Annotated in this window: 43 protein-coding genes (1 of these 43 only partly in view); 17 read left to right on the top strand and 26 right to left on the bottom strand. The window is 71.3% G+C overall.

The window, feature by feature from the left end:
- From AB0C15_RS22060 to AB0C15_RS22035, 6 genes are all read right to left on the bottom strand, one after another.
- A partial coding sequence (locus AB0C15_RS22060) for a non-reducing end alpha-L-arabinofuranosidase family hydrolase (protein ID WP_357354726.1) occupies positions 1–596 on the bottom strand: 596 nt, incomplete at its 3' end.
- A gap of 187 nt (positions 597–783) precedes the next feature.
- Entirely contained in the window at positions 784–1,869 is a 1,086-nt protein-coding gene (locus AB0C15_RS22055; RefSeq protein WP_357354724.1) for a hypothetical protein, read from the bottom strand.
- Positions 1,870–1,927: 58 nt separating this feature from the next.
- Entirely contained in the window at positions 1,928–2,371 is a 444-nt protein-coding gene (locus AB0C15_RS22050; RefSeq protein ID WP_357354722.1) for an OsmC family protein, read from the bottom strand.
- Positions 2,372–2,396: 25 nt separating this feature from the next.
- Positions 2,397–4,136, bottom strand: coding sequence for a multicopper oxidase family protein (locus AB0C15_RS22045; RefSeq protein WP_357354720.1), 1,740 nt, complete (start codon positions 4,134–4,136; stop codon positions 2,397–2,399).
- Positions 4,133–4,585 (bottom strand): DUF6220 domain-containing protein, encoded by a 453-nt coding sequence (locus tag AB0C15_RS22040; protein ID WP_357354718.1) that lies wholly within the window; start codon positions 4,583–4,585, stop codon positions 4,133–4,135. The genes AB0C15_RS22045 and AB0C15_RS22040 overlap by 4 nt, the downstream gene beginning before the upstream one ends.
- Positions 4,586–4,595: 10 nt before the next feature.
- Entirely contained in the window at positions 4,596–5,585 is a 990-nt protein-coding gene (locus AB0C15_RS22035; RefSeq protein WP_357354716.1) for a carboxymuconolactone decarboxylase family protein, read from the bottom strand.
- 144 nt (positions 5,586–5,729) lie between these two features.
- Here AB0C15_RS22035 and AB0C15_RS22030 point away from each other — a divergent pair, with 144 nt between their 5' ends.
- From AB0C15_RS22030 to AB0C15_RS22020, 3 genes are all read left to right on the top strand, one after another.
- A complete protein-coding gene (locus AB0C15_RS22030; protein ID WP_357354715.1) occupies positions 5,730–6,860 on the top strand; it encodes a sensor histidine kinase in 1,131 nt (376 codons plus the stop codon).
- A 25-nt stretch (positions 6,861–6,885) separates the two neighbouring features.
- On the top strand, positions 6,886–7,548 hold the full coding sequence (locus AB0C15_RS22025; protein WP_357354714.1) for a response regulator transcription factor: 663 nt from the start codon (positions 6,886–6,888) through the stop codon (positions 7,546–7,548).
- A gap of 83 nt (positions 7,549–7,631) precedes the next feature.
- Positions 7,632–8,369, top strand: a complete 738-nt coding sequence (locus AB0C15_RS22020; protein WP_357354713.1) for a hypothetical protein — start codon at positions 7,632–7,634, stop codon at positions 8,367–8,369.
- 252 nt (positions 8,370–8,621) lie between these two features.
- Here AB0C15_RS22020 and AB0C15_RS22015 read toward each other — a convergent pair whose 3' ends face one another.
- Positions 8,622–8,756, bottom strand: coding sequence for a hypothetical protein (locus AB0C15_RS22015; protein ID WP_357354712.1), 135 nt, complete (start codon positions 8,754–8,756; stop codon positions 8,622–8,624).
- A 113-nt stretch (positions 8,757–8,869) separates the two neighbouring features.
- Between AB0C15_RS22015 and AB0C15_RS22010 the strand changes: the two genes are divergently transcribed.
- Both AB0C15_RS22010 and AB0C15_RS22005 read left to right on the top strand, forming a co-directional pair.
- Positions 8,870–9,061 (top strand): hypothetical protein, encoded by a 192-nt coding sequence (locus AB0C15_RS22010; RefSeq protein ID WP_357354711.1) that lies wholly within the window; start codon positions 8,870–8,872, stop codon positions 9,059–9,061.
- Between the two features lie 191 nt (positions 9,062–9,252).
- Positions 9,253–10,809: an FGGY family carbohydrate kinase gene (locus tag AB0C15_RS22005; RefSeq protein WP_357354709.1), complete on the top strand. Its 1,557-nt coding sequence runs from the start codon at positions 9,253–9,255 to the stop codon at positions 10,807–10,809.
- Here AB0C15_RS22005 and AB0C15_RS22000 read toward each other — a convergent pair.
- The 4 genes from AB0C15_RS22000 to AB0C15_RS21985 are packed head-to-tail and all read right to left on the bottom strand — an operon-like array spanning position 10,787 to position 14,779.
- On the bottom strand, positions 10,787–11,677 hold the full coding sequence (locus AB0C15_RS22000; protein WP_357354707.1) for an ABC transporter permease: 891 nt from the start codon (positions 11,675–11,677) through the stop codon (positions 10,787–10,789). The genes AB0C15_RS22005 and AB0C15_RS22000 overlap by 23 nt on opposite strands.
- Entirely contained in the window at positions 11,677–12,570 is an 894-nt protein-coding gene (locus AB0C15_RS21995; RefSeq protein WP_357354705.1) for an ABC transporter permease, read from the bottom strand. The genes AB0C15_RS22000 and AB0C15_RS21995 overlap by 1 nt, the downstream gene beginning before the upstream one ends.
- Positions 12,567–13,679 (bottom strand): ABC transporter ATP-binding protein, encoded by a 1,113-nt coding sequence (locus AB0C15_RS21990; RefSeq protein WP_357354703.1) that lies wholly within the window; start codon positions 13,677–13,679, stop codon positions 12,567–12,569. Before AB0C15_RS21990 ends, AB0C15_RS21995 begins: the two co-directional genes overlap by 4 nt.
- Positions 13,676–14,779, bottom strand: coding sequence for an extracellular solute-binding protein (locus tag AB0C15_RS21985; protein WP_357354701.1), 1,104 nt, complete (start codon positions 14,777–14,779; stop codon positions 13,676–13,678). The genes AB0C15_RS21990 and AB0C15_RS21985 overlap by 4 nt, the downstream gene beginning before the upstream one ends.
- 302 nt (positions 14,780–15,081) lie before the next feature.
- Here AB0C15_RS21985 and AB0C15_RS21980 point away from each other — a divergent pair, with 302 nt between their 5' ends.
- Both AB0C15_RS21980 and AB0C15_RS21975 read left to right on the top strand, forming a co-directional pair.
- Positions 15,082–16,164 (top strand): LacI family DNA-binding transcriptional regulator, encoded by a 1,083-nt coding sequence (locus tag AB0C15_RS21980; protein ID WP_357354699.1) that lies wholly within the window; start codon positions 15,082–15,084, stop codon positions 16,162–16,164.
- Positions 16,165–16,310: 146 nt separating this feature from the next.
- Positions 16,311–19,775: an alpha-glucuronidase family glycosyl hydrolase gene (locus AB0C15_RS21975; protein ID WP_357354697.1), complete on the top strand. Its 3,465-nt coding sequence runs from the start codon at positions 16,311–16,313 to the stop codon at positions 19,773–19,775.
- A gap of 148 nt (positions 19,776–19,923) precedes the next feature.
- On the opposite strand, the gene AB0C15_RS21970 is transcribed toward AB0C15_RS21975, so the two are convergent.
- The 4 genes from AB0C15_RS21970 to AB0C15_RS21955 form a co-directional block, all read right to left on the bottom strand.
- Entirely contained in the window at positions 19,924–22,926 is a 3,003-nt protein-coding gene (locus AB0C15_RS21970; RefSeq protein ID WP_357354695.1) for a glycoside hydrolase family 95 protein, read from the bottom strand.
- 467 nt (positions 22,927–23,393) lie between these two features.
- Complete coding sequence (locus tag AB0C15_RS21965; RefSeq protein WP_357354693.1) at positions 23,394–23,897, bottom strand: hypothetical protein; 504 nt, start codon at positions 23,895–23,897, stop codon at positions 23,394–23,396.
- 6 nt (positions 23,898–23,903) lie between these two features.
- Entirely contained in the window at positions 23,904–24,497 is a 594-nt protein-coding gene (locus AB0C15_RS21960) for a hypothetical protein (RefSeq protein ID WP_357354691.1), read from the bottom strand.
- A gap of 63 nt (positions 24,498–24,560) precedes the next feature.
- Positions 24,561–25,019: a matrixin family metalloprotease gene (locus AB0C15_RS21955; RefSeq protein WP_357354689.1), complete on the bottom strand. Its 459-nt coding sequence runs from the start codon at positions 25,017–25,019 to the stop codon at positions 24,561–24,563.
- A 309-nt stretch (positions 25,020–25,328) separates the two neighbouring features.
- On the opposite strand from AB0C15_RS21955, the gene AB0C15_RS21950 reads away from it, so the two are divergent.
- Both AB0C15_RS21950 and AB0C15_RS21945 read left to right on the top strand, forming a co-directional pair.
- Complete coding sequence (locus AB0C15_RS21950) at positions 25,329–26,351, top strand: hypothetical protein (RefSeq protein WP_357354687.1); 1,023 nt, start codon at positions 25,329–25,331, stop codon at positions 26,349–26,351.
- 9 nt (positions 26,352–26,360) lie between these two features.
- Positions 26,361–27,236: an alpha/beta hydrolase gene (locus AB0C15_RS21945; protein WP_357354685.1), complete on the top strand. Its 876-nt coding sequence runs from the start codon at positions 26,361–26,363 to the stop codon at positions 27,234–27,236.
- A gap of 7 nt (positions 27,237–27,243) precedes the next feature.
- Here the strand turns inward: AB0C15_RS21945 and AB0C15_RS21940 are convergent, their stop codons facing one another.
- Positions 27,244–27,474, bottom strand: a complete 231-nt coding sequence (locus AB0C15_RS21940) for a hypothetical protein (RefSeq protein ID WP_357354683.1) — start codon at positions 27,472–27,474, stop codon at positions 27,244–27,246.
- A gap of 127 nt (positions 27,475–27,601) precedes the next feature.
- On the opposite strand from AB0C15_RS21940, the gene AB0C15_RS21935 reads away from it, so the two are divergent.
- The gene (locus tag AB0C15_RS21935) at positions 27,602–27,997 is read left to right on the top strand and encodes a hypothetical protein (protein WP_357354681.1); all 396 of its coding nucleotides are present in this window, start codon (positions 27,602–27,604) and stop codon (positions 27,995–27,997) included.
- 11 nt (positions 27,998–28,008) lie between these two features.
- On the opposite strand, the gene AB0C15_RS21930 is transcribed toward AB0C15_RS21935, so the two are convergent.
- The 4 genes from AB0C15_RS21930 to AB0C15_RS21915 all read right to left on the bottom strand — a co-directional run bounded on the left by AB0C15_RS21930 (position 28,009) and on the right by AB0C15_RS21915 (position 33,607).
- The gene (locus AB0C15_RS21930; protein ID WP_357354734.1) at positions 28,009–28,392 is read right to left on the bottom strand and encodes a hypothetical protein; all 384 of its coding nucleotides are present in this window, start codon (positions 28,390–28,392) and stop codon (positions 28,009–28,011) included.
- A 127-nt stretch (positions 28,393–28,519) separates the two neighbouring features.
- Positions 28,520–31,063, bottom strand: coding sequence for a DUF6493 family protein (locus AB0C15_RS21925; RefSeq protein ID WP_357354680.1), 2,544 nt, complete (start codon positions 31,061–31,063; stop codon positions 28,520–28,522).
- Positions 31,063–32,388, bottom strand: a complete 1,326-nt coding sequence (locus AB0C15_RS21920; protein ID WP_357354678.1) for an SWIM zinc finger family protein — start codon at positions 32,386–32,388, stop codon at positions 31,063–31,065. The genes AB0C15_RS21925 and AB0C15_RS21920 overlap by 1 nt, the downstream gene beginning before the upstream one ends.
- Before the next feature lie 40 nt (positions 32,389–32,428).
- Positions 32,429–33,607: an aminotransferase class I/II-fold pyridoxal phosphate-dependent enzyme gene (locus AB0C15_RS21915; RefSeq protein WP_357354676.1), complete on the bottom strand. Its 1,179-nt coding sequence runs from the start codon at positions 33,605–33,607 to the stop codon at positions 32,429–32,431.
- A gap of 272 nt (positions 33,608–33,879) precedes the next feature.
- On the opposite strand from AB0C15_RS21915, the gene AB0C15_RS21910 reads away from it, so the two are divergent.
- Positions 33,880–34,926: an SMP-30/gluconolactonase/LRE family protein gene (locus AB0C15_RS21910; RefSeq protein WP_357354675.1), complete on the top strand. Its 1,047-nt coding sequence runs from the start codon at positions 33,880–33,882 to the stop codon at positions 34,924–34,926.
- A 51-nt stretch (positions 34,927–34,977) separates the two neighbouring features.
- On the opposite strand, the gene AB0C15_RS21905 is transcribed toward AB0C15_RS21910, so the two are convergent.
- Both AB0C15_RS21905 and AB0C15_RS21900 read right to left on the bottom strand, forming a co-directional pair.
- Entirely contained in the window at positions 34,978–35,604 is a 627-nt protein-coding gene (locus AB0C15_RS21905) for a hypothetical protein (protein WP_357354673.1), read from the bottom strand.
- A complete protein-coding gene (locus AB0C15_RS21900) occupies positions 35,601–35,762 on the bottom strand; it encodes a hypothetical protein (protein WP_357354672.1) in 162 nt (53 codons plus the stop codon). The genes AB0C15_RS21905 and AB0C15_RS21900 overlap by 4 nt, the downstream gene beginning before the upstream one ends.
- Positions 35,763–35,835: 73 nt before the next feature.
- On the opposite strand from AB0C15_RS21900, the gene AB0C15_RS21895 reads away from it, so the two are divergent.
- From AB0C15_RS21895 to AB0C15_RS21870, 6 genes are all read left to right on the top strand, one after another.
- Positions 35,836–39,930, top strand: a complete 4,095-nt coding sequence (locus tag AB0C15_RS21895) for a tetratricopeptide repeat protein (protein WP_357354670.1) — start codon at positions 35,836–35,838, stop codon at positions 39,928–39,930.
- Entirely contained in the window at positions 39,930–40,670 is a 741-nt protein-coding gene (locus AB0C15_RS21890; protein WP_357354668.1) for a haloacid dehalogenase-like hydrolase, read from the top strand. Before AB0C15_RS21895 ends, AB0C15_RS21890 begins: the two co-directional genes overlap by 1 nt.
- Before the next feature lie 381 nt (positions 40,671–41,051).
- A complete protein-coding gene (locus AB0C15_RS21885; RefSeq protein WP_357354666.1) occupies positions 41,052–41,570 on the top strand; it encodes a hypothetical protein in 519 nt (172 codons plus the stop codon).
- A 3-nt stretch (positions 41,571–41,573) separates the two neighbouring features.
- Positions 41,574–42,146: a hypothetical protein gene (locus AB0C15_RS21880; RefSeq protein ID WP_357354664.1), complete on the top strand. Its 573-nt coding sequence runs from the start codon at positions 41,574–41,576 to the stop codon at positions 42,144–42,146.
- A 7-nt stretch (positions 42,147–42,153) separates the two neighbouring features.
- Positions 42,154–43,392, top strand: coding sequence for an MAB_1171c family putative transporter (locus AB0C15_RS21875; protein WP_357354662.1), 1,239 nt, complete (start codon positions 42,154–42,156; stop codon positions 43,390–43,392).
- A complete protein-coding gene (locus AB0C15_RS21870; protein ID WP_357354660.1) occupies positions 43,389–44,237 on the top strand; it encodes an oxygenase MpaB family protein in 849 nt (282 codons plus the stop codon). The genes AB0C15_RS21875 and AB0C15_RS21870 overlap by 4 nt, the downstream gene beginning before the upstream one ends.
- A gap of 92 nt (positions 44,238–44,329) precedes the next feature.
- Here the strand turns inward: AB0C15_RS21870 and AB0C15_RS21865 are convergent, their stop codons facing one another.
- The 4 genes in view from AB0C15_RS21865 to AB0C15_RS21850 are tightly spaced (at most 38 nt apart) and all read right to left on the bottom strand, a layout consistent with a single transcriptional unit that may run on beyond the window.
- Positions 44,330–46,654: a glycoside hydrolase family 3 N-terminal domain-containing protein gene (locus AB0C15_RS21865; RefSeq protein ID WP_357354658.1), complete on the bottom strand. Its 2,325-nt coding sequence runs from the start codon at positions 46,652–46,654 to the stop codon at positions 44,330–44,332.
- 38 nt (positions 46,655–46,692) lie between these two features.
- Positions 46,693–47,553 carry a carbohydrate ABC transporter permease gene (locus AB0C15_RS21860; protein ID WP_357354656.1) on the bottom strand — a complete coding sequence of 287 codons (861 nt, stop codon included), beginning with the start codon at positions 47,551–47,553 and terminating at the stop codon, positions 46,693–46,695.
- A gap of 2 nt (positions 47,554–47,555) precedes the next feature.
- Positions 47,556–48,554: a sugar ABC transporter permease gene (locus AB0C15_RS21855; protein ID WP_357354654.1), complete on the bottom strand. Its 999-nt coding sequence runs from the start codon at positions 48,552–48,554 to the stop codon at positions 47,556–47,558.
- Positions 48,551–48,661, bottom strand: partial view of an extracellular solute-binding protein gene (locus AB0C15_RS21850; RefSeq protein WP_357354652.1) — the end only. It continues 1,197 nt past the right edge of the window; 111 of the gene's 1,308 nt are visible here — the last part of the coding sequence; the start codon falls outside the window, past its right edge; its stop codon occupies positions 48,551–48,553. Before AB0C15_RS21850 ends, AB0C15_RS21855 begins: the two co-directional genes overlap by 4 nt.

Here is a 48,661-nt window from a genome sequence, read left to right as displayed (position 1 = left end):
TACGGGGCGACGGTGAAGTCCTTCAGCGACACCCAACCCGACCTCGGCTGCGCCAGCGCACCCGTCGACGACCACCGGTACGACGACGGCAGGTCGCACGTCTGCGTCGGCGGTGGGGTCGTGGGTGGCGGGTCGGTCGGTGGGTCGGTCGGCGGGTCGGTCGGCGGCGGGGTCGTCGTGCCGCCGGTGCACGTGACACCGTTCAGGGCGAAGCTCGTCGGTGCCGGGTTGCTGCCCGTCCAGGACCCGTTGAACCCGAACGACGCCGTGCCGTTGGTCGGGATCGAGCCGTTGTACGCCACGTTCCGCGCCGTCACCGCGGACCCGCTCTGGGTCAGCGACGTGTTCCATGCCTGCGTCACCGTCTGCCCGGCGCCGTACGACCAGGTCAACGTCCAGCTGCTCAGCGGATCGCCCAGGTTCGTGATCGCCACGGTGGCGCCGAAGCCGCCCTGCCACTGCGACGGCACGGTGTAGCTCACCGAACAGCCCTCGGCAGCGGCGCCGGCCGGCAGCGCCGCGACAACTGTCGACGAGACCAGTAGACCGACGCCGGCCGCAACCAGACCGACACTCCTGGCTCTGGATCTGCCCATGTAGCACCCTCCTCGCGGGACGGCGGCCCAGACATTGGTGGTGGTCGCTGCTCGGTGACTGATTGTGAGCGTTAACAGGCCGCGCCAGACATGTTACGGGAGCGCTCCCATACCATCAACACACATCAATTTTATGTTTGCCATTTCGACTTTCCACCCGGTGCGTCCGGCCCGGGAACGACACTCCTCAGGCGATCGTCAGGGTGACGGCACCGAACTGGTCGCCCCGCTGCACGTAGTGCGGCAGGTAGAGCTTCCAGGTCACCGTCAGCTCGCGCCCGGCACGCATGGACGCCGGCACCTCGGCAACCATCTCGAACACCGCGTTGCCGCCGGCGGGGATCCGCGTGAGCGGGCGACAGTTCAACCGGTACAGCTGGGCCGAGTTCACCGCGTCGTTGGTGGCGTCGCCGAGCGAGAACAGCTCCACCAGGTAAGCCGGGCAGGGGTCCAGCGCGAGGGCGACGTCGGTCGGGTTGCCGAGCGTCACCCGGTAGGTGAGCCGCGAACCGGCGGCGGCTGTTGTCGGCCCCCGGACGGCGACGGTGAGCTGGTCGAGCGGCGAGGACGCGGGCCTCGACAGCACCGCTGGCTCGGTGAACCCACTGGCGGAGAGCGTCCCCCGCGCCCGGGGGTTCACCCCCTCCCCCTGCGGGCAGGTCGGACGCTCGTCGGCGGTGACCGGCGCGCGCAGCGTGCCGCCGCCGTGCGGCAACTCGATCGCGAGCGCCAACGGCCCCACCGTCGGCGCACAGAACGGCCCGGACCAGTCCAGGCGCAGGCTGGCCTTGCCACCGGCCGGCACGGCGACCACCCGGCTGCGACCCGCCGCGTCGATGTCGTGGGTGTAGAGCATCGGGATCTCGCGGCCACCGACGAGCATGCGCGTGGGCACCTCACCCTGCAGGGTGCACTCCACCCTCGACACGTTCCGTACGTCGACCGCTCCGATGAGCTTGCCGAGGGCGGCGTCCGCACCGCGCGGCTCCTCGCCGCCGTTGCCCGGCCGCGTCCAGCGGGTGAGCCGGCCGGAGAGCTGCTCCGCCCGGCACGGCTCACTACCGGTGGACGGTTTCCTCGGTGCGACGGGCGGGCCGTTGAATTCCTCATCCGTGATCTTCAGGTCGGACCACGGGACGCTGCCGTCGGCGAGCAGTTCGGCGGGCGCCGGCCCCGCGACCGTCGGGGCCGGGCGACCGGGCTGGGTGTTCGGCTCGGCGCACGCCACCGCCACGGCGAGAACGGTCAGCAGTGGCACCAGTAGTCGACGCATGCCGTCATCCTCACCCGAACGCACCGCACCGCACCTGAGTAGCAGTGCTCAGCGACGATCAGTCCTCGCTGGTCCCGGCCGCCTCGACGATCGCGACCGGAGTGCCGAGTTCGACGGTACGGGAGACGGTGCACAACCGGTCGTGCGACTGCCGCAGCGACCGGGGAAGCGCCGCCCGGGCCTGGTCGCCGTCCGCGCCGTCGGGGAACGTCACGGTGAACTCGACCCGCAGATTCCGCATCCGGTTCCCGCCGGCCTCGTCCCGGATCTTGTCACCGGTGACGGCGACGGTGAACCCGGTCGGCTCGGCACGTCGGCTGGTGATGTGGTCCACGTCCACCGCGGTACAGCCGCCGATGGCGGCCAGCAGCAACTCCACCGGCGTGAAGCTGCCGTCCTCGCCCGTGCCCAACGACACCGAGCCGCCGCGGACATTGCGTACGACGTAGTTGCCCAGGCTGCTGCGCTCGATCTCCACCGAGCGGAAGGTGTCCTCAGTCATGACAGAAAACTACCGGCACCGGCGATCACGAGTACATCAGATGCAGTGTCATCCCGGCGTCGGCGTGCGCCAGGTTGTGGCAGTGGTTGGCCCACATTCCCGGGTTGTCGGCGCGGAAGGCCACCTGCCACACCTCACCCGGACGGACGTCGAACGAGTCCAGCCACAGCGGGCCGCCCGCCGCCGGCTTCCCGTCGCGGGCCAGCACCAGGACATGGTGGCCGTGCAGGTGCCACGGGTGCACGATCTGCGACCGGTTGACGATCGTGAACAGCACCACGTCGCCCCGGCGTACGACCTGCGGCGGGATGTCCGGGTCGGCCGCTCCGTTGACGGTGTGGGCGTACCTCGGCAGCAGTGAGCGCAGGTCGAGGCCGCGATCGAGGACGAGGGTGAACGATTTGTCGAACCCGGACCACGGCGCCGGCGCGGACGCCCCGTAGCCGAGCGGGTCGAGCACCGGCCAGTCGCCGGTCGCCGTCGACACGGCACCTGTCGAGTAGGTCACCCGACCGTCGACGAACAGCGCCACCGCGTTCGCCGGCGCGTCGAAGACGAGGTCGTAACGGCCCCCGGCCGGGATCAGCACGGCGGTGTCCACGAGCGGGGTCGGCCCGCGCAGGTCGACGCCGTCGATCGCGGCCACGTGGAACGCGGTCCCGGCCAGGGCGTACCGGTGCGTCGTGCTGTCGGTGTTGATCAGCCGCAGCCGCACCGGTACTCCGGGCTCGACCCGCTCCAGTTTCGGCGTGGGCAGCGGACGGCCCGCCAGGGTGTGCACCGGCACGGTGACGTCGAGGCCGGTCACCGGCCCCGGTCGCACCACGAGCACTCCGTAGAGACCCATCCGCACCCCGACGTCGGAGGCCGAGTGCGTGTGGTACCAGTACGTTCCGGCCTGATCGGCACGGAACCGGTAGACGAACTCCTGCCCGGGTCGCACCGCTGCCTGGGTCACCCCGGGCACCCCGTCCTGGTCGTTCGGAACGTCGTACCCGTGCCAGTGCAGGGTGACGCCACGCCCGACGTCGCGGTTGCGCAGCGTCACCTCCAGGACGTCGCCGACGGTGGCGGTCAACTCCGGCCCGGGTACCTGCGCGTTGAACGCCCACGCCGCGACGTCCCGGCCGTCCGCGTTCACGGTGGCGGTCCCGGCGGTCAGGGTGAAGCGCCGGTCGGGTTCGTCGGAGATCCGCGCCTCCGGAAAGACATGGTCATGCGGCACGGCGGGCGAGGCGGCGGGTGCGACGGTAAGCCCGGTCCCGGTCACCAGCGCGGCGACCGCCACCCCGACCGTCACCCGGGACACCGTCCGGGACGGGCGCGCGCCGAGCGCACGTCCCGAGATCACCGTCGCCGCGACGACCCCGGCGAGCGCGAGCAGCCCCGCGCCCACCGACGCCGGATAGCCGTGCAGGACCGTCACGAGCAGGGCGCTCGTCGTGGCGTACCCGGCGAAGAGCAGCGGGAGCACGACGGCCCGGATGTCGCCTGCGGCCCGCAGCAACCGTGGGCCGGCGACGCCCACCGCCGCGAGCGACAGGGGCCCGGCGATGAGGACCTTCTCCGCGGCGAACCACCAGCCGGCGCGGGCGAGGGCGGTGACCGTGATCGCGCGGGCGAGCGTGGCGAGCAGCGCGACAGCCGCCAGTCCCTGTGCGAGCGGGCGGCGGCGGGCGGCGGCCGCGGCGCCGCCACCCAGCCAGGTGGCGGCCGCCAGGACCGCGATCACGAGGTCGGCCGCGAGCAGCGAGCCGGTGGTCATGCCGGCTCTCCTTCTCGGACGATCGCCTGAGCCGCGTCGGCCGGCACCGGGGCGGCCAGCTTCCGCGCCGCCTGGTGGACGCTGACCACGACGTGCACCGCGATGATGCCGTTGAGCGCGTGCAACCCGCCGATGGTCAGGCCGAGTGGGGTGCTGACGCCCGACGCGTCCGTGGATGCCTCGGCCAGCATGGCGATGAGTGGCTGCAGGACGACGAGGCCGATGGGCAGGACCGCCAGTCCGATGAGCTTTCCCGGTGCCTTCGCCAGAGCGGCGAACAGGGCGGTGAGCACCGTGAGAAGTGGGATGACCGCCATCCCGTTGAGGCTGTGCAGCGCGTACGCGTCCTCGTCGACAGGTCTGGTGAACCCGCCCACGGCGGCGAGAACGAACTGAACGGCGAACGCGACGATCAGCAGCGCGCTGACGATGACGAGTGCCTTGCGCATGGGTTGCCTCCTAGCGGTGCGCCGAGGCGAGAGCCCGGGCGACGTGATCGGTAGCCGTGATCGCGCCGAACGCGACCACCTGCACGAGGTCGGCGTCGGCCGGGTGGGAGAGCCGCCAGAGCGCGACGTCACCCGGGCTGATCGCGCCGGGCGCGAACGCCGCCAGCAACGCGATCCGGGTCCCGATACGGTCCCTGCCCGGCACGTCCCGCACCAGGTCGACGGCCCAGTCCGCGGGCCGCGCCGGGAATCTGCCGTCCTCCCAGCGAACGGTGGCCGTGACGGTCTGCCGTGCCACCTCCCCCAGCAGGTCCCCGCCCCGGGTGGCGGCGTCGCGCAACGACAGGTAGGCGACACCCACCGGGCTGTCCCCCGCCCAGGCCGGTGCTGGGGTCGGGTCGACGTCGAGGAGCGGGAGGCTTCGGCCGGGTTCCCTCGACTCCCTGGCCGCCCTGGCGTAGAGCCGGCCCCCGACCGAACGCACCAGTGGGGAGCGTTGCAGGCCGCCGGGGAGCAGGTCGGGGTGGAGCAGCGCCGAGGCGACCCGATTGATGAAATGGAAGGCGAGCAGCGTGCCGGTGATCTCCGGGCGGTACGGGCTGGTCCAGTCGGCGGCCCTGGGGTTGCGGCTCGCCTGCGCCCAGGTGACCAGTTGGGCGTACCTCGGCTCGGGCGGCGTCTCGCCCCGGGCCACGGCCTCGGCCACCGTCGGTGCACCCAGCGCGTGCAGCAGAAGCACGTGGGCGTCGACGCAGAACTGGCAACGGTTGGCCCGGGAGACCACGGCGGCGACGAGTTCCCGCTCCACCCGGGACGCGTCCCCGGCGAGCAGCGCCTCCCGCATCAGCGCCCAGGTCGCGGCCAGCACCTCCGGCACGGCTGAGAGCGCCTGGAAGGTCGGCAACGGCCCGAGGAAGTCGTCGCGCAACTGTTGGTAGACGGCGGCCGTGCGGCCGGTGGCCGCCCTCGGTGGAATGGGGGTGAAGAAGCGGTAGGTCATGGGCTCGATGCTTGCGGCCGCCAGCTCGAAAAACGTCGTTCCGCCGCAGACACTTGCCCCGCCGCTCATACCGCGTCCGTGGTACGCCGCGACTACCACACGCGCGGGATGCTCCACCGACGACGGCCGTTCTACAGTGCGACCATGCGCCGTGACCTCCCGTACGCCCTCGGCGGTCTCGCCCTCGGCGTCCTCCTGCTCGGCAACGCCGTGCTCACCCCGGACGCCGCGACGGTCGAGGTGCTCGACGTCGCCCTGGTCCTTGCCATGGCGGTGGGCCTGGCCGCGTGCCGGCGTTACCCGGTGGTGGCGCTGGGCGTGGTCACCGTCGCCATGCTGGCCGTTCACATCCGTGTGCACCCGGGGGTGTCCGCCGCGTTTCCCGTGCTCGGCGCGGTCTACGTCACCGCGTGGCAGGGGCACCGGTCGGCCGCCGCAGTGGCCAGCCTCACCTTCCTCGGCAGCTTCCTGGCCCGCGACGTCTCGATGGCGCCGGCTGGCCGCCCAGGCCAGCTCGTCGCCGAGCGCACGGCCCTGCTGCTGGGCTGGTTCGTGGCCGCGAACGTCGCCGGGCTCGTCGCGCGGCAGCGCCGGGCGTACCTGGAACAGGTCGAGCAGCGGGCGATCGAGGCCGAACGCACCCGCGAGGAGGTGGCGTTGCGGCGGGCCGGGGAGGAGCGGCTGCGCATCGCCCGCGACCTGCACGACTCGCTGACCCACAGCATCTCGGTGATCAAGGTGCAGGCCGGTATCGCCGTGCACCTGGCCCGCAAGCACGGCGAGGAACCATCGGCCATGCTGCTGGCGATCCAGGAGGCCAGCGGTGCCGCGATGCGGGAACTACGCACGACCCTCGACGTGCTGCGCACACCCACCGACGCCGATCGCGTCGGGCTGGCCCGGGTGGACGAGCTGGCCGAACGCACCCGGGCGGCCGGCGTACCGGTGCGGGTGACCGTCACCGGCGAGCGCGCAGACCTGCCCGACGAGGTCGACCAGGCCGGTTACCGGGTCGTCCAGGAAGCGCTCACCAACGTGGCCCGCCACGCCGGTCCCGCGACCGCGCACATCCGGGTGGAGTACGCACCAGCCGAGCTGACCGTGGCGATCACCGACGACGGTCAGCCGTCGCCGGCTGAGCCGGTGACCCCGGGGGTGGGGCTGCGCGGGATGCGGGAGCGGGTCAGCGCGCTCGGCGGCACGCTGCGAGCCGCCGCGCACGACGACCACGGCTTCACGGTTCGGGCCACCTTCCCGCTGAACGACCCGCGATGACCGCCGACGGCACAAGGGGACCGGGATGATCCGGGTGCTGATCACCGACGACCAGGCGTTGATGCGCGCCGGGTTCCGGGCACTTCTCGACGCCGAGGAGCACCTGGAGGTCGTCGGTGAGGCGACCGACGGCACCTCGGCCGTCCACCTGGCACGGTGTCTGCGCCCGGACGTCGTCCTGATGGACGTGCAGATGCCGGGTCTCGACGGGATCGAAGCCACCCGGCGCATCGCCGCCGATCCCGACCTCGCCGCGGTCCGCGTCCTCATCCTCACCAACTACGGGCTCGACTCCTACGTCTTCGCCGCCCTCCGTGCGGGCGCCAGCGGCTTCCTCCTCAAGGACGCCGACCCCGCCGACCTGTTGCACGCCGTGACCGTCGTCGCGCGCGGTGACGCGCTGCTCGCGCCGACCATCACCCGCACACTGATCAGTGAGTTCGTGGCCGGCCCACCGCCCGTCGAAACGACGGCAGGCCGCGACGTGCTGACCGCCCGGGAGCAGGAGATCGTCGAGTTGGTCGCCCGCGGGCTGACCAACGACGAGATCGCCACCCGCATGGTGATCAGTCCGTTGACCGCCAAGACACACGTCAACCGGGCGATGACGAAGCTGCACTGCCGCGACCGGGCACAGCTCGTCGTGTGGGCGTACGAGTCGGGGCTGATCACGCCGCGGCGTCGGTGACCGCCGGCGGCGAGAGCGGCTTGGATCGACCCCCCTTGGGAACATGAGCGGGGGCCGACGCACTAGCATTGCCGCCGTCCGCGATGGCTCTGCTGAATCGAGGCGACATGCGTTGGCTCCGTCGGTTGCTGGGCGGGAGGCGGGTCCAGCTCGACCCGGGACGCCAGCAGGCGCTACTGCATGACGTCCAGTCCCGGTACGGCCCGCAGGCGCGGATCCGGTTCAACGACCAGGTCGACGCGCTCACCGGTTCACTCGACAGCGACGACGGTCTGGTGGTGGCGACCCGGATCGTGAGTCAGGTCGCCGACGAGGCCCACGTGGACCTTCAGGCCCAGGCTCAGGAGTTCCACCGACGGACCGGCCGGCGACTGCTGGTGCACCGCCGCAACTACCGGCCGTTGTGGAAGGAGGCGGGCCCGGCCCTGCGCTGGCCGCTGTTCGCGTTGCCCTGCGGCTTCCACCCGTACGCGCAGGTGGCCGCCGCTGTCACGGTGGTCGGCGTCCGCGCCCCTCGGCTCGACAAGGTGACCGACCCGAACCCCCTGCTGACCCGTGTGTTCGAGGTGCTCGACCTCACCACCGCTGGCTGGGAGTACGGCCGGGTGCGGGTGGACACCGACGCCGCCGCGCTGGCCGACCGCCTGATCGTCAGCGCCGGGCAGGTCCTCGTGGCCATGGACGACCCGCCGCGACTGCCGCCTGCCGTTCGTGAGCTGATGCGTCGCAACAACACCGTCGCCGTGCACGATCCGGCCGGCCCTCGGGCGGTCGGTGGGATCAACCTGGGCGCGCGGATGCGGGAGGAGTTCCTGGTCTGAGCGCCCTCGGGTGCTTCCCATCACTGAGCGATCCCGGGTCGGATCGCCGCTGGATGCCTAACCCGACCCGCAGGACGTACAACTCGCGCTTGGCCGTAGCCAACCCCTTCGTGTCGAGCACGTAACCGGTGATCCAGATCCAGTCGTGGTAGGGGTCCGTCTCGCCGATCGACACGAGACGCACCATCAGCGCCCGGTCCCCCGAGAACTGCACCGAGCAGGCCGCCCCGATCAGCACGACGTCTCCCGGCCTCATGCCGGCCAGCCGAGGAACCTGCGGTACACCGTGTCGGCGGAAGCCCAGGACATGTCCTGCCTCGCTGCCACCAGGTGCGACCTCATGTAGACCCGGAGGGCTACCGCCGCGAGGTACTCGCCGTATGACACGTGCCGGCTCATTGACCCATGGCATCATGAGTAGTTGTACCAGGTCAACCCCCGTAGGGGTTGTCTGACCTAGTAGAGCTTGGTGCAAGTACCAGGGCTCATATCGTCAGATTGTGGAGCTGCTTGGACTGGATGAGATCCGCGACCTGCTTGGTGGGATCAGCAAGCAGCGCGCCACGATCATCGTGGGCCGCAAGGGATTCCCTGACCCCCTCGCCACCTTGAGCATGGGCCGCGTCTGGGAAGGCAAGGCCGTCCGAACGTGGATCGCCAGGAACCGGCCCAGCCCCGCTGGCGAGGACTGATCAACGACGCCACCGGAACAGCTCGGCTGCGGCGTTGATGATGCTCGGCCGATCTTTCGGCTCGGTGCCACGAGGGGCCAGGGCTGCGCTTGCGCCTACCGTCACTCGAAGCCGGCTTCGTGCCATAAGACGCTACGACAACTGCGCGCAACCGCTTGCCCGCCCGCTGAACACCGCTCGACCATGTGCTCATGGGGCCGGAGCGTCGTGTCATCCTCGGGGTCGACGTGGGCACCACCGTCGTCCGGGTGGGCGCGTTCGCACTGGACGGCTCTGCCCGACACGTCCGGACGCGCGCGTACCCGCTGCTCGAACCGCTGCCCGGATGGCAGGTACAGGACCCGGACGTGCTGGTGGCGGCCACCCTCGCGGCGGTGTCGGCGTGTGTCGCCGACACCGGCGGGGCGGAGGTCGTCGCCCTCGCGCTCAGCTCCCCGAGGTACGGCGTGATCGGGTTGGACGCGACCCTCAGGCCCATCACGCCGCTGCTGACCGGGCGTGACACGCGGTCCGCGGAGGTGGCCCGCGACCTGCGGGTCTCCGGCCAGAGCCGCGAGCTGCACCGGGTCACCGGCACGCCGGTGCAGGCGGGAAGCCCGCTCTGCAAGCTCCTCTGGTTCGCCCGGCACGAGCCCTACCTGTGCGCCGCGACGCGGTGGTGGATCGGCCTGAAGGACTATCTGGTCCACCGGCTGACCGGGACGTTGGTGACCGAGCTGTCGTCGGCGTCCGGCACCGGCATGTTCGACGTCCATCGGCGGGTGTGGAGCCCAGGCGTACTCGACCTTGCCGGGGTGTCCGGCAGCCAACTGCCCCCGGTCCTGCCCACGACGGGCGTGTTGCGGCTCTCGTCTGCTGCCGGGGAGGCGGCCGGTCTGCCGTCCGGCACACCTGTCGTCGTGGGCGCGGGTGACGGTCCGTCGAGGAGCCTGGGCATGGCGGCGATCGACAGCACCGTCGCCGGTCTGACACTCGCGGCCACCGGGGCCTTGCGGACGGTCGTCGCGGCTCCGCTCATCGACCCGGAAGAAGGCTTCTCCTGCGCCGCGCTGACCGAGGACGCATGGGTTGTCGGTGCGACGGTCGACAACGGCGGCAACGTCGTGCGGTGGGCCGGTAGCGCCCTCGAACCCGATCTGCGCCCGGCGTCCGACGACCAGCTCGCCGCTCCCGAACTCCTAGCTCTCGCCGAGCGGGTCGCCCCGGGAAGCGACGGACTGGTGATGCTGCCGTATCTGCTGGCTGACCGGGCAGCGGAGGGGGAATCCGGTCCGCCGGGCGCATACCTGGGGTTGCGCAGCGAGCACTCTCGCGGTCACCTGGTACGAGCCGCCGTGGAGGGCGTCTGCCTTCAACTCGGCGGCGTGCGCGACCGACTGGCCGAGCTGACGCCGGTCAGCAGCGTTCGCCTGGCCGGCGGCGCGTTTCGTGCTCCACTGTGGCGTACGGTGATGGCCGCGGTGTTGGACTGCCCGGTGCGGGCGTCGAACGCGGCCGACGACGTCGCCCTCGGCGCGGCGGCGCTCGGGCTCTTCGCGATCGGCCTGGCCCCCGATCTCCCCGCGGCCGTCGCCCGGCTCGATCCCGAAGGTGCCCGCGCCGAGCTGGTCGCGGTCGACCCTGCCCTGGCCGCGGCGTACCGCGGCCTGCGGACGAGACTGCCCGCCCTCATCGCGGTCGCGGGCCGGCTGGGTGAGATCCTCGACGACGCGGCAAGCGCCGGCCTCAGTGCTCCGGCTCGTCCTTGACCTGCGCCACGAGCTGGGTCGGGTTGACGTAGCGCAGCGCGACGACGAGCAGGACCAGCATCATCGAGGTGTAGATGACCGCCATCGCGTCGACCGACTGCTGAGCCCGGATCCCGGACGCGGACATCGAGTAGTACAGCGCCACCACCAGGGTCTGCGAGTCGGGGCCGGCGGTCAGGAAGGTGAGCTCGAACATGCCCACGGTCCGGACCAGCACGAGGATCGCGGAGGCGAGGATGCCCGGCACCAGCAGCGGGGTGAGCACCCGGAGGAACACCGTCCGCAGGCCCGCGCCGCACATGCGCGCGGCGCTCTCGATCCGCGGGTCGATCTGCTCGATGAACGGGGTCATGGTCAGGATGACGAAGGGCACCGACGGCACGAGGTTGGCGAGCACCACCCCGGACATGTGCCCGGCCAGGCCGAACTTGTAGAGGACCGTCGCCAGCGGGATGCCGTAGGTGATCGGGGGCATCAGGATGGGCAGCAGGAAGACGAGGAAGATCAGCCTTTTGCCGGGGAACGAGCGCCGCGCGAGGGCGTACGCGGCCGGCACGCCGATCACCAGCGAGAGGCCCACGACGAGGACGGAGACCTCGAGTGTCACGACGATGACCTGCAGGAGCGCGAACTCGTCCCAGGCTCGGGCGTACCAGCTCGTGGTGTAGCCGTCCGGGAGCCAGGTGTCGAACCACCGCTGGCCGAACGAGCTGACCAGGACGGACGCCACGACGCCGAGCAGGTTGAGGAAGAAGAAGATGACGACGCCCCACACGACCCAGGCGGCCGGCCGCGCGGTGATGCGCCGCCGACGGTCGGTGCTGGTCGAGGCGGGCCGCGCCGGTGCCGCCTTGGTGGTCGTGGCCATCAGCCCTTGCCTCCGGTGGAGCCGGTGTAGAAGCGGCTACGAGCGGCCAGCACCACCGCGATGACGACCAGCTCGACGAAGCCCATGATCATGGCGATCGCCGACGCGTACGGGTAGTCGTACTGCTCGTAGGCCGCCTGGTAGGCGGCGAGCGAGATGACCCGGGTCTCCCCAGCCGGGTTGCCGACCAGGACCGCCGACGGGAACACGCTGAACGCCAGGACGAACGTCAGGCAGAAGGTCGTGGCGAGCCCGGGCATCAGCAGCGGCAGGGTGATCCGGGTGAACCGTCGACGCCAGTCCGCGCCGAGCGTCGCGGCCGCCCGCTCCAGGGTGGGGTCGATGCCGGACAGGTACGACAGCACCAGCAGGAAGGCGAACGGAAAGCCGGTGATCACCAGTGAGAAGAAGACGCCCCAGTAGTTGTGGGTCAGCCGTACCGGCTCGTCGACGAGGCTGGTTGCCAGCAGGATCCGGTTGAACCAGCCGGTCGGGCCGAGGAAGTTCAACAGCCCCTGCGCGGTGAGGACGGTGCCGAGCGTGATCGGCACGACCAGCAGTGTGGTGACCAGCCGCTTGCCCCGGAACCGGCCGCGCATCCGGTAGGCGATCGGCACCGCGGCGAGGACGTTCAGGAGTGCGGCGGGCAACGCGATCCGCAGCGTGATCCAGATCGTGCCGCGTTCGTAGGAGTCGGTGAAGAAGCGGGCGTAGTCGCTGAACGGTCCGCCGGTGGTCGGCTGGAACGAGAGCGTCAGCCCGTAGAAGAACGGGTAGAGGAACAGGGCGGTGACGAAGATCAGGGCTGGAACCAGCAACCAGAGCTGACGGTCGACGCCCCGCTCGGCGAGACGGTGCCGCCAGTGCGCCAGCGGCCTGCCCGGTCCGCTCACCGGGTGGCCCCCGCAGCCTCGGGAAGCCGGTCGGTCTCCCGCGCCGGGTCGGCGGGATAGACCAGCAGCCGCTGCGGGTCGACGGTGAGGGTGACCCGGTCGCCCGGGGCGATCCGCCGCTCGGTCCGCAGGTGCAGCATCAACCCGGTGTCGGTGCGGGCCTCGGCCGCCAACTCACGGCCCTGGTACTCCACCACCTCGACGGTCGCCGACATGGCGTTGCGAGTCTCGCCGGGCGCGTCGACGCGGATGTCCTCGGGGCGTACCGCGACCACCGTGTCGCCCCCGGTCTGGAGGTTCCCCACCACCTCGCCGAACAGGCGGTGGCCGGACGACTCGACGGTGGCCCGGCCGCCGTCGGACTGCTCCACCCGCCCCCGCCACAGGTTGCGGTAGCCCATGAAGTCGGCGACGTGCCAGTTCGCCGGGCGCGTGTGCAGCTCCTGCGGCGAACCGACCTGCTGCACCCGCCCCTCCCGCAGCACCACCAGGCGGTCGGCCAGGGAGAGCGCCTCCTCCTGGTCGTGGGTCACGTAGACGGTGGTGAGCCCCAGCGACTGGTGCAACCGGCGGATCTCGGTACGCATCTCCAGGCGCAGCTTGGCGTCGAGGTTGCTCAACGGCTCGTCCATCAACACCAGGGACGGTTCGAACACGACGGCGCGGGCGATGGCGACGCGTTGCTGCTGGCCACCCGAGAGCTGACCGGGCAGCTTGTCGACGTGGTCCTCCAGTCGCACCAGCCGTACCGCCTCCTGCGTACGCCGACGGGTCTCCTCCTTGGGTAGCCGCCGCATGCGCAGCCCGAAGGCGATGTTCGCCCGGACCGTCAGGTGCGGAAAGAGGGCGTAGCTCTGGAACACCATGCCGAAGCCGCGCCGCTCCGGGGGCACCGTGTCGATGCGACGCTCGTCCTGCCAGATGCTCCCCGCCGTCAACGGCAAAAGCCCGGCCAGGCAGTTCAACGCCGTCGACTTGCCGCAGCCGGACGGGCCGAGCAACGCGATGAACTCCCCGGCCTGGATCGTCAGATCCAGCTCGGTGAGGGCGGCCTGGCCGCCGAACCGGCGGGACACCCCGTCCAGTCGTAGCTGGGAGAAGTCGCTCATCCCTGCTTGACCTTCCCGCCGCCGATCTCGCGGTCCCAGCGGCTGAACGCCGCCACGAGGCTCTTCGCGTCGAGCGGAACCTCGGTCGGGTTTCCGGCGATGAGCGCGTCGTACTCGGGGCGACCGAACTCCCGGATCGCGTCCTGGCTCTTCTGCGGCGCCGACGAGAGCTGCACGTCCTTGATGGCCGGGCCCGGGTAGAAGTAGCCCTCGTCGTACGCCTTCGCCTGCTGTTCGGGAGTGAGCATGAACGCCAGCAGGGCCAGCACCGCGGCCTGGGTGTCGGTCGACACCCCCTTGGGCATGACGGCGTAGTGCGCGTCGGTGACCCAGTGGAAGCCGTCGATCGGGGTGATCCTGGCCTCCTTGGGCACCGTGCCGAGTACCCGCGGGTTGATGTCCCAACCGGTGGTGCTGACGATCAGGTGTGCGGTGCCGTTGGCGAGGTTCTTCATCGTCTCGGTGGTGCCGGACGGGTAGTAGTCGACGTACTGGCCCAGCTCCTTGAGGAAGGCCCACGTCTTGTCCCAGCCCGTGGTGGGGTCCTTCGGGTTCGTGTCGCCCAGGATGTACGGCAGCCCCATCAGGAAGGTCCGGCCGGGGCCGGAGTTGGCCGGCCGGGCGTACTGGAATTTCTTGGGGTTGGCCTTGGCCCAGGCGAGCAGCGCCGGCGCGTTCGTGGGTGGCGCCGCGAGGCGGGACGGCAGGTATTCGAGCAGCGGACCCGACGGGTAGTAGGTGACGGTGACGCCCGCGTTGCCGGCGAGCTGCTGCATGGCGGCGGCCGGTGCCAGGTAGTCGCGCATGCCGCCGAGGCGGTCCTGGAAGGTGGGCAATACGTCGATCCAGAGCCCCTGCTCGATGCCGGCGGCCAGGCCGTCGACACCGGTCAGCACGAGACCGATGTCCACCCGGTCCGCCCCCTGCTGGGCCTTGATCTTGCCGGCCAGCTCGGGTGCCGGCGCCTTGGAGTAGGTCACCCGGGAGATCACGTCGGGGTTCTTCGAGACGAACTCGTCGATCATCGCCTGGGTCAGCTGGAGGTTGCCCGCCACGTCGAGGACGTTGAGCGTGACGGCCTTGCCGGGCCGCTGTGGCACCTCACCCGTGGTGTCGCCAGTTTTCGCACCCGGAGCCTCGGGCGCCCCGCACCCGACCGTGCCGACCAGGAGCGACGATGCCGTGACCAGGAGAGCACCGCGCCGCGTCATACCCATGAGCCGTTCCCTCCGCCAGGTGTCGTCCCGCTGATTCAGACAGCCGGCTCGGCACGGCGGCAACGGGTTGCCATGTATTGCCTCGCGCGAATGCGTTCCGGGTGGCCCGATTGTTGCGAGGGCATTGCCGAGTATTCACGGCCGCCATAGCATGATCACGGCGCGTAGCCGGGAGGAGCATCACCATGCCCGACCACACCGAGCCGCCGGAGAAGAGAGTCACGATCTACGACGTCGCCCTCGAGGCCGACGTCTCACCGTCCACGGTGTCGCGCGCCTTCTCCCGACCGAGTCGGGTCAACTCCGCGACCGCCGAACGGATCCGGCAGGTCGCCGAGCGGCTGGGCTACCGGACGAACCCTCTCGCCCGCGCCCTCACCACGTCCCGCACCCGGATGATCGCGCTGGTCATCGCCGACATCACCAACCCGGTGTACGCGGAGATCGTGCGCGGCGCGCAGGAGGCGGCCACCGACGGCGAGTACACCACGGTGCTGATCGACGCCCAGGAGTCCGACCGGTTGGAACGGGCAGCGGTCGAACGCACCCTGTCGACTGTCGACGGCATCGTGCTGGCCAGCAGCCGGATGTCCGACTCGGCCATCCGGATGGTCGCCAAGCAACGACCGGTGGTGGTCCTCAACCGCGCGCTCGCCGACGTGCCCTGCGTCGTCACCGACGACCCACGTGGGGTGCGCCGGGCCGCCGAGCACCTCGGCGAGTTGGGGCACGACCACATCACCTACGTCGCGGGGCCGCAGGCGTCCTGGCCCAACGGGATCCGCTGGCGGTCGCTGCTCGAGGCGGGCATGGAACTGGAGATCAAGATTCGCCAGATCGGGCCGTTCAGCCCCACCATGGCGGGCGGTGAGCGGGCCGCGCGGGAGCTGTGTACGCGTCCCGCGACGGCGGTCGTCGCCTTCAACGACCAGATGGCCATCGGGATCATCCGCGGCCTGGGCCGGATGGGCGTCAACGTCCCGGGCGACGTCAGCGTCGTGGGTTTCGACAACATCCTCGCCGCCGACATCGTCTCACCCGGACTCACCACCGTCGCGGCACCGCTCTTCGCGGAGGGCTCGGCCGCGACCCGGCACCTGCTCACCATGATCGAGGGTGCGCCCGGGCACACCGGCCGCCCGATGGTCCTGCCGGTACGCCTCGTGGTCCGCGACTCGACGGCCACGCGCAACCCGAGCCCCGGTCGGGCCCGACCGCAGTGGGCGCGGCAGCGGTCCGCGACCGATCCGGCGCCCCACCTGCGCTGAGGGGGCACGGCTCCGCGACAAGAAACGACAACTCGTTGCCGAGCCGGATCCGCGCCGAAGAGAATCGACAGGCATCCATTCATCATTGCCGTCGCGGCCGCCGCACGGGCCGAACGGCGCCCCAGCGGACGAACGAGGAGATGGCGATGAACCGAGCTACGGTGCCCCGGCTACGACGAACCCTCATCGCGCTGGGCACGGTGTTCGCCACGGTCGCGGCCACCCTCGCGGTCGCCACCACCACGCCGGTCGCCGCCGCCCCGTCGTCGCCGGACGACTACAACGGCTCCGACCTCTGGCTTCGGTACGTGCCGGTCGACGACGCGAAGCTGCTCAGCGAATACCGGCGCGCGGCCACGACGATCGTGGTCGAGAACGCCGACGCCACGCCGGTGCACCGGCACACAGCGGACCTCGCCATGGCTCCCGGGTCGGGCGAGAAGCTCGTCGAGAGCACGCTCGGCGCCGCTCGCGACGAACTGGTACGCGGCCTGGGCGGGCTGCTCGGTCAGCCGGTACCCGTGGCACCTGTCGACGGCGGCGCGGTCCCGGACGGCGCGGTCGTGGTGGGCACGCCGACGAGTTCACCGCTCGTTGGTCGCGCCATCGCGAGCCGCGACCTGGCCAGGGTCGGCGACGAGGGCTACCTCGTGCGCACGGTGACGAGGGGCAGGGCACGGTTCACCGTCATCGCCGGCAACACCGACCTCGGCGCGCTGTACGGCACCTTCGCCTTCCTCCGGCTGCTGCAGACCCACAAACCCGTCGACCACCTCCGCGTCGCGGAGTCACCGAAGATCAAGCATCGGCTGCTGAACAACTGGGAGACCGAGCGCCTCTACGCGGGCAACAACGCCTCCGGGCTGGGCGGGCTGAACGGGGAGAGCGGGGCGATCTTCAACTTCGCCGCGACCGGCGCGAGCGCCGGCCGGAACCTGCCCGTCATCCTCGACCGCTACCTCGTCATGGCCCGCGCGCTGGCGTCCCTGGGCATCAACGGCATCACCATCAACAACGTCAACGCCGACAACGCGTACCTGACGAGCGCCCGCATCGCGCAGGAGGCCGCCCTCGCCGACGCGCTGCGGCCGTACGGCATCAGGCTGGGCCTGTCGATCCGCTACACCGCGCCCACCGACAGCCGGTTCGCGCCGGACACGCTGACCAACAGCCAACTCGACCCGTACGGTGCAGACTTCCGGGGCTGGTGGCACCGCCGCGCCCAGCAGATCCAGACCGCCATCCCCGACTTCATGGGCCTCACCGTCAAGGCCAACTCCGAGGGCCAACCCGGTCCACAGGACTTCGGGTACGACCACGGTGACGGTGCGAACGCCATCGCCGCCGCGGTGGCACCGCTCGGGATGACCGTGCACTGGCGGACGTTCGTCTACAACGCCGACGTCGACAACGACCGGCTCAAGCGGGCCTACCTGGAGTTCGGGCCAATCGACGACGAGGTCCAGCCGGACGGAAGTCGGGGGCGCTTCGCCGACAACGTGTTCCTGCAGACCAAGAGCGGGCCGCTGGACTTCCAGGCCCGGGAGCCCGTCCACCCGATGTTCGGCCGGATGGAGAACACCAACCAGGCGTTGGAACTCCAGGTCACGCAGGAGTACACCGGGCAGAACTGGATGCTGGCCTACCTCGGCCCGATGTACGAGGAGATCCTCAAGACCGACACGTACGCCACCGACGCGAACGGCAAGCTGCTGAAGAAGCGCCTGGTCGGCAACATCGTCGACGGGTCCGCCCAGCACCACCCGGACACCGCCATCGTGGGTATCGCCAACCTCGGCAACGCCGACAATCTGACCGGGCACCACTTCGCCCAGGCGAACCTCTTCGCCTTCGGCCGGCAGGCGTGGGACTGGACGCTCGACTCGACGGACATCGCGACCGACTGGGTACGGATGACCTGGAGCAACGACCGGCGCGTCGTCGACACCATCGGCAAGATGATGATGGGCTCGTGGGAGTCGCTGGTCAGCTACCAGACACCGCTGGGCATCGGCCACCAGTTCGCCGAGGGCGCCCACTACCGTCCCGACCCCGCCGACTGGGCGGGCCGCGACGACTGGAGCCCGATCTACTACAACAAGGCCGACAGCGTCGGTCTGGGCTTCGACCGCTCCCCCACCGGCAGCAACCTGGCCGCCCAGTACTTCCCGCGGTTGCAGCGGCGCTACGGCGACATCGACTCGGTCCCAGAGAACCTGCTGATGTGGTTCCACCACGTGCCGTGGGGCCATCGGATGGACAACGGCCGGACGTTCTGGGACGAGCTGGTCTACCGCTACCAGATGGGCGTGCAGTACGTGACCTGGATGCGGGAGACCTGGGAGACGCTCCAGCCCGACCTCGACGCACGCCGGTTCGCCGAGGTACGCGCCAAGCTGGCGGTCCACGAGGCGGACGCCGCCGACTGGCGGGACACCTCGGTGAACTACTGGAAGGAGTTCAGCGGGCGGGCCGTCCCGGTCGACGACGCACCCCTGTCGGCGACGATCGTCGTGGACGGGAAGAGGTTCGGCGGCTTCAACCTGTCGGAGAGCGCGTACACCATCCCGGTGCCGGCCGGCGCGTCGCCGACGATCACGAACGTACGCACGGCCGACCGGAAGGCCCGCTACGAGATCGTCTCCCAGGCGGCCGACCTACCCGGTCAGGCGGTCGTCAAGGTCACGACGGAGAGCTTCTTCGGCCCCCTCGTGAAGAACTACGTCTTCAACCTGGTGCCCGACACGACAGTGAAGGCGCTGCGCGTCGACGGCAGGCGCCTGGCGTCCTTCACGCCGACGACGCTGCGGTACAACGCCCTCGTGCCGGCCGGCACCACCACCGTGCCGACGGTCACCGCGAGCGCCGCCGACCCCGCCGCGACGGTCGTCGTCGACCAGGCCACCAGCCCCACCGGCCAGGCCCGGGTCACCGTCACGAACGGCGCGGCGTCGTCGGTCTACACGGTGGACCTGAACACCACGCTGACGGGCAGCGACGAGTTCACCTCGTCCCAGCTCGGCCCGCAGTGGCAGTGGGTCCGTCCGGACGAGGGCAGGCGGCGCATGGCCGACGGGTCCCTGGTCGTCACCGCGCAACAGGGTGACCTTCAGGGCAGCGCGAACACCGCGCGGAACCTGGCCCTCCAGGACGTCGACGGCGACTGGACCGTCGAGTCCCGGGTCGTCTTCTCCCGACCACTCGCCAGCAACAACGAGCAGGGCGGTGTGCTCGGTTACGCGGACGACAACAACTACGTGAAGCTCGCCTGGGAGATGGGCAACGCCAGCGCGCCGGTCAACAAGACCCGGATCGTCTTCGTCCGCGAGCAGAACGGCACGGCGTCGACCATGGAGATCACCGGCGCCGACGCGCAACGCATCGTCGGGGCCGACGGCGCCATCTGGCTGCGACTGACCAAGATCGGGGACAGCTACCGGGCCTACTACTCCAGCGACGGAGGCGTCTACCGCTACCTCGGCTCCCAGACGCTGACCGCCGACCCCACGAAGGCCGGGTTGCTGGCCTTCAACCGGGCCGGCACCTCCACCGACCTCGACGTCGCCTTCGACTACTTCCGGATCGAGAGCCGCGGAGAGCGCATCCGCTGAACGGGTGAGCCCGACCCCGGGGCTCGCGGCGGCCGTGACCGCTGTGGCTGGCGAGGCCGGGGGCCACCGCGGCACCGACAACCGCGACCGGGCCCGTCCCCAGGTGGGACGGGCCCGGTCGTGCTCCCCCGAGCAGGATCGGTTGTCGTCAGCCCCCGATCGCCATGGCGAAGATGTGCATGGTCGGCACGTTCGTCGCCGGCCGGGCACTGATGTTCGGCAGCACGACCGACGCGACCGCCTTGCTCTGCAACGCGACACCCACGTAGTAGATGCACGCGGCGGTGTTCTGGCGGGCGTTGTTGGGCCGGTTCTGGTAGGCGGACACGATCGCCGCGGTCCCTCCGGAGTGCGGCCCGCCGTACCAGTCGGGGCTGCTCAGCGTGAACGTCTGGCGGGTGCCGTCGGCGTAGACCACCGTGCCGGTCCCGGACACCGCGCCGTACGTGCCGGTCACCAGGAAGCCGAGCGTGCTGCCGGTGCCGGTGATGCCGATGGTCTGGCCGGAGGCGACGGCGTTGTCGGCGACCCCGGAGCTGACGTTGGGCCACCGGAAGTTGACCCCGTTGCGGCTGATCGTGCCGCCCGGGCTGGCGCCGGCCGCCGCCAGGGCCTGCGCCGAGAGCGACGCCCCACCACCGTCGATGTTTCCGACGTTGGTGTTGCTGTCGCTGGTGATGCCGACGTTGGTGAAGCTCTGCTCCAACGTCGGTGTGGTGGTGCCACCGGAACTGGTGACCCGGTAGGTGCGCCCGGCCTGCACGGTGACCTCGATCAGGTCCGACTCGATCCGGGTGACGCGGGCCGCCGTGCCGTCGGCGGTGTCGACCACCGTGACGGTGCCGGTCAGGATCCGGGAGCGCAGGCGGACGGTGCCGGCCCGGTCCGGTCGGACGAGGATCTCGGTGGCCAGACCGCTCGCCCAGGTGATGCCGACCGTGTGCCCACCCCGACCACGCAGGCCGGTCACCCGCCCGCTCGGCCAGGCCGGCGGCAGCGCGGGCAGGACGTGCAGCTCACCGGTGTGGCTCTGCAACAGCATCTCGGCGATGCCGGCGGTGGCACCGAAGTTGCCGTCGATCTGGAACGGCGGGTGCAGGTCGAACATGTTTGGCGCGAGTCGCGCGGTGGTGGCGAGGTAGCGGATCAGGTCGTGGGCCCGCTTGCCCTCCTCCATCCGCGCCCAGAAGTTGATTTTCCAGGCCAGCGACCAGCCCGTCCCGTCGTCGCCGCGCAGCGCCAGGGTCCGCCGGGCCGCCTCGAACAACTGCGGGGTGCCGCGCTTGGTGATCTGGTTGCTGGGCGCCAACCCGTACAGGTGCGAGATGTGCCGGTGGTACTGCTCGGTCTCCGTCCAGTCGTAGAGCCACTCCATGATGTTGCCGCGCGAGCCGACCTTCATCGGGGGGAGCCGGTCCCGGGTGGCCCGCACCTGGGCCCGGAAGGTGCTGTCCACGTCGAGGATCTCGCTGGCCCGGGCGACGCCGTCGAACAGGTCCCGCAGGATCTGGTTGTCCATCGTGGGGCCGGCGCACACGCTCGCGTTCGAGTGGTGGCTCAGCTCCGGCGAGTTCGACGGGTTGGTCACCAGGTAACCGAGGGTCGGTTCGGTCACCAGGGTGTTGAGGAAGAACTGCGCCGCGCCCTTCATGGCCGGGTAGTTCGTCCGCAGGAACTCGATGTCGCCGTTGAACAGGTAGTGGTCCCAGATCAACGTGGACAGCCAGGCGCCGCCGGTCTGCCACATCCCCCAGAACGCGCCGTCCACCACGGCGGTGGCCCGCCACGCGTCGGTGTTGTGGTGGGTGACCCAGCCACTGGCGGAGCCGTACTGCACCTGGGCGGTCCGCGCTCCGGCGACGGCGAGGTCTCGCACCATGTCGAAGACCGGGTTGTGGCACTCGGCCAGGTTCGTGGTGTTGGCCGGCCAGTAGTTCATCGGCAGGTTGGCGTTGATCGTGTACTTCGAGTCCCACGCCGGAGCCAGCGAGTCGTTCCAGATGCCCTGGAGGTTCGCCGGTTGGGTGCCGGGCCGCGAGGACGAGATCAGCAGGTAACGGCCGTACTGGAACAGCAGCGTGGAGAACTGCGGGTCGTTCACGCTGTTGTGCTGGGCGATGCGGACGTCCGTCGTCTGGTCGGCCGCCGACGTGCGGCCGAGGTCGAGAGTGACCCGGCCGAACAACGCCTGGTAGTCGGCGACGTGCCGGCTGCGCAACTGGTCGTAGCTGCTGGCCCGCGCGGCGGTGAGGCGCTGGCGGGCGATGCCCTGGTAGTCGCCGCCGACGTTGCGGTAGTTGACGTAGCTCGACCCGATGGAGATCAGCAGGACCACGCTGTTGGCGTTTGTCACCCGCAGGGTGCCGCCGGAACTGGACACGCTGCCGCCGCTGACGGTGGCGTTGGCCAGGGCGAGGAAACGCACCTGGCCGTTGACGCCCTCCATGTTCCCGGAGATGCCGTCCAGGCCGATCGTGCTGCCGTCCGGGCTGGACACCGAGGTGCGCTGCGGACTGTCGAACGTGCCGGTGAAGCTGATCGCACCGGTTCGGTCGGCGGTCAGTCGCACCGCGATGACCTGGTCCGGTGCGCTGGCGAACACCTCCCGCTGGTACCTGACACCGTTGAGCACGTACGACGTCGTGACGGTGGCGGTGGTCAGGTCGAGCGTCCGGTCGTACTGCGAGGCACCACTTGCGGAGCCGAAGGCGAGCCGGAGGTTGCCGACGGTCTGGTAGGCGAGCTGACCGCCGGGGTTGCCCATCATGGTCTGGTTGATCAGATCCTGGGCCTGGGTCCACTGGTTCGCGTTGACCAGCCGCCGGATCTCCGGCAACGCCGCCGCGCCCCGGGTGTTGCTGGGGTCGTGCGGGCCGCCGGCCCAGACGGTGTCCTCGTTGAGCTGGAGTCGCTCGGTGTCGACGTTGCCGAAGACCATGGCGCCGAGCCGGCCGTTGCCGATCGGCAGCGCCCGCAGCCAGTCGGTGCCGGCCCCCTCGTCGTACCAGAGGGCGAGGTCGCCTGCGGCCAACACCTGCGGGGGCGCCGCCGCGTCCGCCTTGGCCACGGCCGTCCAGGGCACCGGCAGGAGAGCGCCACCCGCGCCAGCTGCGCCGACCTTGAGGGCTTGCCGACGGGTCAGGTCTGACATCGATCCTCCAAACGGTGACCAGTCCGGCCACCCCGAAACGGGACAACTATGGGACTCGACATGGGGATCCGCTTGGTGGGGCCAACCGGGACCCTGCCTGAGCAGGCCGACGCCGGGCCTTGACGCGCCAGACATCTGATGTGTTTCGGGAAGGTTACTCCGGGCCCACAGAATAGGCAACGGTCGATCGATAGGTGCACGTCAGGCCCCTGTGGCCGGTCAGCGAGACGAACGGGCGGGTGAGCAGCGGCGGACCGAGGTGGCACGGCATCGCGATTCGGCAGATCGACGCCCACGGCCACCCACCCTGATCGACATACATCAGATGTACGGAGCGATCCGGATCGGAACACGTACGCCAGGCAGGGTGCCGACAGACGCTGGCACGGCACCGGTCCACCCTCCCGACGACAGAGGAGCCCCGACCGGCTGCTACACCGGTCGGGGCCCCTCGTCAATGGACACGATCAGTCGCAACCCACTGCCTGCGTCGTGCGGGGCCACGCCTCGACCCGCTGGGAATCCGGGTAGACCACGTACGCCAGGTCGTCGGAGTCGCTCGCCGCCAGCCACAATTGCTGCCCGTCCGGGCCGGTGTAGTCGGTGGTACGGGCGTCAGCCGGCAACTCGGCACGCGGGGCGTAGCTGGCGCGGACCTGCGCACCGAGCCGTCCCGAGGGGTCCCGGACGTACTGCCGGTTGGCCGCCGGGCCGGTCTGGCCCGGCAGTGGCCAGGCGATGTGCAGGAACGTCAGATCCTGCCAACCACAGTGCTCGGACCCCGCGTACGACTCAACGGCTTTGTCCTGGCCCGCGCCGTTGCTCCAGTAGTCGACCTCGGCGTCGCCCGATCCGCAGGCCGCGACGACGAGAGTGCCGACGATCAGCGCGCAGCGGACCGGCCGGCTGGAGCGGAAGCCGAACACCACTGACCTCTCCTTCGCGGTGAGCCGCCAAGTGCTGACCCGCACGACCCGCTACCTGTGGGCCAACCTATCAAGCTGGTTGACGGAGACGGCGATCTCATTTCCCGGCAACGCGTGCAGGCTGTTGTCCGCATCTACCAGATACTGCCCCTGCACCGGGTTCAGCAGCGACGCCGGTTGGTCGGGGTACGTCTCAAGGAAGAGCGTGTACTGACCATTGTCCAGCAGCGGCACACCGTGCTCCTCGGTGTAGGTGACCCCGTCCAGCTTGCCGCCCAGTTGCTTGACCTGCACGGTGTCACCCGGCTTGACGTCACCCTTGAAGACTCGGGAGACCGTGACAGTACGGACGGTGACGACCATCCCCTCGCGGCGCTCCGCGTCCACCGGCGCCGGTAGCGCCTGCCCCCGGGGTGCCGCCTGCACCAGGCGAACAACCTTCCTGTCGGACTCGACGCGCCCCTGAACGACGATGCTCGCCCGCTCGAAGAGCTGGTCGTCGCTGGTGTAGGACGGATAGTCGGCGCGGTAGAGGACGTTCTGCGGGGCGGCGGTGTCGGGCTGGTCAGTGGCGGCGGAACACGCAGCGGCTGCTGCCGCCATCAGCAGCGCGCCGGCGGCGCGGACGAGCAGATGCGGCCTCATTCGAAACTCCTGTCCAAGTCGATGAATCGTGGGTGCTGGTCCCGGTGCGCATCGCGGTCCGGCCTAGTAGTAGGCGTTGACGTCCGCCACGTCATGAGACTGCGGAGTGGTCATCGAGTTCCGATTGCGACTGTGATTCATGATCGACGCGGACAGGTCGTTGTGCGCGAGGTTCAACGCGTGCCCCAGCTCGTGCACCACGACACTCGTGACAAAATTGCTGAAGTTGCTGGCGTCCCGGTTGATCGTCCGCGAGTTGACGCGTACGTACATGCAACTGGAGCCGCACGCCTGGTAGTAGCCGTACCACGTGTCGCTGTAGTTGGTGACCGTCAGTGTGGAGCTGGCCAGGGTGTCCTTGTAGAAGTACGCCGGGCTGGCGGTCGCGTTCCAGTTGGACAGCGACCGGTCGAGCGGTGTCATCCACGTGCCGTTGTAGCTGTACGGGTAGATGCCGATGTACGCGATGAGTTGGCCCGTGCCGTTCCAGTGGGCGAGCGCCGGAGCCGGCACCGCCTGCACGGCGACGAGCGTTGCGGCTAGTGCCGTCGCGACTATTGACGAGCGTCTGGCGGAAGTTCGACGGAAAGGCACACGCGTCTCCTCATCGTGAGTTCCGAACCCGGATGGAGGCGCTTGAGCGTGCGAAACGGCACGCGTCCAACTCCCCCGTTGAGCCGACTTGTGGTCAGCATATCGACAGATTCACGACGGTCAATCTATTTCGCCTCGGGCCGCGACGGCACACGTCGTCCGGCGCGTCGCGTCCGCAATCGGGTTGTTCTCGGCCGACGCGCGGGTGACCATGGGCGGCATGGCGGAAGGGCGGCGGTGAGATCGCCTCTTCAGGGCGGACTACCGCCGGGCGGCGCGGTGGTGGTCGGGGCCGTCGTGGAGATCGCCTGCGACGAGTCGGGCTTCTCGGGTACGAACCTGCTGCACTCGACCGCCCCGGTGATCACGCACGCGAGCGTCGACCTCACCCTCGACGAGGCGGTCGCGCTCATCACCGCCCTGCGGTCCGGGTTCCGGATCGCACCGCACGAGCTCAAGGCCGGGCGCTTCCTGCGCGGCTCAGGCGCGGAGAAGACACTGGAGTGGCTCCTGGCGGCGCTTGCCGGCCGCGCACACGTCCACCTCATCGACAAGGAGTTCTTCCTCGTCACCCGGATCGTGGAGTTCCTGCTGACCGAGCCGTCGTACGCGGCGGGGACCCGCCTGGCTCGCGAGCACCATCCGGCCGCTCTCGCCCTGCACGAGGCCGGTCGCGCGAACCGGAACGACTGGGACACCTTCCTGTCGGCGTTCGTCGACCTGGTGCGGATGAAGCGGCGGCTTCCGGTCGAGCAGACGGTGCAACGGTTCTTCGAGGCCCGGGACGCGCTGCGGCGACACGGCCTCGGCACGGTGGCCGACGCCGCCCTCGACGGGCTCAGCCCGAGCCACGTGCGGGCCGTGGTGGCCAGACTCGACAGCGACGACCGCACGGTCCCTCCCCCGCTGGAACCACTACTGCCGGCGCTGGCGGAGACGGTGCTGTCCTGGAGCGGCGGCTGGCGGCAGGTGCTGGTGACCCACGACGAGCAGAGCGCGCTGACGGCCGACCGGCTGATCCGCCTCCAGCGGGCGTTGACCGACAACGGCGACGCCTCCGCGACCGGCGACGACCGGGCCGGCGCGCTGCCGAACGGGGTGTCACCCCTGGCCGGGCTGGTGATGGTCGACTCCCGCGACGATCCACGGGTGCAGGTCGCGGATCTCCTCGCGGGAGTGGCCCGGCGGATGCCCGACATCATCGGCGACGCGTTCCGTCAACCGCCTGCCGTTCCCCCGACACCGGCTAGCCGGTCGTAGTCTCGTCGAATGCAGGACACCCAGACGCACACCCTGGTCATCCCCGGCGTCGAGCTGGTCTACGACGTCCGCGGCCCGCTACCACCCGTCGGCGCCCACCGTGCGCTGCTCATGATCGGCCAGCCGATGGCGGCGGAGGGCTTCAGCGCGCTCGCCCCGCTCTTCACGGACCGCACCGTCCTCACCTACGACCCGCGTGGTCTGGGCCGCAGCGTCCGCACGGACGGTCGGTCCGACCACACGCCGCAGCAGCAGGCCGCCGACCTGCACACGCTCATCGAGGCGCTCGACGTCGGTCCGGTCGACCTGTTCGCCAGCAGCGGCGGTGCGGTCACCGCCCTCGAACTGGTCGCCACCCACCCCGGTGACGTCGCCACCCTGGTGGCGCACGAGCCGCCGATCAACGCCGTGCTCCCCGACGCCACCGCCGCCGAACGTGCCCGGGCCGGCTTCTACGAGGCGTACCAGGCGAAGGGCTCGGGTGCGGGGATGGCCGCGTTCATCGCGATGACGTCCTGGCAGGGCGAGTTCACCGATGCCTACTTCGCCCAGCCAAGCCCGGACCCGGCGATGTTCGGCATTCCCGCCGACGACGACGGCAGCCGCGACGACCCGCTGCTGTCGAAGAACTCGTGGGCGGTCACCGACTACCGCCCCGATCCGGCTGTGCTCACCGCCGCGCCCACCCGCATCGTCGTCGCGGTCGGCGAGGAGTCGGCCGGCACGTACACCGCCCGCACCGCACTGGGCCTCGCGGCGCTGCTCGGCCAGGAGGCCGTGGTGTTCCCGAGCCACCACGGCGGGTTCCTCGGCGGTGAGTTCGGCTACGCGGGCAAGCCCGAGGAGTTCGCCGCGCGGCTGCGGGAGGTGCTGGACGCCGGCTGACGTCCGCTCAACCGGTGGTGTCGGAGTAGACCTCGACGTCGTAGAGCAGCTGCACGTCGCGGCGACCGTTGGTGATGCCGACGAAGACCGGATCACCGGCCGGGGTGTGACCCTGGCGCCACACCCGGTCCCGGGCCGCCTCCCGAGACTCGTGATGGGACTTGCCGTTCTGGTGCAGTTGCAGCACGCGACGGGCGGTGCTCGGATCGGTGTCGAGGTGGATGCGCAGGAGCGGCATGCCCGGGACCTCCTTACTGGACGCCGGATCTCGTGCAGGTTGACCGACCAGCCGTATCGTGGGACGCGGAGACGGCGATCCGCCGTCTTCGATCAAACACCAAGCGCGGCGGTCGAGGAGGGTATTTATGACTGGTCTGACGACCGTTGGCGCCACCGTGGGCGTCCTGCTCGTCGGTCTCGTGATCCTGCTCCGCAAGCCGTCCGACACCCGGTCGGTGCTCAGGTGGTCGGCCCTGGCGATCACCGTGCTGGTGGCCGCCGCGCTGACGCCCTTCACCGTGGACGACTCCGGCGCCGCGGCCGGCTACCTGCTCGGCGTTCCCGTCGTCGCCGCGTCGCTGCCCGTTCTCGCGCAGCGGGCCGGTCGGCTGACCCTGGTCGCCGACCTGCTGGCCGCCCTCGTCCTCACCGGCTGGGGCCTGCTGCTCGGGCTGGGCATCGGTGTCGCCTTCCTGCCGGCGGTGATACTCCTGATCGCCAGTGCCGCGGGCACCGGGGCGCCGCGACCGTCGACCACCTGAACCGTCGACCCTCAGCCGTCCGGGGTGAACAGCCCCTGGACGCCGACGACGATCGCGATGAGGCCGAAGATCGCGAGCAGCAGCCGGACGCCGGTGGCAGCGTCCGGCCGCTCGTCACGCGGCGTCGGGCGACCGGTCAGCCGGCCCCACAGCAGGGCGAGACCCACGCCGATCCCCACCACCTCGAAGTGGAACACCCGAGGACCGGAGATCAGGTGGACGATCAGGTAGTAGCCGCCGGTCACCAACGCCACGAGGCCGACCACCCACGCGATCGGGGCGGCCCGACCGGCGAGGCGACCCAGGTCGTCGCCGACCCGCGGCAGGAGCCGCAGCACCGAGACCGCGAGCAGGAAACCGCCGACGATATTGGCGAGGTCGAGCAGCAGAGCCATGATCACGAGGAGTCTCCGTCGATCGATTGATCAGCCGGTGGGAGCGTACCCACGGACCCGGTCGGTTGAAACGGTCCGGACGGCACACTCCCGGCAGCCCCTGCTGCGGCACGGATGGCCCGGCGGGTCAGGTGGCCAGTGCGGTGGCGAGTCGACGCGCTTCGGTCACCAACCGACTCGTGCCGCCGCGTGCCACCACGTCCGCCAGCCCCGGCACCTCGATGCGCACGCCGGTGGCCAGGGCCGTCTCGGCGCCCAGCGCCAGCAGGTCAGGTGTGCCGCGAGGCGGGTTCGGCGCGGCCAGCATCGGTGGCAGCGCGGCGGCGAGCAACCGCCAGACGGTCAGCGGGGCACCGGCGGCGATCGCGTCGCGCAGTGGGGTGACCACCCGGGTCGGCGTCACCTGCCCGTCGGCCGCCAGTGCGCCCAACTGGCCGCCGACGCCCGGCGGGTCGAGGTCACCCGCGGCCGCCAACATCAGCAGCGCGTCGAGGGTGGCCACCCGGTCCACCTCGTGCCGGGCGCACAGCCCGTACGCCAGCGCGAGGTCGAGCGCCGGGCCGCCCGCGCCGGCGCACTCGGCCACTGCCGGCATGATCGTGGCGGCGTCCCTGGCGTTCTCCTGCGCCGTGCTCGCGAACTCGGACAACAGGTGGGCGGCGACCAACCCCCGGTGCCCAGGCAGCAGCGCCGGCCACAGGTTGCTCGAGTCGCCCAGCCCTCGCCCGATCGGATGCGCCGGCACGGTGAGCAGCCCGAGCGGGTCCGCCACACCCTCGGGAGGGGTACCGGTGACGAGGGTGCGCCGAGCAGGTAGCTCCTCGTAGGCGAAGTCGTACGTGTGCTTGCGCGCGCGCCGACCGACGGTGACCACCTGCTGGACCGTTGCCGGTAGGGCGTCGCCGCGCAGCCAGCGAGCCAGTTCGTCACCGGCCATGCTGCCCAGGGTGGCGGCGCGGTCGGCAAGCGCCTCGTCCACACCGACGGGCAGGCGCAGCAGGGCCTGGGTCAGGTCCCAGCGCCACACCGGACGGTCGCCGAGCGCAGCAAGCCTTTCGTAGAGCGCGGTCGGGTCGAGGGCACCGGTGGCGCCTGTCGGAGCGGCCAGCAACCCCGGGTCGTCCCGGCCGTCGAGGCGTTGCCCGATCTCCGCGAGCCGGCCGCAGTAGATGAGCGTGAGAGCGGACTGGTGCGGCGGTTTGACGGCCGACCGGCCCCGGAACGGTCGCAACGTGCGGGTCAGTAGCTGGCTGAGGATGCTCGACCACTGGTCGCGGCGGCTGGCCGCCTCGGGCTGCGCGGCGGCGGCCAGCAGGACGCCGTTCAGTTGGACCGACACGTCGAACTGCGACCACGAATGGTCCCAGGCACCGACCTCGCCCCGTCGCAGCACCGGCAGCAGGGCGGCAGCCAGCCGGGCCCGGTCGGTGGTGGCCAACCGGACCAGCCCGTCGAGGACCCGCTCCAGGGTTGCCGGGGGCCGGCGCGGGGTGAGGAGCCCGAAGACCTCCTCGACCAGCTCGTCCACCTCGGTGATCGGCGGCGCCGCGGGCGCGGGCGACACCGGCGGGGGCAGCTCGTCGCCGGCCGCCGCCACGGTGACCGTGGCGACCGGCCGGTGACCGTGGCGCTGCGCCAACGCCGCCGCGCGGTCGCGCAGGTCGGCGGCCGGGTGTCCGGTGCCGGTCGCGAGGACCTCGGCGATGCGGGCCCGGTGCTCGGGGCGTCGCCGGGCCAGCCGGTCCAACCAGGACAACTGCGCTCGCACCAGCGCCTTCTCCGGCCGACCCAACACCACCCGGGCGGTGTCCAGCAGCGCGTCGACGTCCACCTGGCTGTCCGCGTCGCGCAGCGCCCGCTGGGCGGCGCCCGCCACCGGCCCGGGCCCGTCGGCGAGCAACCGCAGGTACCCGTCCACCCGCGTGGCCACCTCGTCCGGGCCGGGTCGTAGCTCTTCGTGCAGGGCGAGGAACGGACGCAGCGCGCCAGGTCGGTCGCCGCGCAGCAACCGGCCGAGAACCCCGTCCAGGAGTACGGCCCGGTCGAGTCGCCCCTCCCTCGCCAGTGCGGCCAACGCCGCGGGCACCGGCTGCCCGGCGCCGCTGAACCCCAGGTCGATGCCGATCCCGTCGACCTCGAACAGGCGCGGCAGCAGCACGTCCAGGAACGGGTCGGCGCGTAGCTCGTCGAGCACCGGCGACCGACGGGGCCCGTCGGACGACCGCTGCCACCACAGCGACTGCGCCCAGCCGGCGACGAACGCGTCCCCGGTCGGCGGCGGCACCTTCTCCGCGAGCAGGAGCGCGGCGACGAAGTGCCAACCATCCCAGGGGCGGCGGCGGGACAGCCGCTCGGCCAGCCGGTACGCCACGTCGGCGAGCCAGGGCACGCCCCGCTGCCGCGCCGCGGCGACCACCGGCTCGGGGTCGGTGTCCGTCAAGAGGATCGACCCCCGGCCAAGCAGGGCGGCGACCTTCGTCGCGGTGCTCAGTGTGCCCACGGCGGCCACCGCGAGCGCGGTCGCTGGGCGGCCGTACAGGATGTCGTCCAGCCCTCGGACGTAGACGACCAGCTCGTCCCCGAGCGCTCGTCGTGCCGGATCGTCGAGGGCGTGCAGTGCCGACCCGACGGTCGTCACCTCACCGCGCTCCAGTGCCTCGAGGAAGTCCATCACGTTGTCACCTGGGCGACCATGGACACCGCGAGGGCGTGCCGGCACGGCCCGCGCTGGCCCCGGTACTTTCCCCACCAACGGCAGGTGCAGGTGAGGTTGCCGTCCGGGAGCCGGCGGACCCGGTACTCGTCGTCGCCGCTGCGTACCGTGGCATGATCGCCGTCCCGGCGGACCGCGCCCTGCTCGACGAGCGTGCGGGCACCGACCAGCCGGGGGTTGTCCCGCTCGGCCCGGCCGGCGTCGTGCGGCATCACCCGGTGGAAGTACCCGGCGTCGGCGACGTCGTAGCCGACCCGCCCGGCGGTGCCGAGCTGGGCCAGGGCGGCGCGGACCCGGTCGTCGGACAGGCCGGCGGCGTCGGCGAGTGCGGCGACGTCGATCGTCGGGTCCCAGGAGAGCAGGGCGCCGACCAGCTCCGCGTCGTCGATCACCTCGTCGCCGGCGAGCGCGAGCAACGCCGCCCCCTCGCCGGAGAAGCCCCGGTACGGCTCGGGCGACAGGGTCAGCGACAACCGCAGCGAGCCGGTGTCCAGCTCCCACGTGCTCGGCACCGCCGGCGAGCCGGCGCGCACCGCCGGGCCGTACACCCGCAGGGTGCGGGCGTGCCGGAGCAGCCCGCGCAGCGCGGCGAGCCGCCCCGCGCCGGCCAGACAGACCGCCCCCGGCGTCGGGCGGGAGGTCAGCCGGAGGGTACGCCCGGCCGGCACCGCCCAGAGCACCGAGCGGTCGCTGGCCCCGGGCAGCCGGCGCAGGAACGCCGTGGCCTCCGCCGCGGGGATCTCGGCACGCGGCTCGAAGCCGGCGGTGAGCACGTGGACCTCGGCGAAACCGCGCATCCACCGTGCCGGCAGCGGGACCTTCCGTTCCACCACCGCTCCCTCCATGGTGGAGACGGTGAGATCGTCCGGGCCGACGGCCAGGTGCAGCGGGTCGATCCCGCCCACCCGGGCGAGGGCCTCGCGCAGCGGCGGGTTGACGTCGACGTTCGTGGTGCCGTGCCCGGCGATCTCACCATCGAAGCCGGCCGGGACCACGTCCATCCGGGCGTACACCCCGCAGCAGCCGGAGAAGGACTCGAATCGCAGCCGCTCCCGGCTGCCGGTCACCACCGGATCGAGGCTCGCCGGGCTGACCGGCTGGTGGTAACGGGTGCGGGCCACCTCGGCCACGGCGAGCAGCCCGGCCGCCGCGGCCGCCGGGGTGGTGAGGAACCCGGAGAAGAAGCGCGGGTTGGCCGCCGGGCCGCCGCTGGTCTGAAGGTCGAGACCGTCGGCACGCAGAGCGGACGGCGCAAGGTATCGGTACGTCTGGACGGCGTTCACCGGCACACCGTAGAGCGGACGACCGACATCCGTGTCGGTCTCAGTCGATGGCGCTGGTCATCCGGTGTACCGCCTCGGTGACGAGCCCCGGTGCGGTGCCCAGGTTCAGTCGGACGTGCCCGGCACCGCCGGTGCCGAACGCCAGGCCGGAGTTGAGGGCCACCCGGCCACGGTCGAGGAACACGGAGGCGGGGTCACCGCCGAGGCCCAGGGCGCGGCAGTCCAGCCAGGCCAGACAGGTGGCCGGACCGGGTTGGTAGCGGATGGCCGGTAGGTGTTCGGCGAGCAGCGCGGCGAGGAGCCGCCGGTTGTCGTCGAGGCCGGTCACGAGGGCGTCGAGCCACTCGCCGCCGTCGCGGAACGCGGCGGTGTGGGCGATCACGCCGAGGTGGCTGGTGCCGATGCTGACCCCGTCCGGGACACGGGCGAGGTCCCCGGCCGCGGCGGGACCCGCGACGAGGAGCCCACCGCGCAGGCCGGCCAGGTTCCACCCCTTGGAGGCGGACATCAGCGACAGGCCGTTCTCCGTGCCGGGCACCGAGAGGTACGGCACGAAGCCCGCATCCCTGGCCACCACCGGCGCGTGGATCTCGTCGGCGACCACCCGTACCCCGTGCTGCCGGGCCAGTGCGGCGACGTCGGACAGCTCGGCCGCGCTGTGCACCACGCCGGTCGGGTTGTGCGGGCTGCACAGCAGGTACGCCGCCGACCGGCCGTCGGCGCGAGCCCGCTGGAACGCGTCCTCGAGCGTGCCGAGGTCGATGCGGAGGTCCGCGCCGAGCGGCGCCTCAACGATCCGGCGGTCGGCGTGCGCCAGGGTCTCGTAGAACGGCGGGTAGACCGGGCAGTTGACGACCACCGCGTCCCCCGGCTCGGTGACCAGGCGCAGCGCCTCGACGACGCCGTGCATGACGTCGGGCACCAGCGCGGTGCGCTCCACGGCCAGCCCGTCCCAACCCCACCGCCGCCGGGCGAACTCGGCCAACGCCTCCGGGTACGCCGTGCCGGCGGGGTAACCGGTGTCGCCGCGCTCGACGGCGTCGGTGATCGCCCGCGCGACCGGCTCGGCCAGCGGCACGTCCATCTCCGCCACCCAGAGCGGCAGGACGTCGTCGGGGTGCTCCCGCCACTTGAGGCTCGTCCGTTGCCGGAGTTGGTCGAGCGTGAGTTGTCCGAGAGGATTCGTCGAGACCTGGGCACCACCGCGCACGCCACTCATCGTCCGAGCCTATTGCGCGCCGTCGCGGTCCGCCGTCCCGGACACCTCCGGTCCATCCACTGTGACAGGCCGAAAATGTTCCGGGACATTCTTTCGGCATTGACCAGCGCCTTTGTCAGTTGTTCCGGAAACAGCGCCGAAAGACCGCTGTGAGTCGCCAGTTCGTCACCTAGGCTGCCGGATACCCACACCGACGGCCCGCCCTCACGCCGTGCGCACCACCGACCTCGCACGCCGGCCATCGCCACCCTCGACGCCGATTGGAGTATTCGATGACCTGGCGTCCCACAATTGCCGTCCTGGCCGGCCTGTGCCTCGCGGTCAGCGCCGCCACACCACCCGCCGGTGCCGCCCCGAATGCGGCGCACGTCAGCGGCCGCGCCGCGTTCGCCGGTCCGCCCGGCGCCCCGCCCGGGGTCTGCCCGACCGGGGTCGGTTACGGGCAACCGCTGCCGGCCAGCACCGTGACGGCCCCGCGCATCCAGGGCGGGTTCACCTTCCTCGAAGGGCCGGTCTGGGTCGCCAACGGCGGCTACCTGCTCTTCTCCGACATGACCGCCGGCACCGGGCCGTACAACGTCCAGCCGTCGACGATCCGCCGGTTCACCCCTCCGGCGACCTTCGACACGTTCATCACCAACGCCGGCAGCAACGGCCTGGCACTGAGTGCCGACGCGCAGCAGCTCGTCGCGGCCACCCACGACCAGCGGAGCGTGTCCGCGTACCGACTCAGCGACCGGGCGCGCAGCACCGTCGCGGCCAACTACCAGGGCCGGGCGTTCAACTCGCCGAACGACGTGGCGGTCCGCTCGGACGGCGTCGTCTACTTCACCGACCCGAACTTCCAGCGCGGCAACCGCCAGGACCAGATGAACGGACGGACAAGCGTCTTCCGCGTCGCCAACGGGCAGGTGTCGCTCGTCGACGACCAGTTGCGCCAACCCAACGGCATCTCGCTCTCACCTGACGGAACGGCGCTGTACGTGGGCGCCTACTCCGAAAACAAGATCTACAGGTACGCGGTCCAGCCCGACGGCAGCATCGGCGCCCGCAGCGTCTTCGTGAACTACATCGCCGGCCCGGACGGCGGCACGATCGACTGCGCCGGCAACGTCTACTGGACCTCGGGCGGAGACTCCCTGGTCCACGTCTACTCCCCCACCGGCACCCAGCTCGGCACGATCCGGTCCGGCAACTCCGGCACGACGAACGTGGCGTTCGGCGGGCCCGACCGGCAGACCCTCTTCGTCACCTCGGGTCGATGGGGTGACTCCGGGCTCTACAGCGTGCGACTCAACGTCCCCGGCTACCCGTACTGACCGACGGCCAGATGGCGCGCCGCCTCCGTCGCAGCCCGACGTGGCGGCGCGCTATCGCGTGGTCGCGGCGACGAACACCACCGCCCCGACCACCACCAGCACCGCCGCCAGGAAGGTCTGCCGGCGGGCCCGACGCAACGCCTCCCGGACCTGCCAGGCGTGCGCGGTGGCGAGCAGCCAGCGCAGGTACGGATCGGTCCGGGCGATGTTGCGACGCGCGGTGGCGAGCCCTTCGCGGAGTGCCACGCGCTCCTGCGGCGGGGCCGTCGGTAGCCGGCCGGTGATCTCCGCGGCGATCCGGCGATGCCGCAGCAGGCCGTCGACGTCGACGGCGTACCCGCCGTAGTGGTACCACGACTCGGCCGCCAGCCGCTCACGCAGGCCGCGCAACTCCGGCCCGGCGAGCGACGCCGGCGTGGTCATCGGCGGGACGAGCACTTCGCTGGTCCGCCAGATCGCCCACGCCACGCCGACGAGCGTCACCAGCAGACCGCCGCCCGCCCACAGCGCGTGCACCCAGTCGGTGACCTTGACGGCGGCGATCAGCGGACCACCGCCGAGCAGCAGCGCGCCCACCGCGCCGGCCGAAGAGATGATCCACCGTGCTGCGGCCCGACTGTCCGCGACCGAGTCCAACGGGGACGGCAGCGCGTCGCTCGTCGGCGACTCCCCGGTCATCGGCTGTCGTCGCGGAAGACGACGCCGAGCGGGCCGTTGTCGTCGTCGGGCAGGTCGGTGTACGGCACCCAGCGCTGGCCGTCGAAGAACTCCAGCTCACCGCTGTCGTTGACCCGCACCGTGTCGACAGGCGCGGGCTCCTCAGGATTGTCAGCCATGGATACAGTATCGGCCAGTCCGGCAATCCGCCCCGGCGTCGGGTCGTCCGCCGGGCGACCGCGGGGGGCGCCTGTGATCCGGTTGACCGTCAGCGCGACGGACGTGGTTCTGGCCGTGCGCGACGACAGGTGGCGGCACCCGGTCGGCCCGGCCGACCAACGCACCGCCGACCTGCTCTGGCGACTGCGCGGCGGCCCCTCGGTGGAGCTGTCGTACGAGGTCGGCGTCGCGCTCGGCCGCCGCTTCCTGCACACCCCCGGCCCGGCCCTGCGGGTCGAGCTGGCCCGGCCCGGCCGCCACCGGCTCGGCATCGAGGTGACCGACCCGGCCCTGGCCGACCTGCCCTGGGAGACCCTGGTGCTGCCCGGCGAGGAGCTGCCGCTGGCGCTGCACCCGGACGTCGACGTCTGCCGGGTCGGCCCCGACCGGCCGGTACCCGCGGTCCGGGTGGACGGTCCGCTGCGGATGCTCGCGGCGATCGCGAGCCCGGAGGACTCCACCCAGCAGCTACTGGACCACGAACGGGAACTCGGTCGGATCCTCGGCGCTGTCGAACCCGGGCACCGGCACGGCGTGCGGGTGCGCGTCCTGGAGTGGGGCAGCGCCGACGCGATCCGGGCCGCCCTCACCGAGGAGCCGTTCCACGTCCTGCACGTCTCCAGTCACGCGCGCCCGGGCGCGCTGCTGTTGGAGACCCCCAGCGGCGCGGAGGACCGCGTGGACGCCGCGCGGTTCCTGGCCGAGGTGCTGCCGCCGGGCCGCACGGTGCCGTTGATCGTGCTCGCCGGCTGCTCCACGGCCCGGCCGGACCACCGGGAGCTGCCCGGGTTGGCCGGCGCGCTGCTGGCCCACGGTGCCCCGGCGGTGCTGGCGATGAACGGGACGGTCAGCGACGGCTACACCATCGAGTTCTGCGCCCGGCTCTACGAGCGGTTGGCCGCCCGGAGCGAGCCGGAGCTGCTGGCAGAGGTCTCGGCCGTACGCCGTGAGCTGGCCCCGACCGCCGCCGAGTGGTGGATGCCGACGCTGTTCCTGGCCGACCCCGGGCTCCGGCTGGCCGGCGGACGGGGCGGGACGGCCGAAGCCGCGCCTGCCGGCCAGTCGGTCGTCGCCGACGGCGTGGTGCGCGCACCCACGGACTTCGTCGGCCGACGGGAGATCCTGCGTCGGCTGTCGCGGGGGAAGCTGCGGGTGCTCGTGCACGGCATCGGTGGGATCGGCAAGACGAGTCTCGCCGCGGAGTTCGCGCAGCGCTTCCGCGACCGGGGCGGCATCGTCGTGGCGACCCACGGCGACGCCACCGTCGACGCAGTCCTCGACGAGCTGCGCCGCCAGGTGCGGAGGCGATGCGACGGCTCCGCCCCGGACGACCCGCTGCGGCGCTGCCTCGCCGCCCTCGCCGAGCCGGGCCACGACTGGCGGCGACGGCTGGCGGCGCTCGACACCGGCGGCACGCCGTTGCTGCTCGTCCTCGACAACGCCGAGGACGCCCTGGACGCCGAGCACCGGCTGGCCGACGCGGACCTGGCCGCGTTCCTCGCCGCCTGGGCGTCCCGCCACGAGCTGGTCGTGACCAGCCGGCACCCGTTCCCGGTCGCCGGTCTCGAGACCTGCCACCTCGGTCCGCTCTCCTGGCAGGAGACCCGCAAGTTGCTCTGGCGGCTGCCGGGCGTCGGCCAGTTGGCCCCGGCGGAACAGCAACGGATGTGGCACCGGCTGGGCGGCCACCCCCGCGCGTTGGAGTACCTCGACGGTCTGCTGCGCGAGGGCAGCGCCCGATCCGACGAGGTGGCCAGCCGGCTGACGGCGGCCGGCGGTGGCCGGGACGGCGCAACGGCAGGGGCCGGCACGCCGCTGGCGGAGGCCGGTGCGCTTGTCGCCGAGGACGTGCTGCTGCCCCGGCTCCTCGCCCGCCTGGAGGCCGCCCCGGCGGCCCGCCGGCTGCTGCTCGGCGCTGCGGTGTACCGCACCCCGGCGGACCGGACCGGCCTCGCCTGGCAGCTCGCCGACGCGGCGGACGGTGACACCCCACCACCGGAGCCCGCCGGGTTGGACGAGGCGGTCGAGACACTGTCGCGGCTGGGGCTGCTCGCCCCGGTGACCGGGGGTCACCTGGTGCACCGGTGGACGGCGGCGAGCCTGCTGCGGATCGCCGGCCGCGAAGCGGTGGCCGAGTCGCACCGTCGGGCGGGCCGTTACTGGGGTTGGCGGGCCCGGTCGAGCACCGATCAGCACGACTTCATCCGCCGGGCCGTCGAGGCGCGGTACCACCACCTGGCGGCGGGTGACACCGACGAGGTCGTCACCTACTCCGAGCTGGCCTGCCAGGAGTTGCACGCGGCCGGGCACTGGGCCTGGGAGGAGAAGCTCTGGCGGGAGCTGCTGCCGATGGTGCCGCATCGCTCGGCACGCGCGGCGAGCTTCCTCAAGGGACTGGGGGACGTGCACCTCAGCCGAGGCGAGTACCCGCAGGCGACGGAGCGCTACCAGGCCGCACTCACCATCTACCGGGACCTCGGCGACGACAGCGGGGTCGGCAAGCTCCTGCACCAACTGGGCCTGGTCGCCGACAACCGGGGCGACCGGACGACAGCCGACCGGCTGTACCAGGAGGCGCTGACGATCTTGAGCCGGCTCGACGACCGGGCGGCAGTCGGCAAGACCCTGCACCAGCTCGCCGGCATCGCGCGCGGCAACGGCGACGCGGAGCTGGCCATGTCGCGGTACCTGGAGGAGCTGGAGATCGTCCGTGACCTCGACGACCTGGACGGGATCGCGGCGAGCCACCACCAGATCGGCGTCCTCGCCTTCGAGGCCCGCGACCTGGTGAAGGCGGAGCAGTGCATTCAGGTGGCCATCACCACCTACGGGCGGATGGGCGCCCGGGTCCAGCAGGGCAGTGGGTTGGTGATGCTCGGACGGATCGCCCTGGCCCGTTTCGCGTACGAGGCCGCCGAGTCCCGGGTCCGCGCCGCCCTGAAGATCTTCGAGGAGGTCGGCAGCAACGGCCACGTCGCCGAGTGCACCCTGCTGCTCGGTCATCTCTCCCGTGACCTCGACGACCTCGAGTTCGCCGAGAGCTGCTTCGCCCGCGCCCGGACGATCGTCGCGGCCCTCGGCGAGGCCCCGCTGCTCCGCCGCTGCGACGAACTGCTCGGCGGCGTTCGCACCGTCCTCGGCCGGGCTGCCGAGGCGGTGCCGCACACCCTGGGCGCGATCGACGGGGACGACAGACCCCCGCACCAGCCGGCCCTGGAGTGGCTTGCCGTACAGCGCCTGGAACTGGGCCGGCCGGCCTTCACCGACCTGGTGGCCCGGCACCTCGACCCGCGGCGGGCGGCGCAGCGTGCCGAGTGGGTCGAGGCGTACCTGCGCTTCCGGTTCGACGTTTCCCACCCGACCCCGCTCGGCAGCGCGTACGTCCTGCTCGCCATCGCCGCCGCCCGGTCGGGTGAGTTCGGCACCGCCCGGATGTGCCTGCTGCGGGCGCTGCCGATCTGCGCCGCCGCCGGTTACCGGGCCGGGGTCGCCAAGTGCCATGAGGACCTCGGCATGGTGGCGCTGGAGACCCGCCGGCTGGCCGAGGCCCGGTCCCGCTACGAGCAGGCGTTGGAGGTCTACCGCGTGCTGCGCCACGAGCCCAACCAGGCCATCGTCCTGCACCAGCTCGGGCGGGTGTGTGAAGAGCAGGAGGATTTCGCCGGCGCGGACGGGTTCTACCGCCGATCCATCGCGATCAAGAAACGGCTGGGGAACCAGTCGGGCGTCTCCAACAGCACCTTCCACCTCGGCCGGGTGGCCGCTCTGCGCGGCGACCGGGCCCTGGCCGAGCGGTGTTACCGGACCTGCCTACGGATCGACAGCGAGCAGGGCAACTGGGAGGCGGTGGCGTTGGACCAGGTGGCGATCGGGCAGCTACGCGTCGAGCAGGGCCATCCGGCGGAGGGCGTCCCGCTGATCGTCGAGGCCCTGGCCATCGACCGGCGGATCGGGTCGGCGAACGCGGCGCTCGACCTCAACGCGCTGCGCGACCTGCGGGCAGGGCTCGGCGACGAGGCGTTCAGGGCCATCCTCACCGACGCCTTCGGCCCGGCCCGCGCCGACGAGGTGCTCGACCTGATCGCGGTGCTACCGACCGTGGCGCAGCCGACAAGTGGGCTCGGCTGATGGCGGACCGCCGGTGGCACCCGGCCGGTGGGCCGATGTCGGCGTCGGCCGCACAGACCGTGATCTTCGACTTCGACGGTGTCGTGGTGCGCGGGGACTCGTTCGGGCTGTTCCTGCGTCGCACCGCGTTCGTGGGTGCACGGCTCCCGCTCGCCGTGGCGCCGCTTCTTCTCCTGGCGCCCATGGTCACCGTTCCCGCCCTCCGGCCGTGGGTGGCGCGGTGGGTGAGCCGGATCGGCCTGTGGGGTCGCGACGCGGACCAGTTGCGAACGGAGTTGGAGCGCTTCGGTGCGGGCCTCGCCGTGGAGCCAGGGCGGGTCATCGGGCCCGGCCTGCGAATGATCCTCGACCACCTGGCCGCCGGCGACCGGGTCATCGTGGTGACCGCGTGCGAGCACACCCTGGCGCGCGCGGTGCTCGACGCGCTCGGCCTCGCCGGGGTGGAGCTGGTGGCCTCGCACATTCGCGGGCCCAGGTTGATCGTGCACAACCATGGCGCGACCAAGATGGCGCAGCTCGCCGCCGAGGGGGTGGCGCCACCCTGGCGGGTGGCCTACAGCGACTCGCTGTCGGATCTGCCGGTCCTCCGGGCCGCCGAGCGGCCGGTGCTGGTCAACGCGAACGGGCGTCAGGTCTCCCGGGCGCGGCGGTCACTTGGCGCTCGGCTGACCACCGTCACCTGGCTGGGTGGCCCGAGCCCGGAGGAACAGTCGGGCCCGGTGAGCCGACCACCTCGGTGACGTCCGGCGCCACTGCCGCTGGGCCGCTGGCAGACGACGATCTTCTGCCGGAGCGGCCCAGCGACCCCCCACCAACAGGCGGCGGCCGGGCGGAGGCGGTCTGCCGCCACCGCTCCACACGCCAGCCAACGCCGCGGGAGGAACCCCCCGTTCTGCTCCCTGCGGAGCTGACTCCTACCGCCGATGGCTCCCCCGGTTCGGCCGGCCGGACCGCGCACTCGTCCGGCGCGCAACGGGTGTTGAGACCGATCGAGTTCCTACTCAACGCCCGTTGCTCCAAACAGGAGCGAGCATACGCTCACGTTCCGTGCACGTGTCAACATCTGTTTTGCCGTCCCGGGCATCTGCGACACTGTCGTTTAGGCGGCTGAAGGGTGAGGAATGACTGTTGACGATCGGCACGCAGAGCAGGAGCTGCCGCCCCTCGACACGCTGGCCGCCAGGCTGGAGTACCTCTTCGACAAGATCCGCCCGACGCCCGACGAACTGAGCGACTCCGACGAGTCAGGGCGTAGGTACACGAACAAAGAGATCGCCGACAAGATCAACGACGCGTCGGCCGAGACAGGGGTGACGATCAGCGCCGCCTACATCGGAGAGCTGCGCCGCGGCGTGGCACGCGATCCCCGCACCTCACACGTCCGCGCCCTGGCCACCGCCTTCGGGGTCAACTCGGGCTACTTCGTCGACGACGCGGCGGCCCGACGGATCGAGGGTCAGCTCACCCTCCTCGACGAGCTGCGCCGGATGGATGTCAAGCAGGTGGCGTTGCGCCAGGTCCTGGCCGACAACGGGCTCTCCGCGACGGACACCCGGCTCGTCGAGCAGATGGTGGCCCGACTGCGAGCCGTCGCGGCGGGCAGCGGCACGACCGGTTCCGCGCCGACCGACCGCGACTAGACCGTGCAGATCCTGCGGTGGGAGCACACCGACGAGCGGGAGAACGTTGACGTGAAGTTGCACCGACTACGCAGGCGCTGCGAGCAGCTCGTCGCCGAGCTCGAGGTGCCCGAGCCGTTCGACATCCAGAAGCTGTGCGACGCGCTCGCCGAACGGCGTGGCCGGCCGATCCACCTGGTGCCGATCAAGCTACCGGCACAGACCGTGTGCGGGATGTGCGTGCCGACCGGTGACTTCGACGCCATCTTCTTCGAGCAGGACACCTCGCCACTGCACCAGTTGTTGATCATCGGGCACGAGCTGGGTCACCTGCTCGCCGGCCACCAGGCGACCGAAGTGCTCGACGCGGACGCCTCCCGGCTGTTGCTACCGGACCTCGACCCGCAGCTCGTCCAGCGCAGTCTCGGCCGCAGCACCTACGCCGCGACCGAGGAACGCGAAGCCGAGATGATCGGCTCACTGCTCCTTCGACGGGTCCGCGGCAGCCACAGCGACGTGGACGACGCGCCGTTGAACGGCGCGGACACCGAGCTGTACGGCCGGTTGCGGCACTCGCTCGAACACCCCCACTGGTAACGCCGAAATGGACACCGTCCTCTACACCGTCTGTGCCGTGGCCGGCTGGATCGCTCTGGGCTACATGGTGCGACTCCAGCGCCGGCACCCGAGCCACGCCCGACGGGCGATCTGCGGCGGTCTCGGGGCGTTCGCCGCCGGAATCACCGTCGCCATCCCGCCCATCGCGACCGCGATCGACCAGACGTCGGGGCTCCCCAACCTGGCCAAGGTGATGGCCCACGCCGGCGCGCTGACCATCTCGGCGAACGCCGAGATCATGCTCCTGCACTTCGCGCTCCCCCCGGCGACGGCCGCCGCCCGCGCCCGCCGATGGATCTGGGTCACCGCGTGCGCGTTCCTCGTCATGGTCGGCCTGTTCGCCCACACCCTCACCTACGACGCCCCGGTGCGCCTGACCGTCGAGTACGCGACAGACCCCGTCGTGACCGCCTACCTGCTGATCTTCCTGCTGCTCGGCTTCTTCGCCTACTGCTTCGACATCACCCGGCTGTGCTGGAGCTTCGCGAAGATCTGCGGGCGGCCCTGGCTGCGCCGGGGGCTGCGCATCACCGCGGTCGGTGCCGCCTTCGCGCTGCTCTACAGCACCAACAAGATCGGCTATCTGGTCGCCTACTGGGCCGGCTACCAACCGGCCGGCGAACGCCAGATCGCCGCGGTCCTGGTGACCATCGGCGCTCTGCTCATCACGATCGGCCTCACCATGCCGGCGTGGGGGCCCACTCTCAGGATCACCCGGCGGTGGGAGGACCACCACTCCTGGCGCCGGCTCGAACCACTCTGGCGCGACCTCATCGCGGCCCTACCCGACCTCGAACTCGACCCCACCCTGCGTCGACGCTGGGCAGCCGCGCGGGACACCGACTACGCACTGACCCGCCGGGTGGCGGAGATCCGCGACGGCCGCCTGGCCCTGCGCCCGTACCTGGACAGCGGTGTGACGGCGGTGGCCGCGCACCTCGCCGAGCGGGCCGGGCTGACCGCCGAGGAGCGGCAGGCGACGATCGAGGCCGCCCACCTGGCCTGCGCGCTGCGCCGCCATCGCGCCGGTCTGGTGGCCGCGGTCCCGCAGCCCGCCGACGAGCTGCACCGCCCGGACGGCGGCTACGCCGGTGAGGTCGCCTGGCTGACGCTTGTCACCGAGTTCTACGCCTCCTCGCCGGTGGTGGCGCAGACTGTCGCCGCGACCCGAGACCGCACCGCCCCGGGCACCCCGCATCCCACGGTTGGAGACGCCCGCCGATGAGAGACCGCTACGCCAACCTCAGCCGCATCCGCGCCCTCGACCCGGAGCGCGACTACCTCGACATCTACCAGACCATGCTGCGCTACGAGTTTCCGTGGGACCTGAAGCTCGGCCTCAACCTCGCCTTCAACCGCTCCTTCTCCATCCCCGCCATCGCCGCCGTGCACACCGCCACCGGCGAGCTGACCGAACGCACCCAGAAGCGGCTCGACGACACCGGCCTGCTGATGTACGAGATGGTGCTCAACGGTTTCGAACAGCCTCGGGGCCGCGACGCGTTACGGCGCGTGAACCAGATCCACCGCCCGTACGACATCGACAACGACGACTTCCGCTACGTCCTCGGCTGCCTGGTCGTGATCCCCACCCGGTGGTTGCAGGAGTACGGCTGGCGCCGACCCTGCTGCCACGAGCGGCACGCCACGTACCTGTTCTACCGGGAACTCGGTCGGCGGATGGGCATCACCGACATCCCCGGGTCGTACGCCGAGTTCGAGACCTGGTTCGACGCGCACGACGCGGCTCACCTGCGGCCCAACGACGACGCGGCGGCCATCGAACGCGCCACCCGGATGCTGATGCTCACCCGGATCCCCCGGGTGGTCGCGCCGCTGGGAAACGCACTTGTCAGCGCCCTGTACGACGCGCCGCTGCGGCGCGCGACGCGTGTCGACACGCCGGCCTGGCCGGTCCGGGCGGGGCTGCACCTGGCCTTGAAGACGCGCTCGCGGTTGCAGCGGTGGTTCGGCGCACCACCGGCGACGGCGTTGTTCGCCGACGGGATCACGACCAGGAGCTACCCCGACGGGTACCAGATCAGCCGCCTCGGCCCGGACCACGAGTAGCAGCCGGCCTGCTGGCGCAGGGCCGGTCTGGCCCTCCCGGCCAACTGAGGTCGGTCCGCCGTCATCAACCGGGGACGACGGCGGACCGACCGTCAACGGACGTCGGTGGTGGTCCAGCGCGGGGAGACGGTGGTGACCGGGACGGTGTCACCGACCAGCTCGGTCGCCGCCTGGGTGTCCCGCCGCACGCTGGTGCCGACCCAGAGTTCGACCGCACCGGGCTCCACCACGCGGGTGAACGTGCGGTCGGAGAAGGCCAGACGGCTGGTGGGCACCGTCAGCTCGACAGTCACCGACCCGCCCGGCTCCAGGTGCACCCGCCGGTAGCCGAGCAACTGCGCCACCGGCCGGGTCACCGAGGCCACCAGGTCGCGACCGTAGAGCTGGACCACGTCGTCGCCGGCGACCGTGCCGGTGTTGGTCACCCGCACGGTCACCGCCACCGCCCCGTCGGTGGCGACAGTGGCCGGCACGACGAGATCGCTGTACGCGAACGTCGTGTAGGACAGGCCGTGGCCGAACGGCGCCACCGGCGTCGTTGACAGGTTCGTCACCTCGTTGCCCTCGCCCAGGGTGGGGTGCAGGTAGGAGTACGGCTGCGCGCCGGCCGACCCGGGCAGGGTGACCGGCAGCCGACCCGACGGGTTGACCCGACCGGAGAGCACCCCGGCGATCGCCCCGGCGCCCTCCTCCCCGGGGAAGAACGCCTGCACCACTGCCGCACAGCGCGCAACCGCCCAGCCGATCCCGTACGGCCGACCGGTCAGCAGCACGAGGACGACGGGTGTGCCGGTCTCCAGCACCGCCTCGACCAGCTCGCGTTGGACACCGGGCAGCTCCAGGTCGTCCCGGTCGCAGCCTTCACCGACCGTGCCGCGCCCGAACAGACCGGCGTGGTCGCCGACGACCAGGACGGCGACGTCCGCGTCGGAGGCCGTGGTGACAGCCTCGGCGAAACCGGATCGGTCGTCGGTGTCCACGTCGCAGCCACGCGCCCAGGTGACGAGGTCGGCGCCGAACTCGGCCCGTGCGGCGTCGAGCACGGTCGGCGCCTCGATGCCGGTCTCCACACCGGGGTGTTGGACGAGGACGTGGTTGAGGAACGAGTAGCACCCGAAGAGCGCGCCCTGCCGGTCGGCGTTCGGGCCGATGAGGGCCACCCGTCGCCCTGCCGGCAGCGGCAGCGCGTCCTGGTTGGCGACCAGCACGATCGACTCCTCGGCGAGCCGACGGGCGATCGACCGGTGCTCGGGTGAGTCGAGGTCGATCGCCTGGGGCGGCTCGTCGTTGAACGTCGCGTCGAGCAGGCCCAGGTCCTGCTTCTGGCGCAGCACCCGGAGCACCGCGCGGTCGACGAGCGCCTCGTCGAGCGTGCCCGCCCGCACCGACTCCCGCAGGGTCAGGTAGGCGTCGCCGGTCGGCAGCTCGACGTCGACACCTGCAGTCAACGCCTGCCGGGCCGCGTCCGCGTGATCTCCCGCCACGTGGTGCAGCAGGTTCAGGAACGCCACCCCGTAGTAGTCGGCCACCACCGTGCCGTCGAAACCCCACTGGTCGCGCAGGATGCCGGTCAGCATCGTCGGGTCGGCGGCGACGGGGACCCCGTCGATCTCGGTGTACGAGTGCATGACGCTGCGGGCGTCGCCGTCGAGGATCGCCATCTCGAACGGGAGGAGCAGCACGTCGGCCAGTTCCCGGCGGCCGACGTGCACCGGGGCGAAGTTGCGCCCGGCCCGCGAGGCGGAGTAGCCGGCGAAGTGCTTGAGGGTGGCGTGCACCCCCTGCGACTGCAGGCCGCGCACGTAGGACGTGCCGATGGTGCCGACCAGGTACGGGTCTTCGGCGATGCACTCGTCCACCCGACCCCAGCGGGGGTCACGGATCACGTCGAGCACCGGCGAGAGCCCCTGGTGGATGCCGAGGGCCCGCATCGAGGCGCCGATCGCCTCGGCCATCTCGGTGACCAGTTCCGGGTCGAACGCCGCACCCCAGGCCAGCGGGGTGGGGAACGTGGCCGCCCTCCACGCGGACAGCCCGGTGAGGCACTCCTCGTGGACGATCGCCGGGATGCCGAGCCGGGTCCCGGTGACCAGGTCCCGTTGGAACTTCCACAACCAGGACGCGCGTTCCGCCGCGTCCACGGGGCGGGTGCCGTAGGCGCGGGTGAGGTGACCGAGCCCGTGCCGGGAGAAGTCGTCGAGCCTGACGGCGTCGCCGAACTCTCCCTGCAAGGGCGCGACCGCCTCGCCGTCCTCCTTCTCCCAGAAGCCGACGAGCTGGGCGATCTTCTCATCGATCGTCATCCGGCCGAGAAGATCGCGTAGCCGGGTTTCGCCGTCGTGCCCGTCCGGTCGGCCGCGCCCCGGACCTGCCTGAGCCGGTGTCAGCCCGTCCACCACCGCGTGGACCTCTGTCATGCTGTGCCTTTCTCTGGTTGTGCTCGTGCCGCTGCCGCTCAGCCCTTGACCGCGCCCTGCAGGCCGCCGACGATCTGCTTCTCCGCGAGCGTGAAGAAGAGCAGTGCCGGCAGCATCGCCAGCGAGGTGAAGGCGAGTACGCCTGCCGTGTCGGTGGTGTACTGGCTGGAGAAGTTCTGCACGCCCAGCGGCAGGGTGTGCAGGCTGACGTCGCTGAGGACGAGCAGCGGCAGCAGGAACGAGTTCCAGCTCGCCACGAACGCCAGGACGCCGACGGTGACGAGCGCGGGCCGCGACAGCGGCATCGCGACGCGCCAGAGGAAGCCGAGTCGGCTCGCGCCATCGATGGCGGCGGCGTCCTCCAACTCTCTCGGGATGGCGGACAGGAACGGACGCAGGATCACGATCGTCAGTGGTAGTGAGAAGGCGACCTGCGGGAGGATCACCGCGTAGTAGGAGTTGATCAGGTTGAGGTCGCGGAGCATGAGGTAGAGCGGCAGGATCGCCGCCCCGGCCGGGAACAGCAGGCCGAGGGTGAAGAAGGTGTAGAGCCCCTCCCGGCCGCGGAAGGTGTAGCGGGCGAGCACGAACGCGGCGGCCATCCCGAGCACTACCACGGCGAGCGTGGTGCCGAGGGCGATGACGGCGCTGTTGAACGCCTGCTGCCAGAAGTTGCTCTGGGTCAGCACCCGGGAGTAGTTGTCCCAGACGAACGGGTCGGGCAGGCCGGCCGGGTCCGCGACGATCTGCGGGGTGGTGCGGAAACCGCCGATGACCACGTAGATGACCGGGGCGATCGAGACGGCCGCGATCGCGAGGGCGAGCGCGTAGGTGAGCGGGGTGCCCCAGGTGACGGGACGGCGCCCGGGGGACGGCGGGACTACGGAGTTCACGGCCATCGTCACTTCGCCCTTCCGGTGATGGCGCCCTGGATGTCGCGGCGGAGCAGGAACCGCTGGAACAGCAGCGCCGCCACGAAGGAGATGACGAACAGGATCACCGCCACGGCGTTGCCGTAGCCCCACAGCCGGGCGAAGAACCCGTTGTCCACCATGTAGGTCGCCATCGTGGCCGACGCGCCGAGGGACCGCACCGCGGGCACCGAGGTCACCCAGATCATGTCGAAGATCTGTAGTGAGCCGATCATGGACAGGAACATCCAGATGCGGATCGTCGGGCCGAGCAGCGGGATCGTGACGTGCCGCTGGATCTGCCACCAGCTCGCGCCGTCGATCGACGCCGCCTCGGTCAGCTCGTCGGGCACATTGGACAGCCCGGCGAGGAGCAGGATGATCGCGAAGCCGACGTACTTCCAGGTGAGGACGGCCAGCAGGGTCCAGATGACCACATCCAGGTCGGCGAGCCAGGCCTGCACCAGGCCGCCCATTCCCAGTGCCCGCAGCAGCGCGTCGACGGTGCCGTCGCCGGTTAGGAGCAGCTTCCACATGATGCCGACGGTGACCTCGGCGAGCACGTAGGGCACGAACACCAGCAGGCGGAACACCGCCCGCCCGCGGAATCGGCGGTTGAGTAGCAGGGCGACGCCCAGGGCGATCGGGCCCTGGATCAGCAGTGACCCGAAGACGATGATGGCGTTGTTGCGCAACGCGTCGAGGAAGATCGGGTCCTGGAAGGCGAGGGTGTAGTTGCGCAGGCCGACGAACTCGGTGGGGGGCCCGACCCCGCGCCACCGGAACAGGCTGTAGTAGACCGCGAAGCCCATCGGCACCAGCACGAACATCACGTAGATGACGATGGCCGGCGTGGTGAGCCCGATGATCTCGTACCACTTGCGGCGGTTGTCGGCGCGGCGCTGGGACGCGCGCTCGGCCCGGTCGGGGCCCGCCGGCGACGCGGGAGCGCCGCCGGCGGGCATACGGATCTGGTTGGCGGAGGTCACTTGCTTGCGGCCGCCTTCATTGCCGAGACGACCTTCTCAGGCGTCCCGTTGCCGGCGAAGATGGTGACGATCGCGTCGTTCATCGCGGTGCCGATGGTGCTGCCGTA

The organism is Micromonospora sp. NPDC048835 (genome assembly GCF_040649995.1).
Lineage (GTDB): Bacteria > Actinomycetota > Actinomycetes > Mycobacteriales > Micromonosporaceae > Micromonospora.
This window is presented reverse-complemented; position numbering and strand designations above follow the sequence as displayed.

Excerpts from the sequence above, each read along its gene's own strand:
- AB0C15_RS21860 (WP_357354656.1), bottom strand. The coding sequence starts at position 47,553 with ATGGCCGTGAACTCCGTAGTCCCGCCGTCCCCCGGGCGCCGTCCCGTC.
- AB0C15_RS21915 (WP_357354676.1), bottom strand. The coding sequence starts at position 33,607 with ATGAGTGGCGTGCGCGGTGGTGCCCAGGTCTCGACGAATCCTCTCGGA.
- AB0C15_RS21925 (WP_357354680.1), bottom strand. The coding sequence starts at position 31,063 with ATGGACTTCCTCGAGGCACTGGAGCGCGGTGAGGTGACGACCGTCGGG.
- AB0C15_RS21910 (WP_357354675.1), top strand. The coding sequence starts at position 33,880 with ATGACCTGGCGTCCCACAATTGCCGTCCTGGCCGGCCTGTGCCTCGCG.
- AB0C15_RS22000 (WP_357354707.1), bottom strand. The coding sequence starts at position 11,677 with ATGGCCACGACCACCAAGGCGGCACCGGCGCGGCCCGCCTCGACCAGC.
- AB0C15_RS22040 (WP_357354718.1), bottom strand. The coding sequence starts at position 4,585 with ATGCGCAAGGCACTCGTCATCGTCAGCGCGCTGCTGATCGTCGCGTTC.
- AB0C15_RS21960 (WP_357354691.1), bottom strand. The coding sequence starts at position 24,497 with ATGAGGCCGCATCTGCTCGTCCGCGCCGCCGGCGCGCTGCTGATGGCG.
- AB0C15_RS22045 (WP_357354720.1), bottom strand. The coding sequence starts at position 4,136 with ATGACCACCGGCTCGCTGCTCGCGGCCGACCTCGTGATCGCGGTCCTG.
- AB0C15_RS22055 (WP_357354724.1), bottom strand. The coding sequence starts at position 1,869 with ATGCGTCGACTACTGGTGCCACTGCTGACCGTTCTCGCCGTGGCGGTG.
- AB0C15_RS21975 (WP_357354697.1), top strand. The coding sequence starts at position 16,311 with ATGAACCGAGCTACGGTGCCCCGGCTACGACGAACCCTCATCGCGCTG.
- AB0C15_RS22020 (WP_357354713.1), top strand. The coding sequence starts at position 7,632 with ATGGCTCTGCTGAATCGAGGCGACATGCGTTGGCTCCGTCGGTTGCTG.
- AB0C15_RS21890 (WP_357354668.1), top strand. The coding sequence starts at position 39,930 with ATGGCGGACCGCCGGTGGCACCCGGCCGGTGGGCCGATGTCGGCGTCG.
- AB0C15_RS21875 (WP_357354662.1), top strand. The coding sequence starts at position 42,154 with ATGGACACCGTCCTCTACACCGTCTGTGCCGTGGCCGGCTGGATCGCT.
- AB0C15_RS21945 (WP_357354685.1), top strand. The coding sequence starts at position 26,361 with ATGCAGGACACCCAGACGCACACCCTGGTCATCCCCGGCGTCGAGCTG.
- AB0C15_RS21865 (WP_357354658.1), bottom strand. The coding sequence starts at position 46,654 with ATGACAGAGGTCCACGCGGTGGTGGACGGGCTGACACCGGCTCAGGCA.
- AB0C15_RS22005 (WP_357354709.1), top strand. The coding sequence starts at position 9,253 with ATGGGGCCGGAGCGTCGTGTCATCCTCGGGGTCGACGTGGGCACCACC.
- AB0C15_RS21885 (WP_357354666.1), top strand. The coding sequence starts at position 41,052 with ATGACTGTTGACGATCGGCACGCAGAGCAGGAGCTGCCGCCCCTCGAC.
- AB0C15_RS21900 (WP_357354672.1), bottom strand. The coding sequence starts at position 35,762 with ATGGCTGACAATCCTGAGGAGCCCGCGCCTGTCGACACGGTGCGGGTC.
- AB0C15_RS21990 (WP_357354703.1), bottom strand. The coding sequence starts at position 13,679 with ATGAGCGACTTCTCCCAGCTACGACTGGACGGGGTGTCCCGCCGGTTC.
- AB0C15_RS22030 (WP_357354715.1), top strand. The coding sequence starts at position 5,730 with ATGCGCCGTGACCTCCCGTACGCCCTCGGCGGTCTCGCCCTCGGCGTC.
- AB0C15_RS21980 (WP_357354699.1), top strand. The coding sequence starts at position 15,082 with ATGCCCGACCACACCGAGCCGCCGGAGAAGAGAGTCACGATCTACGAC.
- AB0C15_RS21970 (WP_357354695.1), bottom strand. The coding sequence starts at position 22,926 with ATGTCAGACCTGACCCGTCGGCAAGCCCTCAAGGTCGGCGCAGCTGGC.
- AB0C15_RS22035 (WP_357354716.1), bottom strand. The coding sequence starts at position 5,585 with ATGACCTACCGCTTCTTCACCCCCATTCCACCGAGGGCGGCCACCGGC.
- AB0C15_RS22025 (WP_357354714.1), top strand. The coding sequence starts at position 6,886 with ATGATCCGGGTGCTGATCACCGACGACCAGGCGTTGATGCGCGCCGGG.
- AB0C15_RS22050 (WP_357354722.1), bottom strand. The coding sequence starts at position 2,371 with ATGACTGAGGACACCTTCCGCTCGGTGGAGATCGAGCGCAGCAGCCTG.
- AB0C15_RS21905 (WP_357354673.1), bottom strand. The coding sequence starts at position 35,604 with ATGACCGGGGAGTCGCCGACGAGCGACGCGCTGCCGTCCCCGTTGGAC.
- AB0C15_RS21940 (WP_357354683.1), bottom strand. The coding sequence starts at position 27,474 with ATGCCGCTCCTGCGCATCCACCTCGACACCGATCCGAGCACCGCCCGT.
- AB0C15_RS21935 (WP_357354681.1), top strand. The coding sequence starts at position 27,602 with ATGACTGGTCTGACGACCGTTGGCGCCACCGTGGGCGTCCTGCTCGTC.
- AB0C15_RS21870 (WP_357354660.1), top strand. The coding sequence starts at position 43,389 with ATGAGAGACCGCTACGCCAACCTCAGCCGCATCCGCGCCCTCGACCCG.
- AB0C15_RS21930 (WP_357354734.1), bottom strand. The coding sequence starts at position 28,392 with ATGGCTCTGCTGCTCGACCTCGCCAATATCGTCGGCGGTTTCCTGCTC.